This is a genomic window from Actinopolyspora mortivallis DSM 44261 (assembly GCF_000384035.1).
Classification (GTDB): domain Bacteria; phylum Actinomycetota; class Actinomycetes; order Mycobacteriales; family Pseudonocardiaceae; genus Actinopolyspora; species Actinopolyspora mortivallis.
In genome coordinates this window covers 316,431-374,101 of record NZ_KB913024.1, presented here as the reverse complement: position 1 = coordinate 374,101, position 57,671 = coordinate 316,431, and the positions used below count along the sequence as shown (strand labels likewise).

Annotated in this window: 48 protein-coding genes and 1 pseudogene (2 of these 49 cut by a window edge); 20 read left to right on the top strand and 29 right to left on the bottom strand. The window is 70.6% G+C overall.

What is annotated here, in order from left to right:
• Nucleotides 1-131, top strand: partial view of a DUF397 domain-containing protein gene (locus ACTMO_RS20060; RefSeq protein ID WP_019852954.1) — the 3' portion only. Its footprint begins 73 nt before the window's first position; the window shows 131 of its 204 coding nt (coding positions 74-204); the start codon falls outside the window, past its left edge; its stop codon occupies nucleotides 129-131.
• Between the two features lie 156 nt (nucleotides 132-287).
• Here the strand turns inward: ACTMO_RS20060 and ACTMO_RS0101865 are convergent, their stop codons facing one another.
• On the bottom strand, nucleotides 288-1,508 hold the full coding sequence (locus ACTMO_RS0101865; RefSeq protein ID WP_019852953.1) for an NADP-dependent isocitrate dehydrogenase: 1,221 nt from the start codon (nucleotides 1,506-1,508) through the stop codon (nucleotides 288-290).
• 289 nt (nucleotides 1,509-1,797) lie between these two features.
• Between ACTMO_RS0101865 and ACTMO_RS0101860 the strand changes: the two genes are divergently transcribed.
• The 4 genes from ACTMO_RS0101860 (at nucleotide 1,798) to ACTMO_RS0101845 (ending at nucleotide 4,575) form a co-directional block, all read left to right on the top strand.
• A complete protein-coding gene (locus ACTMO_RS0101860) occupies nucleotides 1,798-2,628 on the top strand; it encodes a metal-dependent hydrolase (RefSeq protein ID WP_019852952.1) in 831 nt (276 codons plus the stop codon).
• A 120-nt stretch (nucleotides 2,629-2,748) separates the two neighbouring features.
• A complete protein-coding gene (locus tag ACTMO_RS0101855) occupies nucleotides 2,749-3,171 on the top strand; it encodes a hypothetical protein (protein WP_019852951.1) in 423 nt (140 codons plus the stop codon).
• Nucleotides 3,172-3,315: 144 nt separating this feature from the next.
• Nucleotides 3,316-3,510: a DUF1918 domain-containing protein gene (locus ACTMO_RS0101850; protein WP_019852950.1), complete on the top strand. Its 195-nt coding sequence runs from the start codon at nucleotides 3,316-3,318 to the stop codon at nucleotides 3,508-3,510.
• 219 nt (nucleotides 3,511-3,729) lie between these two features.
• Nucleotides 3,730-4,575 carry a DUF4253 domain-containing protein gene (locus tag ACTMO_RS0101845; protein ID WP_019852949.1) on the top strand — a complete coding sequence of 282 codons (846 nt, stop codon included), beginning with the start codon at nucleotides 3,730-3,732 and terminating at the stop codon, nucleotides 4,573-4,575.
• Nucleotides 4,576-4,642: 67 nt separating this feature from the next.
• Here ACTMO_RS0101845 and ACTMO_RS20055 read toward each other — a convergent pair whose 3' ends face one another.
• From ACTMO_RS20055 to ACTMO_RS0101805, 8 genes are all read right to left on the bottom strand, one after another.
• Nucleotides 4,643-5,956 (bottom strand): pyridoxal phosphate-dependent aminotransferase, encoded by a 1,314-nt coding sequence (locus ACTMO_RS20055; RefSeq protein ID WP_019852948.1) that lies wholly within the window; start codon nucleotides 5,954-5,956, stop codon nucleotides 4,643-4,645.
• Between the two features lie 9 nt (nucleotides 5,957-5,965).
• Nucleotides 5,966-7,381: an amidase family protein gene (locus tag ACTMO_RS20050; RefSeq protein ID WP_019852947.1), complete on the bottom strand. Its 1,416-nt coding sequence runs from the start codon at nucleotides 7,379-7,381 to the stop codon at nucleotides 5,966-5,968.
• Complete coding sequence (locus tag ACTMO_RS0101830) at nucleotides 7,378-8,784, bottom strand: aspartate aminotransferase family protein (RefSeq protein ID WP_019852946.1); 1,407 nt, start codon at nucleotides 8,782-8,784, stop codon at nucleotides 7,378-7,380. The genes ACTMO_RS20050 and ACTMO_RS0101830 overlap by 4 nt, the downstream gene beginning before the upstream one ends.
• Nucleotides 8,785-8,851: 67 nt before the next feature.
• On the bottom strand, nucleotides 8,852-10,243 hold the full coding sequence (locus ACTMO_RS0101825; protein WP_019852945.1) for a tryptophan 2,3-dioxygenase: 1,392 nt from the start codon (nucleotides 10,241-10,243) through the stop codon (nucleotides 8,852-8,854).
• Between the two features lie 39 nt (nucleotides 10,244-10,282).
• Nucleotides 10,283-11,173: an arylamine N-acetyltransferase family protein gene (locus tag ACTMO_RS0101820; protein ID WP_019852944.1), complete on the bottom strand. Its 891-nt coding sequence runs from the start codon at nucleotides 11,171-11,173 to the stop codon at nucleotides 10,283-10,285.
• Nucleotides 11,174-11,287: 114 nt separating this feature from the next.
• Nucleotides 11,288-11,578: a DUF3017 domain-containing protein gene (locus ACTMO_RS0101815; RefSeq protein ID WP_019852943.1), complete on the bottom strand. Its 291-nt coding sequence runs from the start codon at nucleotides 11,576-11,578 to the stop codon at nucleotides 11,288-11,290.
• Between the two features lie 103 nt (nucleotides 11,579-11,681).
• Nucleotides 11,682-12,533, bottom strand: a complete 852-nt coding sequence (locus tag ACTMO_RS0101810; protein ID WP_019852942.1) for a bifunctional methylenetetrahydrofolate dehydrogenase/methenyltetrahydrofolate cyclohydrolase — start codon at nucleotides 12,531-12,533, stop codon at nucleotides 11,682-11,684.
• Entirely contained in the window at nucleotides 12,514-13,542 is a 1,029-nt protein-coding gene (locus ACTMO_RS0101805) for a DMT family transporter (protein ID WP_019852941.1), read from the bottom strand. The genes ACTMO_RS0101810 and ACTMO_RS0101805 overlap by 20 nt, the downstream gene beginning before the upstream one ends.
• Before the next feature lie 288 nt (nucleotides 13,543-13,830).
• On the opposite strand from ACTMO_RS0101805, the gene ACTMO_RS0101800 reads away from it, so the two are divergent.
• Complete coding sequence (locus ACTMO_RS0101800) at nucleotides 13,831-16,422, top strand: glycohydrolase toxin TNT-related protein (RefSeq protein ID WP_019852940.1); 2,592 nt, start codon at nucleotides 13,831-13,833, stop codon at nucleotides 16,420-16,422.
• 94 nt (nucleotides 16,423-16,516) lie between these two features.
• Here ACTMO_RS0101800 and ACTMO_RS0101795 read toward each other — a convergent pair whose 3' ends face one another.
• Complete coding sequence (locus ACTMO_RS0101795) at nucleotides 16,517-16,987, bottom strand: universal stress protein (protein WP_245555996.1); 471 nt, start codon at nucleotides 16,985-16,987, stop codon at nucleotides 16,517-16,519.
• A gap of 544 nt (nucleotides 16,988-17,531) precedes the next feature.
• Here ACTMO_RS0101795 and ACTMO_RS0101790 point away from each other — a divergent pair.
• On the top strand, nucleotides 17,532-18,479 hold the full coding sequence (locus ACTMO_RS0101790; RefSeq protein ID WP_019852938.1) for an SDR family oxidoreductase: 948 nt from the start codon (nucleotides 17,532-17,534) through the stop codon (nucleotides 18,477-18,479).
• A gap of 18 nt (nucleotides 18,480-18,497) precedes the next feature.
• Here ACTMO_RS0101790 and purH read toward each other — a convergent pair whose 3' ends face one another.
• The 7 genes and pseudogenes from purH to ACTMO_RS0101760 all read right to left on the bottom strand — a co-directional run bounded on the left by purH (nucleotide 18,498) and on the right by ACTMO_RS0101760 (nucleotide 27,648).
• Nucleotides 18,498-20,066, bottom strand: a complete 1,569-nt coding sequence (gene purH, locus ACTMO_RS0101785) for a bifunctional phosphoribosylaminoimidazolecarboxamide formyltransferase/IMP cyclohydrolase (RefSeq protein WP_026448768.1) — start codon at nucleotides 20,064-20,066, stop codon at nucleotides 18,498-18,500.
• Nucleotides 20,067-20,108: 42 nt separating this feature from the next.
• Nucleotides 20,109-20,663: pseudogene (gene purN / locus ACTMO_RS23995) on the bottom strand (phosphoribosylglycinamide formyltransferase); the annotation flags it as partial.
• 318 nt (nucleotides 20,664-20,981) lie between these two features.
• Nucleotides 20,982-22,469, bottom strand: a complete 1,488-nt coding sequence (locus ACTMO_RS0101780; protein WP_157062766.1) for a cell division protein PerM — start codon at nucleotides 22,467-22,469, stop codon at nucleotides 20,982-20,984.
• Between the two features lie 141 nt (nucleotides 22,470-22,610).
• A complete protein-coding gene (locus ACTMO_RS21805; RefSeq protein ID WP_019852936.1) occupies nucleotides 22,611-23,447 on the bottom strand; it encodes a DUF5336 domain-containing protein in 837 nt (278 codons plus the stop codon).
• 282 nt (nucleotides 23,448-23,729) lie between these two features.
• Nucleotides 23,730-24,614, bottom strand: a complete 885-nt coding sequence (gene sucD / locus ACTMO_RS0101770) for a succinate--CoA ligase subunit alpha (RefSeq protein WP_019852935.1) — start codon at nucleotides 24,612-24,614, stop codon at nucleotides 23,730-23,732.
• Nucleotides 24,615-24,626: 12 nt separating this feature from the next.
• The gene (gene sucC, locus ACTMO_RS0101765; protein ID WP_019852934.1) at nucleotides 24,627-25,793 is read right to left on the bottom strand and encodes an ADP-forming succinate--CoA ligase subunit beta; all 1,167 of its coding nucleotides are present in this window, start codon (nucleotides 25,791-25,793) and stop codon (nucleotides 24,627-24,629) included.
• Between the two features lie 163 nt (nucleotides 25,794-25,956).
• A complete protein-coding gene (locus ACTMO_RS0101760) occupies nucleotides 25,957-27,648 on the bottom strand; it encodes a hypothetical protein (RefSeq protein WP_157062765.1) in 1,692 nt (563 codons plus the stop codon).
• 755 nt (nucleotides 27,649-28,403) lie between these two features.
• On the opposite strand from ACTMO_RS0101760, the gene ACTMO_RS0101755 reads away from it, so the two are divergent.
• Nucleotides 28,404-29,138 carry a peptidoglycan DD-metalloendopeptidase family protein gene (locus ACTMO_RS0101755; RefSeq protein ID WP_019852932.1) on the top strand — a complete coding sequence of 245 codons (735 nt, stop codon included), beginning with the start codon at nucleotides 28,404-28,406 and terminating at the stop codon, nucleotides 29,136-29,138.
• A 48-nt stretch (nucleotides 29,139-29,186) separates the two neighbouring features.
• Here the strand turns inward: ACTMO_RS0101755 and ACTMO_RS0101750 are convergent, their stop codons facing one another.
• A complete protein-coding gene (locus ACTMO_RS0101750) occupies nucleotides 29,187-29,717 on the bottom strand; it encodes a GbsR/MarR family transcriptional regulator (protein WP_019852931.1) in 531 nt (176 codons plus the stop codon).
• A 254-nt stretch (nucleotides 29,718-29,971) separates the two neighbouring features.
• Here ACTMO_RS0101750 and ACTMO_RS0101745 point away from each other — a divergent pair, with 254 nt between their 5' ends.
• Together ACTMO_RS0101745 and ACTMO_RS0101740 are read left to right on the top strand one after the other, a co-directional pair.
• A complete protein-coding gene (locus tag ACTMO_RS0101745; RefSeq protein ID WP_019852930.1) occupies nucleotides 29,972-30,895 on the top strand; it encodes an ABC transporter ATP-binding protein in 924 nt (307 codons plus the stop codon).
• Nucleotides 30,892-32,487 carry an ABC transporter permease gene (locus tag ACTMO_RS0101740; RefSeq protein ID WP_019852929.1) on the top strand — a complete coding sequence of 532 codons (1,596 nt, stop codon included), beginning with the start codon at nucleotides 30,892-30,894 and terminating at the stop codon, nucleotides 32,485-32,487. The genes ACTMO_RS0101745 and ACTMO_RS0101740 overlap by 4 nt, the downstream gene beginning before the upstream one ends.
• Nucleotides 32,488-32,634: 147 nt before the next feature.
• Here the strand turns inward: ACTMO_RS0101740 and pcrA are convergent, their stop codons facing one another.
• Entirely contained in the window at nucleotides 32,635-35,040 is a 2,406-nt protein-coding gene (pcrA, locus tag ACTMO_RS0101735) for a DNA helicase PcrA (RefSeq protein ID WP_019852928.1), read from the bottom strand.
• A 310-nt stretch (nucleotides 35,041-35,350) separates the two neighbouring features.
• On the opposite strand from pcrA, the gene ACTMO_RS0101730 reads away from it, so the two are divergent.
• On the top strand, nucleotides 35,351-35,659 hold the full coding sequence (locus ACTMO_RS0101730) for a chorismate mutase (RefSeq protein ID WP_019852927.1): 309 nt from the start codon (nucleotides 35,351-35,353) through the stop codon (nucleotides 35,657-35,659).
• 101 nt (nucleotides 35,660-35,760) lie between these two features.
• On the opposite strand, the gene ACTMO_RS0101725 is transcribed toward ACTMO_RS0101730, so the two are convergent.
• The gene (locus tag ACTMO_RS0101725; protein ID WP_019852926.1) at nucleotides 35,761-36,552 is read right to left on the bottom strand and encodes a 3-hydroxybutyrate dehydrogenase; all 792 of its coding nucleotides are present in this window, start codon (nucleotides 36,550-36,552) and stop codon (nucleotides 35,761-35,763) included.
• A 157-nt stretch (nucleotides 36,553-36,709) separates the two neighbouring features.
• On the opposite strand from ACTMO_RS0101725, the gene ACTMO_RS0101720 reads away from it, so the two are divergent.
• From ACTMO_RS0101720 to ACTMO_RS0101700, 5 genes are all read left to right on the top strand, one after another.
• The gene (locus ACTMO_RS0101720) at nucleotides 36,710-37,027 is read left to right on the top strand and encodes a hypothetical protein (RefSeq protein ID WP_019852925.1); all 318 of its coding nucleotides are present in this window, start codon (nucleotides 36,710-36,712) and stop codon (nucleotides 37,025-37,027) included.
• Between the two features lie 444 nt (nucleotides 37,028-37,471).
• On the top strand, nucleotides 37,472-38,440 hold the full coding sequence (locus tag ACTMO_RS21800; RefSeq protein ID WP_019852924.1) for a hypothetical protein: 969 nt from the start codon (nucleotides 37,472-37,474) through the stop codon (nucleotides 38,438-38,440).
• Between the two features lie 18 nt (nucleotides 38,441-38,458).
• A complete protein-coding gene (locus ACTMO_RS0101710; protein ID WP_019852923.1) occupies nucleotides 38,459-39,226 on the top strand; it encodes a hypothetical protein in 768 nt (255 codons plus the stop codon).
• A 452-nt stretch (nucleotides 39,227-39,678) separates the two neighbouring features.
• Complete coding sequence (locus ACTMO_RS0101705; RefSeq protein WP_019852922.1) at nucleotides 39,679-41,184, top strand: serine/threonine-protein kinase; 1,506 nt, start codon at nucleotides 39,679-39,681, stop codon at nucleotides 41,182-41,184.
• Nucleotides 41,185-41,314: 130 nt separating this feature from the next.
• Complete coding sequence (locus tag ACTMO_RS0101700) at nucleotides 41,315-42,931, top strand: serine/threonine-protein kinase (protein WP_019852921.1); 1,617 nt, start codon at nucleotides 41,315-41,317, stop codon at nucleotides 42,929-42,931.
• Between the two features lie 43 nt (nucleotides 42,932-42,974).
• On the opposite strand, the gene ACTMO_RS0101695 is transcribed toward ACTMO_RS0101700, so the two are convergent.
• Entirely contained in the window at nucleotides 42,975-43,850 is an 876-nt protein-coding gene (locus ACTMO_RS0101695; protein WP_019852920.1) for a LysR family transcriptional regulator, read from the bottom strand.
• A 79-nt stretch (nucleotides 43,851-43,929) separates the two neighbouring features.
• On the opposite strand from ACTMO_RS0101695, the gene ACTMO_RS0101690 reads away from it, so the two are divergent.
• Nucleotides 43,930-44,955 (top strand): DMT family transporter, encoded by a 1,026-nt coding sequence (locus ACTMO_RS0101690; protein WP_019852919.1) that lies wholly within the window; start codon nucleotides 43,930-43,932, stop codon nucleotides 44,953-44,955.
• Nucleotides 44,956-45,009: 54 nt separating this feature from the next.
• Here ACTMO_RS0101690 and ACTMO_RS0101685 read toward each other — a convergent pair whose 3' ends face one another.
• Nucleotides 45,010-45,699 carry a response regulator gene (locus ACTMO_RS0101685; protein WP_019852918.1) on the bottom strand — a complete coding sequence of 230 codons (690 nt, stop codon included), beginning with the start codon at nucleotides 45,697-45,699 and terminating at the stop codon, nucleotides 45,010-45,012.
• Between the two features lie 13 nt (nucleotides 45,700-45,712).
• Nucleotides 45,713-47,080, bottom strand: a complete 1,368-nt coding sequence (locus ACTMO_RS0101680) for an ATP-binding protein (RefSeq protein WP_019852917.1) — start codon at nucleotides 47,078-47,080, stop codon at nucleotides 45,713-45,715.
• Nucleotides 47,081-47,198: 118 nt separating this feature from the next.
• On the opposite strand from ACTMO_RS0101680, the gene ACTMO_RS0101675 reads away from it, so the two are divergent.
• Both ACTMO_RS0101675 and ACTMO_RS0101670 read left to right on the top strand, forming a co-directional pair.
• Nucleotides 47,199-48,473, top strand: a complete 1,275-nt coding sequence (locus tag ACTMO_RS0101675; protein WP_084792002.1) for a PspC domain-containing protein — start codon at nucleotides 47,199-47,201, stop codon at nucleotides 48,471-48,473.
• Nucleotides 48,466-48,690 carry a hypothetical protein gene (locus ACTMO_RS0101670; RefSeq protein WP_019852915.1) on the top strand — a complete coding sequence of 75 codons (225 nt, stop codon included), beginning with the start codon at nucleotides 48,466-48,468 and terminating at the stop codon, nucleotides 48,688-48,690. Before ACTMO_RS0101675 ends, ACTMO_RS0101670 begins: the two co-directional genes overlap by 8 nt.
• Nucleotides 48,691-48,745: 55 nt before the next feature.
• Here ACTMO_RS0101670 and guaA read toward each other — a convergent pair whose 3' ends face one another.
• The 4 genes from guaA to guaB all read right to left on the bottom strand — a co-directional run bounded on the left by guaA (nucleotide 48,746) and on the right by guaB (nucleotide 55,170).
• The gene (guaA, locus tag ACTMO_RS0101665; RefSeq protein ID WP_051099141.1) at nucleotides 48,746-50,347 is read right to left on the bottom strand and encodes a glutamine-hydrolyzing GMP synthase; all 1,602 of its coding nucleotides are present in this window, start codon (nucleotides 50,345-50,347) and stop codon (nucleotides 48,746-48,748) included.
• A gap of 158 nt (nucleotides 50,348-50,505) precedes the next feature.
• A complete protein-coding gene (locus tag ACTMO_RS0101660) occupies nucleotides 50,506-52,218 on the bottom strand; it encodes a GMC family oxidoreductase N-terminal domain-containing protein (RefSeq protein WP_157062763.1) in 1,713 nt (570 codons plus the stop codon).
• Between the two features lie 120 nt (nucleotides 52,219-52,338).
• Complete coding sequence (locus tag ACTMO_RS0101655; RefSeq protein ID WP_026448765.1) at nucleotides 52,339-53,469, bottom strand: GuaB3 family IMP dehydrogenase-related protein; 1,131 nt, start codon at nucleotides 53,467-53,469, stop codon at nucleotides 52,339-52,341.
• Nucleotides 53,470-53,658: 189 nt separating this feature from the next.
• Complete coding sequence (guaB, locus tag ACTMO_RS0101650) at nucleotides 53,659-55,170, bottom strand: IMP dehydrogenase (RefSeq protein WP_019852911.1); 1,512 nt, start codon at nucleotides 55,168-55,170, stop codon at nucleotides 53,659-53,661.
• Between the two features lie 313 nt (nucleotides 55,171-55,483).
• Here guaB and ACTMO_RS0101645 point away from each other — a divergent pair, with 313 nt between their 5' ends.
• The gene (locus tag ACTMO_RS0101645) at nucleotides 55,484-55,876 is read left to right on the top strand and encodes a DUF5319 domain-containing protein (protein WP_211212883.1); all 393 of its coding nucleotides are present in this window, start codon (nucleotides 55,484-55,486) and stop codon (nucleotides 55,874-55,876) included.
• Between the two features lie 176 nt (nucleotides 55,877-56,052).
• Here ACTMO_RS0101645 and ACTMO_RS0101640 read toward each other — a convergent pair whose 3' ends face one another.
• Nucleotides 56,053-57,234, bottom strand: a complete 1,182-nt coding sequence (locus ACTMO_RS0101640; RefSeq protein WP_019852909.1) for an anti-sigma-D factor RsdA — start codon at nucleotides 57,232-57,234, stop codon at nucleotides 56,053-56,055.
• Nucleotide 57,235: 1 nt separating this feature from the next.
• Nucleotides 57,236-57,671, bottom strand: partial view of a sigma-70 family RNA polymerase sigma factor gene (locus ACTMO_RS0101635; RefSeq protein WP_019852908.1) — the 3' portion only. Its footprint extends 137 nt past the window's final position; the window shows 436 of its 573 coding nt (coding positions 138-573); its start codon lies off the right edge, out of view; the stop codon is at nucleotides 57,236-57,238.

Sequence of the window (57,671 nt, the reverse complement as noted above, 5' to 3'; positions counted from 1 at the left end):
TCGAGGTGGCACGGGACGGCGCGGGCTGGTGGCTGCGGGACTCCAAGGACCGCACCGGGCCCGCACACCACTTCACCCCCGCGCAGTGGAAGGACTTCCTGCTCGGCGTCAAAAACGGCGAACTCGGCTGACCGGCCTCGGCGTGCCCGTCTCACCGAGATCCGTGTCCACGACACACAGCGGGCGCCGCCCCACGTCGGGACGGCGCCCGCTGTCCTCCGGCATCCCGGCCCCGGGACACTCCAGGCCGAGCGGAGTGCCCCGGCGAAGCCGGCGGGAAGTCCCCGTCAGCGCTGGGCCATCTTCTTCTGCAGGTTCTCGTCCAGCGTGTTCAGGAACTCCTGGGTGTTCAGGTGACCCTGGTCACCGCCGACCAGCAGTGCCAGGTCCTTGGTCATCCTGCCGCTCTCGACGGTCTCGATGACGACCTGCTCCAGCGCCTTGGCGAACTCCACGACCTCGGGGGTGGAGTCCAGCCTGCCGCGCTGCTGCAACCCGCGGGTCCACGCGAAGATCGAGGCGATCGGGTTGGTGGAGGTCTCCTGACCCTGCTGGTGCCTGCGGTAGTGCCTGGTGACCGTGCCGTGGGCGGCCTCGGCCTCGACGGTGCCGTTCTCGGTCATCAGCACCGAGGTCATCAGTCCGAGGGAGCCGAAGCCCTGGGCGACGGTGTCGGACTGGACGTCGCCGTCGTAGTTCTTGCAGGCCCAGACGTAGCCGCCCTCCCACTTCAGGGCGGTGGCGACCATGTCGTCGATCAGCCGGTGTTCGTACTCCAGGCCGTTGGCCTCGAACTCGGCCTTGAACTCGTTGTCGTAGATCTCCTGGAACACGTCCTTGAACAGGCCGTCGTAGGCCTTGAGGATCGTGTTCTTGGTGGACATGTACACCGGGTAGCCCCGCTCGAGTCCGTAGCGGAAGGAGGCCCGCGCGAACTCCTCGATGGAGCGCCGGTAGTTGTACATGCCCATGGCCACGCCGCCGCCCTCGGGGAAGTTCGCGACCTCCAGCTCCATCGGCTCGGAGCCGTCCTCGGGGGTGTAGGTGATGGTGACGGTGCCCGGGCCGGGGACCTTGAAGTCGGTGGCCTTGTACTGGTCGGCGTGGGCGTGCCTGCCGATGACGATCGGTTTGGTCCAGGTGGGCACGTACCGCGGGATGTTGGAGATGACGATCGGCTCGCGGAAGATCACGCCGCCGAGGATGTTGCGGATCGTGCCGTTGGGGCTGCGCCACATCTTCTTCAGCCCGAACTCGTCCACGCGGGCCTCGTCGGGGGTGATGGTGGCGCACTTGACCCCGACACCGTGCTTGGAGATCGCGTGGGCCGCGTCGACGGTCACCTGGTCGTCGGTGGCGTCCCTGTTCTCGATTCCCAGGTCGTAGTAGTCGAGGTTGATGTCCAGGTAGGGGTGGATCAGCTTGTCCTTGATGAAGGACCAGATGATGCGGGTCATCTCGTCGCCGTCGAGTTCGGCGACGGTTCCCTGTACCTTGATCTTGCTCATGGTGGCGGGGTGCTCCTCTCACACGAGAAACGCAAACGGTACAAGCGTACTGCTAAACCGGTCGGCTGTGAGCCCCACCCGTCGACACGGGTCGGGGTCCTCGCTTCCCGCCCCGAGAGGCGACCCAGCACAACAGCCGACATCCCCCACGAAAACCACACCCGGGGTGAGCAACACCACACCTCCGTGCTCGGGATCGCCCGGTCGGACCTCTCCCCCGGCGCGGGGTCCCCACTTCCGGAGGCCGGACGGCTAGGCTCGACACGGACCGTGATCTTGGAGGACTCCCGTGGCGACCGGACCCACCCACGCGATGAGCGGACTCGCGGCCTGGGCCGCGGTAACCGCCCTGGCGGGCACGCACACCCTCAGCCAACTCTCCCCCAAGACCTGGGTGGTGGGCGCCACCCTGGCCACGGGGGCCGCCCTGCTGCCGGACATCGACCACCCGAAGTCCACGGTGGCGCGCACCTTCGGCGGGATGTCGCGCGGCGTGTCGGAGGCCATGAGCGGACTGAGCGGATTCCTCTACCGGCTCACCAGGACCTCGCACGACAGCGACCGCTCGGGCACCCACCGGGGCTTCACCCACACCCTGGTGTTCGCCGTGCTGGCCGGGTTGATCACCACGGCCATCGTGCAGAGCAGCAACGGGACCGCCCTGGGCGTGCTGATGTTCGTGTTCGCCGGACTCACGGTGCGCGGACTGATGAACAACTGGTCGCCCCGCAGCGACGCGCTGCTGATCGCGGTCGTCTCACTGGTGTTGACCATCGTGTGCTGGGCCTGGACCGGCGACCAGCCACACGAGGCGGCCGCCTTCGGCGTGGCGGTGATGATCGGGTGCCTGGCCCACTTCGTCGGCGACGCCGTCACCGAGCAGGGTTGTCCCATGCTGTGGCCGCTGCCGCTGGGCAGTCGGACCTGGTACCCGGTGGCCCCGCCGAAGGCCCTGCGGATGAAGACCGGCGGCAAGGTGGAGATGGCGATCGTCGGCCCCGGTCTGACCGTGGTGGCGCTCGGCCTGTCCACGGTGGTGCTCTACCGGGTGGGGGCCGTCCCCTGGCTGGCGGAACTCGGCCTGCCTCCGAGCGTGATGGCCTGGATAACGCCGGGCTGAGCCGGCTTCCGGAACCCCCGTCCGAGCGGGACCCCACGAGAACACCTCCCCGGAGCCCGCACGGTCGGTAGGCTGCGTCGTGCGGGACGAGCGAGCGCCCGCCCCGACGACGGAGGAATCATGCGGATCCGTGGCACATTCGTGATGCTGGCCCTGACTCTGCCCCTGCTCGCGGCCACGACGGCGTGCGGCGAGCTTCAGGAGGCCCAGCAGGGCGTGCAGGACGCCAAGGAGGGCATAGACCGGGCCCAACAGGGTCTGGACACCGCGCAGAGCTGCGCCAAGGCGACCGGGCTGGTCAGCTTCACCCTGAACTTCTCCGACCCGCAGCGGGCGGCCGAGACCGCGCGGAACAAGGCCGAAGAGCTGGGCAACCTCGCCGAGCAGACCAGCGACCAGGCACTCAGCGAGGCCCTGCTGGACATGCAGCGTTCCGCCGAACGAGTGGCCTCGGGTGAGGTGACCATCGACAACAGCGCCGAGTGGAGCCAGCGCAAGCTCGACCAGGCGCAACGGGTGCTCGACATCTGCTCGGGCGGCTGACCCCGCACACCGCCGGAGGACGGTTCGCCACGCGGGCGGAGCTCGGCGGACCGGAGGGAGAGGTCCTCGCCCGGTCCGACGACTGCGCGATGTGGCCGCGGTCACTTACCCTGGGGACTACGGCCCGTTTGGAGGTGACGACTCATGAAGGCCACGACGGGAGAACGCCTGCACGTACACAGCCGCACGGTCGAGCAGCCGGACCGCACCGGGGTGATCCTGGAGGTTCGCGGGGAGAACGGGCAGCCGCCCTACCTGGTGCGTTTCGACGACGGGCACGAACGGCTCGTCTTCCCGGGAGGCGACTGCGAGGTCGAAGGACACCCGGCGGGGACATGACCCCTCGAACGCACCGGAGTCGAGGCCGGTTCGACCACGATCGGCCTCGGCCATCCGAGTGACATTCACGCTCACGGGCGTGTGGCGAGGCACGACAGCGCCGGTACGCCCCGTCCTACGTGCGGACTTCCCCACCCCGGAATGGCACACTGATCGCCAAAGCGATGACCCGACCCGCCGCTCGCGGCGTGTGTGGCCGCTTGGTGAGGAGGCGGTGCAGTGGCGTGGGAAGACCGGAAGGGCGCGGCGGCGACGGACCCGTTCGCCATGCTGCGGATCGGCTTCGCGGGCCGTGTCGAACTGCCCGCCGGTGAACTGCTCACCGAACAGTCCACCAGGATCGACGGCCACCACGAGCCCGGTCCGCTGTGCTGGATCAGCAAGGAACCCCCTTCGGCCCAGCTGCTGGCGACGCTGCGCGCCGACAGCGAGTCTACCGGGCTGTGGCCGCTGCTGCTGGTCGACGACACCGAGACGTACGGCGAACGCTGCACCGTCGGGGTGGTCACCCCGGAACCGCTCGAACACGTCGACAGGTGGCGGGCCGAACAGGTCATGGACCGGATCTGGACCGGTCTGTGCCAGGTGGACTCCGAACTCGGACCGGCCTACGACCCCGACAGCCTCGCCCCCTTCGGCTACTCCTGTCCCGGTCCGGCCCCGCCGGGGGACCTGCTGGCCGACGCGACCGTGCTCGCCAACCAGCTGACCCAACGGCTGCTCGACGAGCAGACCCGCCTGGGACTGGTGCCGGTACGGCGCGGAGCCGACGTGCTCACCGTGCTCGGCTGGTCCGGGGCGACGAACCACGTCTCCCGCTGCGCGGGACTGTCGGCGATGCTGCGCAGCTGGGAGGACCGCTTCGGAGTGCGGGTGCTGCGGCTGGGCCCCGACAGACTGGACCTCAGCGTGGCGGCACCGCCCATCCGCGGCGAGCACGCCGCCGCCGTCGCCGCCGAACACTGGACCTTCGCCCCCGACCGGGTCATGCAGGACACCGGAAGCATCTCGGCCTACGCCGAGGAGATCCGGGGGCGCAGACAGTGGACCTTCTGGTGGGACTGAGCACGGTCCCCCGGACCCCGGATGCGTCGAGCGCGCGGTGGAGGTCGAACCCGGCTGGTCGTGGACCTCAGCGGGGGTTCCATCCCAGCCCCACCCGGCCGATGCGGTCGAGCGCCAGATCCAGCTCCCGAGCCGGGGCGCCGAGGTAGAGCCGGACGTGCCCGAGCACCCCCTCCGAGCCGGAAGAACCGGAGGTCATGCTCCCCTCCCCCAGCAGCACGCCGGCCTCGTCCAGACAGCGACGCCGGTAGGTGCGCGCCGGTTCCGGGTCTCCGGCCAGCCAGGCGGGCACCCGCAGCCGCACGTAGGAGGTGCACGAGCCGGGGAAACCGGGGTGCCCGACGTAGCCGAGTTCCCCGACGAGGCGCTCGGCCACGCGGGAACGCCTGGTCGCGTACTCCTCCCGAATCCGGTCGAGATACCCGTCCGAGGCGGGATCGTCCAGCCAGGCCGCCATGGCCGCCTGGAGTGGCACGGACGAGACGAAGGCGTGCTGGTGGCGATACCCCGCCAGGGCCGCCAACGTCTCCGGGTGGGCGGTCATCGCCCCGACACCCCACCCGTTGCAGTGGAACTGCTTGCCCAGGGTGCGCACGGCCAGCCACGGGAACCGGCTCCCGCGCTCGGTACGGCCCGCCTCGGTGAGCAGTTCCCCGAGCGCGTTCGTCGGCTCGGTGCCCGGCTCGTGCACGGCGAAGTACGCGTCGTCGAGCAGCACGGCCGAGCCGGTCTCTTCCATGGCCCGCAGCATCGCCCGCACCGTGTCCGCGTCCCAGTTCGCCGCGGTCGGGTTGTGCTGGGGGTTGAGCACGAGCAGGCTCGTGCCGCGCGGATCCGCCCGCCGCCGCTCGTGCAACACACGCCGGATCGTCTCGACGTCCGGGCGGTAACCCTCGCTTTCGGGCACCGGGTACCGCAGCACCGTGAACCCGAGGGGTTCGAACACCCCCGCGTAGTCCCAGCCGGGCTCCGGAACCAGCACGGCCGGTGGGGGCGCACCCGCTGTCGTGGAGTCCCACAGCATCCTGCCGAAGTCGGACATGGCGTCCCGGGTGCCGTTCTGGCTGACCGCCACGTCGTAGTCGGTGTGGGCACCGGGCCTTCGCGGGAGGTCGTGCTCGGCAGCGATGCGGTTGCTCAGCCGCTCCCGCAGGGCGGGCAGACCGTAGGGCGAGAGGATGTAGCCGTGCGCGTAGCGCGGAACTCCCTCGCGGAGCGCCTCGTCGAGTCCCGCCGGGGGCCCGGACCAGTTCTCCCCCAGACTGAGGTAGATCAGCCGGTCGGTGTCCCCGCCGCTGTCGCGGTAGCGGCGCACGAGCTCGGCCTCCTCCAGCAGGCCGGGCAGCCGGTCGTCCCCGAAGACCTCGGACGGATTCCGCACGCTCCCACCTCACAGGGCAGTGTCGGTGCCCGCCAGGACGCGGGCACAGTCCCGGGCCAGCGCCAGCAACGCGCGGTCGGTCCCCGCCGGGGCGTCGAGCTGGAGTCCGACGGGAAGTCCCCGTTCCGTCCTCCCGGCGGGGATGCTGACCGACGGCCACCCCACGATGCTGGCCAGATTCGTGTTGCGCACGTAGGTCGGGAACGTGGACACGGTGCGCCCGTTGAGGCGCACCAGCGTGCGGGTCCCGACCCGGGGCGCGGGCAGCACGGTCGTGGGGACCAGGCAGGCCGAGGCCCCGTGGGCGAGCAGGTGCTCGGCGGCAGCGGCGGCGAGCGCGGGCCGCAGTTCGGTCACGGCTCGTCGACGCTTCTCGTCCCGCTCGGGGTCCTCCCGGCACAGCGGCAGCAGGATGTCGCGAACATCGGGGTCGGCCACCGACGACACCAGACCGTCCAGTGTCGTCGGCTCGCGCACGGTCTCCAGGTACTGTCGGAAACACGCCGGTGTCTCACCCAGCGCGATGGGAAAGCTCACCCGCTCGATCAGCTCCGGAACGGTGGGCGGGAAGTCCGCCTCGACCAGGGTCCAACCGTGCTCACGCAGGGTCCGCACCGCCCGGGTCACAACGGAGGCCACCTCGGCGTCCACATCCCCGAGGCCGGGGCACGAGGGCACGACGAGCCGCGTGGGCAACCGTTCGGGCTCGCCCGTCCCGTCGGCCTCGCCGGACAGCACCCCGTCCAGCACGAGCAGGTCGTCCACGTCGCCGGCGAGGATCCCCACGGTGTCGCGCGTGTGCGAGACACGCAGCACCCCGCCCGTCGGGTAGCGCCCCGTGGTGGGACGGAATCCCGTCACTCCGCAGCACGAGGCCGGGATGCGGACGGAGCCTCCGGTGTCGGTTCCCAGCCCGGCGGGCACGAGCGAGGCCGCCACGGCCGCCGCCGTGCCACTGCTGCTGCCACCGGGGAGACGCCCGCCCGCCACCGGGTTGCCCACCGCCCCGTACACCCGGTTCTCGCCGGTGACGCCGTAGGCGAGCTCGTGCATGTTCGTCTTCCCGAACAGCACGGCCCCCGCCTGCCGTAACCGCGAGCACACTCCGGCGTCGGCACGGGCGAGGTTCCCGCGCAGCGCGGGTGTGCCCGCCGTGGTGACCTCACCGGCCACGTCGATGTTGTCCTTGACCGCGATCGGAACCCCGTGCAGGGCTCCCGTGGAGGCCGGATCGTCCGGGCGTGTCCCGTCGGCCGCGCGGGCCCTCCGCAGCACGCGGTCGGCGTCGAGGGAGACGAAGGCGTTCAGTGACCGGTGCGCGCGGCACCGGTCGAGGGCGTCACCGGCGTACTCCGCCGCGGACCGGCCGTGGGCGAACTCCCTCGCCAGTTCCCGCACCGAGTGCGGTTCGGGAAGGCGGCTCATGACGTCCCTCCGGGAGCGCGGTCGAGCAGTTCGGGGTGGTGCCGCGCGATGTGGGGACGCAGCGTACGCAGCGCCCCGCCGAACGCGTCGGTGAACTCGTCCACATCGGATGGTTCGGTGGGGACGCTCAGGCACATGATCCCGTGCCGCCCCGTGACGAAGCCCCTGTTGAGCAGCTCCAGATGCAACAGGCGGCGCAGGTCCGCCCGGTGCGCCCGCCTGGCGGCCACGTCGGCGGCGTCGTGGATCTCGCCGAAACCGAAGTGGAAGTAGCTGATCGAACCACAACCGACGGCGTCCCCGGCGACTCCCGCGTCCGCCGCCACACGGTCGAGTCCACTGCGGAAGCGTTCTCCCATCCTGTTGAGACGCTCGATGTCCGCCGGTCCGAGGTTGTCCAACGCGGCGATCCCCGCCGCCAGCGAGAGACTGTTGGCACCGAACGCGCTCGCGTGGAACACGGGGTCGGGCCCGTTGGGATCGAAGATCTCCATGACGTCCGCGCGCCCCCCGAACACCCCGATCGGCAGGCCACCGCCGATGATCTTGCTGAAGGTCGTCAGGTCCGGGCGGACGTCGTGCCGCACCTGCCACGGGCCGACCCGGAAGGTGGCGCACTCGTCGAAGATCAGCAGGGCCCCCGTCCGCTCGGTGACCTCCCGCAGTCCGTGGAGGAACCCGGGATCAGCCGGGATCCCACCCCCGACGCCGAGCATCGGCTCCACGATCACGGCGGCCGTCCGCTCGGCCCACTCGGACAGCACCCGACGTGCGGTGCCGACGTCGTTGTAGGGCACGGACAACACCGAGTCCAGCACCTGCCCCGGCACCCCGTGGCTCACGGTCGCGGGCGCGAGCTCGGGGTCGTGCTGCGGGAACTGCCTGCCGTTGGCGACGAAGGCGTCCACCTGACTCCAGTCGTGCGTACCGTGGTAGCCACCACTGATCTTCACGACGAGGTCCCTGCCGGTGAAGGCCCGGGCCGCCCGCAGCGCCCACATCGTCGCCTCGGTACCGGAGTTGCAGTAACGTACCGTGTCCAGGGAGGGGACCCGCTCGCACAGTCTCCGGGCGTGTTCGATCTGCGAGAGCGTCGGCCCACCCGGCGCGGTGCCGAGTTCGACCCGCTCGTGCACGGCTTCGAGCAGAGCGGGGTGGTTGTGTCCGTGCACCAGCGCGCCGTAGTTGGCCAAAAAGTCCGTGTACCAGTTTCCGTCCACATCGCGCAGTCGAACTCCCTGTCCCTCGTCGAAGTACAGCGGATGCGGGTCGTAGCTGGTCATCGTGCGAGTGTCCCCGCCGGGCAGATACTCGTGTGCTTTCCGGAACGCGGCGAGCGAACCCGGTGTTCTGCTCTCGTACTCGTCGAGGACACGTGTCCCGATGTCGTTGGCCGTTGTCATGACACCCCTCGAAAATCCGTGTTTCCACGACATTCGTCCGAGCCCGTCGACCGGGAGGGGCTCCTCGCTAGAGGACCGTGCGCGCCCGCCACAGTTCGGGGAACAGGCGGTAGTCCGCCGAGGCACGCAGCCAGGAGACTCCTTCCGTGCCGCCGGTACCCGGTTTGGTGCCGATGAGCCGTTCCACGGTCAACAGGTGTGAGCAGCACCAGCGGGCGTACTCCTCGGCCACCCCCACCAGAGCTTCGGCCAGTCGGAACGACTCGTCCGCGCGAGCCGTCGAGCGATAGACCTCCGCCCAGAGGTCAACCAGGTTCCGCTCTCCGGCACTCTCCTCCGGCTCGGTCCGACCCCCCTCTGCCGAGGGGGCGAACCGTTCGGAAACCACGCGCACCGCCTCGTCGTACAGGCTGCTCTCGCGCAGGGCGCGGTAGACCTGTTCCTCCGCCCCGGGAACCCCACGGTGACGCTCGGCCATGGCCTCGGACTTCTTGCCCAGGGCGAACTCCATCATCCGGAACATGTAGGAATCCATGCCGGAGGCGATCCCGAGTTGGTCGCGGAACTCCGCGAAGTCCCCGGGTGAGAGGGTGTCCAGCACGTCCCAGGCGCCGCGCAGCACCCCGAACTCCTCGACGATCCGGCGGAGGTGGACGATCGCGTCGTCCAGACGACGTTCCACCAGACGTAGCCGGGCCGAACGGGTCTCCTCGTAGATCAGCTTGAACAGCAGCTCCTTGACCTGGCCGAGCACGTAGAACGTCGTCTCGGCGGGCTTGCCCGTTCGCGGCGTCTGCAACGACAACAGCGTGTCGATGTGCTCGTAGTCGATGTAGGGGCTCTTGGTCCCCTCGCCACGGGCGAGTCGGTACAGCTCGGCGAAACGCGGGTCGACTTTGCCCGCCGCCCGCTCGTGATAGTAGTGCCCGAACCGCCGGTCGTACTCGGCGAACAGCTCGGGAACGTCGTGCAGGAACAGGATGTCGTGGAAGGCCATCCGGCGGATCACGAACAACGGCTCCGGCGCGCGGGAGACCGCGAACTCCGGGTTCCGGGCCGAGGGATCGGGACAGCGCGGATGGAACTGGCCGATCATCAGCCCGTTGCGCACGGCCGTGCCCTTCACCGCGCGCTGGGCGTCGTCCAGCAGCACAGCCCGCTCCTCGGAAACGCCGCGCAGCACCGTCACCAGGGCGCTGATGTCGACCTTGCCCTCGGGCCAGTCCACCTTCTCGAACCGCTCGATCTGACCTTCCATCACCGAGGTCAGCTCGGCCAGCTCCACGGGGTCGTCCGCCTCGGCGAGCTCGAAGCGGACGCAGTCGTTGCGCAGGGCGGGCTGCACGAACGGACACACGGCCCCGGAACGGCCGAGACGTTCGTCGTGCTCCTCCAGGTACTCCTCGAACCAACGCCGGACTTCGGTGAACTCCTCCTGTGGATTCCGCTCCAGAAACATGGTCCTCCCATCGCGAGGCGGGACCTCGGGAACGAGTGATCAGTCGAGTCCCGGCACACCGTCCTCGGGATCCACGTCGATCCCGAACTCCGCACGCAACACCCCGGGCACCTCGTCCCGACGCAGCGTCGTCTCGTGCGAAGTACCGTCGGCGTGTGCGGTGAACCGGCTCGTGCCGTGCAGCACCTCGTGGCGGTCCGGACGGAAACGCTGCGCGAACAGTCTCCGCCGGAACACCGACGAGGAATGGGTGCTCAGAAAGTGGTGTCCGACCCCGTAGTCGACGGGGTACTGCGGATTCAGGGTGAAGGCGTAGCGGTCCAGCCAGCCTTCGGGAGTGTGCTGCCGCAGCCACCAGATCCCGATCCCGGTCTCGCCGACCTCGCGTTCGAGCGCGAACTGCCAGCCTTGCTGGTCACACTTTTTGCCGGAAACCAGCTCGATCGGATACAACGGCCCACCGCCGAACCCGACATCGCACAGGTAGGGGTTCTCGTCGTCGGCCGTGGTCACACACAGCAGCGCGTGTGTGGCCGGGCGGTCGATGACCCGGACGGCGTCGCGCCTCCGCGACGTCGACGAACGCAGCCCGAGCAGCCGCAGCGCGTCCGAGGTGACCCTTCCGTGCAACCCCGTGACGCCGAATCCCAGCCGTTCGAGCACCGCCGCGAACAACACGACGTGCTCGTAGCAGTAACCACCCCTGCGACGCCGGACCAGCTTGTCCTGCACACTCGCGAGATCGAGCCCGACCGGGCGGCCCGCGACGATGTCGAGGGTCTCGAACGGGATCGAGGTGACGTGAGCACGGTGCAGTGCCCGCAGCGTCGCGGTCGAGGGGTCACGTCGCTGGTGGTGTCCGATCCGGGTGAGATACCCGTCGAGGTCGAGTTCCGATCCGCTCCAGAGGGATTCCGTTGCCGCACTCATAGGCCGTCCCGTGCCGTTTCCCGACAGCTTCGGGAACACTCCAGCAGAACGTACTGACACGGGACTGACACCGCGCTGACAGCGAAAAGAGCGGCCCCTCCGGTCACGGGCCACTCAGGTGCTCAACGGTCCGCCCTTGATGGTCACGGCCACCGCCACGATCACCAGCCCCAGGGCGCCGTAGAGCACCACGTCCACCCAACGGCTCCGGATGGCCAACAGCCCCACCCGCTCCGGGGGAACCATCACGCGCAGCACGGCGGCCAACAGGAAGGCGCCCCCCAGCAGCGCGGCCCCCTCCCGCCAGTGCGACATGGCCACCCACACCATCCCGGACAGCGCCACCAGCACCACCAGCGCGAACCACAGGTGCACCGGGGCGCGCCCGCCGCCGAACCCGAACATCGCCCTCTCTTCCGAGACCGTGGAACGTGCCTGCCGTCTTCGCGCGACCCGTCAGGTGCGGACCCCGACGGATCCACACCTCACGGGGAAGAGATGCCGGTGTTCACCGCGCGGAACGCTCGGCGGCCTCCACCACGTTGGTGAGCAGCATCGCGCGGGTCATCGGGCCGACCCCACCCGGGTTCGGCGAGAGGAAACCGGCCACCTCGGCCACGTCCGGGTGCACGTCCCCGAGCGGCCCGGACTCGCCGCGGGTGACCCCCACGTCCAGCACGGCAGCCCCCGGTTTGATCATGTCGGGGGTGACCAGGTTCGGTTTGCCCGCCGCGGCCACCACGACGTCGGCCCGGGACAGCTCCGCCGCGATGTCCTTGGTGCCGGTGTGGCACAACGTGACCGTCGCGTTCTCGCTGCGCCTGGTGAGCAGCAGTCCCAACGGCCTGCCCACGGTGATACCCCGTCCGAGAACCGCGACGTGCGCGCCGTTCAGTTCGACCCCGTAGCGGCGCAGCAGCTCGACGATCCCGCGCGGCGTGCACGGCAGCGGGGCGGGTTCCCCCAGCACCAGCCTGCCGAGACTGACCGGGTTGAGCCCGTCGGCGTCCTTGCGCACGTCGACCCGCTGCAACAGGGAGCCGGTGTCGAGATGGTCGGGAACCGGCAGCTGGACGATGTAGCCGGTACAGGCCGGATCGGCGTTGAGCTCGTCGATCACTCCTTCGAGCTCGGCCTGGCCGATGTCGGCGGGCAGTTCCCTGCGGATCGACTCGATCCCGACGCGCGCGCAGTCGTTGTGCTTGCCGCGCACGTAGGAGTGCGAGGCGGGGTCGTCGCCCACCAGCACCGTCGCCAACCCCGGGGTACGCCCCTGCTCGGCGAGCGCGGCCACCCGAGGCCGCAGCTCGTCGTAGATGGCGTTCTTGGTGGCCTTACCGTCAAGAATCGTGGCGCTCACGGTTGGTCATCCTCGCAGATCGCGCGCGGACGGGAACTTTCGCCCCTGTGTCCGAGGAGGCGACGCCGACCGCCAGCAGCGCCAGGCAGATCCCCGCCACGGTGCCCGTGTTCACGTGGGAGCCCGCCACCGGAAGCACCAGGTCCAGCAGCAGCGCCCCGATCAGCTGTCCGGAGACGATACCCATGCTCAGCAGCAACACACCCGTGTAGTGCACCAGGATCGCCGATCCGCCCACCACGAAGATGCCGAGCAGTCCTCCGACGTACAACCACGGGATCGTCGGCCACTCGGTGGGGAAACCACGCAGCAGGATCTCGCCGCCGAAGGCCAGCACCAGCGCCACCGTCCCGGTGGCGAAGTTCAGCGTGGCGGCCGAAACCGCCGAGTCCGCCGTCTGCTTGACCAGCCCGTTCATGGCCTGCTGCCAGGCCACCCCCGTCCCGGCGAGCAGCGGCAGCACCACCAGCAGGCTCGCCCGGGAGTCACCCAGTCGGGCCGAGACGGCGACCACGATCGCCACCAGGGCCAGCACCGCCCCGGTGACCCGCAGCACGGTCAGGGGGCGGGTCACCCCCGAACCGAGCCCCAACCGGTCCACGACCAGTCCGCTGGCCACCTGCCCGCTCACGGCACCGACGGTGAACAGCGCGACCCCCAGCAGACTCGCGGCGACACTCTGACTGAACACGAGGAAGGCCCCACAGACCCCGCCCACGCACTGCCAGGCCCGGATGTCTGTTCCGGAGCGCACGGCCCGTCCGAGCCGGACGAAACCCCGACGTGCCCGCGGACTGGCCGCCACCACCACGAGCAACGCGAGCAACCCGCCGCCGAAGGAGATCACCGACGCGGCCAGCGGATCCCCCAGCCGCGTTCCCAACGCCCCGTTCACCCGGGACTGCAGGGCCAGCAGGAATCCCACCGCGGCGGAACCCACGACCCCGAACGACCGGGGCACCAACTCGTAGGCACGGCCGAGGGTGCGGGTGGCTGCTCCGGTACTCACGGAACGACCGTAACGACTCCTCCGTCCCGGTCACCCCCTCGATGTGAGCAATCCACCAGTTCCCTCACGGCTCTGCCGCACGGTGCGGTGTCGCCCGGAGGGGTTCTTCCCGACCAGGCCGGACGACGATGCCGCGCCCACCCGCCGCCGGTCACCCACGAGGGGGATGCCGCGCTCGTTTCGACCAGCGGAAACCCGAAAGCCGGGCGAGGTGCTCGACTGTCGATCGAGTAACGTCGACGTGGGGTGGAGTCGGAGGGCCCGGTTGAGAGGGGGAGGATGACACCCATGTCGCGCCCGACAGCGATAAGCCCGGAAGAGCAGGAACAGATAGCACGCAGGATCGGGGTCCTGCTGCTACAGGAGGCGCCCGAGGACTGGCAGCAGGTCGCCGTGGAGTACCGCGCCACCGGCGACTACCGCGATCTGCTCGCGGAAGTGACCCTGCAGGACGGCGACAGTCGGCCCTGGGAACCACCGGAGGAACTGAACGAGATCTTCGAGCACCTCCGGGAGGGCATGTACCGGCCCGACGTGGGCACCTGGCTCAGCGCGCTGTACACCGTGGAGCGTCCGTCGAGCTACCGCATCGACATCAACTTCGACGAGGAGCCCCGGTGGCAGCAGCCGCCGCCAGCCGAGGCCTACGCCGAGGAACTGCGCCGTTACCCGCGTTCCACGGACAACATTCCGGAATGGATGAACGCACGTCTGGGGGAGATGCGTCCCGACTCCGGACCGGAGAACGAGCACCAGCAGCCCGCCAGCGACGGCGAGGCCGCCCACTCCACCCCGTCGGAGCCCGTCTTCGCCGAGGAACCCCCGGTCCACCCCAGGCTGACCACGGCGCGGGTGTTCGACGACGTCGACGAGGGGGGACGTCCGCTGGTGCGGGGACGTCCTCCCCTGTCCCCCCAGGAGAGCGAACCCCTGCGGCGCTACCTGGAGAGCGCGCCGATGGTGCTGAGCACCGAGAACGGGCTCGCGGACAAACTGGACCCGAGCCGTCCGGACGCCGTTCCGAACACCTGGCACAGCGACGGGAGCTGGGTCTGGCCCGCCGCGGTGCCCTACTACCTGGCCCAGTACGGGATGCCGCCGCAGCCCGAACTCGTCCAGCACGTGCGTGCGGCGGGGTTCGCCGTCGCGGACCTGGACCCCGAGGTGTTCGAGGCGGCCACGGAGACGGCCCGCGCGGCCGAGGCGGCCGAACGTGCCGAGGGGGTCCCCGAGTCCTTCCGCGAGACCGCCGGTGGGCACGAGGACGAGCACGCCGAAGCGGTCACGACGACCATGGCCGCCGCGGCGGAACCACCCGCCTCCCGGTTCGACGAAGCCCCGCTCGAGTCCCAGCCTCCCGAACAGGTCGGCGAACCGGCGCCCCCGGAGGAGTCCACCGTGGACGACACCGTGGTGGATCCCGCCCTCCCCGAGGAGAGTGATACCTCCTCGTCCGAACCGCCCGTCACCGAGCGGTCCTCTCCGCAGGCCGAACCACGGTCCTCCGGTGAGGCGGGAGCCGCCTCCCGCCACGGACGCAGGGACGAACCGGAGGAGGACTCCGAACTGATCTTCGCCCAGCTGCGCGACAGGCTCGGGGAGCTCGGGGTACCCGCCTCCGAGTACGGCCTCGGCGTCCGCTCCGAGGAGGTCTGGTCGCTGTTCCAGGAGGGAACCGAGTGGATCGTCACCGCCCCCGGTGACGACGAGACCCTGAGCTTCACCCGCCCCGACCAGGCCTGCGCCTACCTGCTGGGGAGTCTGCTCCTGACGGAGGCGGAGGAAACCACCGCCCCGGGGGGCTCCCCGGGTGCCGAACTCCCCTCCACGCGGACGGATCCGGAGGCCGCCGCGGACACCGAGCCGTCCGAGGAGCCGACACGGGACACCGCACCGTCCACCGGGGACGGAGCGCCCGAGCCGAGCCCGCTTCCCGCCGAGGAGGACCTCCGCCCCGGAACGAGGGAGGACACGGTCACCGGCCCGGACAGCGGAGGGAACTTCCTGTTCACCGCGACCGAGGCCCGCCCGGAGGAACCGGACTCCTCCGGCCGCGAGGACGCGGCCCGCTCCGCCGCTCCTTCCGAGGACGACGCACCGACGGCGTCTCCCACCACGTCCGGACCCGAGGAGTCAGCGGACGCCGCCGTCACCACTCCCCCGCCGGGGCAGATGCCTCCTCCGCTTCCGAAACGCCAACCCCGCCCCGAACAGGGCGGCCCCGCCGAGCAACCGGAACGTCCGGCCCCCTCCGAGGGCCCGGTCGGGCCCCAACCTCCCGCCGCTGCCCAGCCACCGGCCGGTGGCGAGGGACAGCCTCCCGGAGGAGTTCCCCCCACCCCACCGCCCGGAGCCGTACCGCCTCCGCAGGCACGGCCGATGCCTCCGAACGCGCCGGGTGCTCCCCAGCCGGGACAGCCCACCCCGGCACCGGTTCCGCCGTCGGCCCCGAACGGCCAGAGCCCCGGGGGACAGTCGCCCGGAGCACCGGCCGCACCTCCCCCACGCACGGCTGGTGACCAGCCGATCCAGCCGCTGCGGGGGGAACCGCCGCTGACGCTGTACCGCAACAGGCAGACCATGGTGTTGCAGCCGGGTGCGGAGCTGGACCGGTTCGGCGAACCGGACGGCAACGTCATGTACGCGATCCGCACGCCCTACAACCAGCGTTCGCTGCCTCCCCAGTGGGCGAGCCGCAACTACTTCGCCTACCGCGTGCAGCGCCCCGTGCAGGTGCTGGGCGGCACGGCGGTTCCGTGGTTCGAACAGCCCGGCGGGGGCACGGCCTACGTACTGCCCGCCTCGGTCAACGAGCTGCTCGCCGACGGCACCCTGGTCGCGTTGTCGGGCAACGAAGCGGCACGTCCCCCGATGGAGTAGCGGGGATCCCGTTTCCCGGTGCGCGGGGTGGCTACCGGGGGCTACCGGCTGAGCCGCCGGGCCACCCCGCCCGCACCACGGCGGAGGGCGAGGGTCACGGCACGACCACGACCGGCCTGACCGCCTCGACCACGAGCGTGGCCGGTACGGTGCCGAGCAGGCCGCCACGGCGGCGGGAACGGCCGACCACGATGAGGTCGGCCCGGTAGTCCTCGGCCACACGCTCCAGTCCGACAGCCGGATCCCCCCGGTGGTGGACGAAGTCCCAGTCGATGTCGACCCACTGCAGGTGGGTGACGAGTTCCCGCTTCAGGTCGGCCACGAGGCTTTCGGCGGCCTCGCTGGCCACGGCCACTCCCATCGGCGACCAGTAGGCCACCCCGCCCACCGCTTCGACGTAGACGAGCACCAGGCGGGAGCGTTCCCGGCGAGCCAGTCCGGCCGCCCACGCCGCGGCGTGGAAACTCGCCGGGCTGCCGTCCATTCCCACGACGATGCCGCCCAGCCCGTCCTTGCCGATCTCGAAACTCGGCTCCGTGTTCTCCGTGGAGTCGTTTTCGGCCACGCCCGGATGGTAGTCGGCGCGCACGGTTCGATCGTGGCGGTAGGACATGTTCGACATTCGGAACGAACGGGAGGTTCCCCCGAACGTTCGAAGCCGTTCGTCCTGGGCGCCCGCCCCCGGCCGCACGCGGGACCCGGCGACGGGCGACCGCGAAACACCCCGTACAAAACACGGTCGCCCGCCTCCGGCGGCACCCGCACGTCGCTTCGGACGTCCACCCCGCATCGGACAGGACGCCGGGTGACCGTCCGGAAGGTACCGCTCGTGTCGTATGAGAACACGACACGTCCCCCGACACGGTGGCCGACCCCCGACGTCGGCCACCGTGCTGTTCGAACTCGTGTTCGAACAGCCTCAGTAAACCGCATTCGGCACCGCCGGTCAAGTTGATCATCCGAAAAGGGGAACGGACCGGTCGACAGCGGACAGTCCCCGGCACACGGACAACTCCCCGTCCGAGGACACCGGTTTCCGTGTTCCCCGGCGGGGTCCGGACGTGCTTTCCTCGACACGGACACGACACCGAACACGACGATGGGCAACAATGACCGACCAGCACCGCTACCTGGTCATCGGCTCCGGAGGACTCCAGGGAGCCGCCGTGGCCGAGAAACTCGGAGCCGCCGGGCACGAGGTACGCGGCTTCACCAGGGGCGGCGCCCCCTCCGCGACGACGACCACGGTGTACGGGGACCTGGCCGACCCGGACGGGTTACGACGGGCCTTCGAGGGGATCACCCACGCCTCGGTGGTGCTCCCACTGGTGTTCGACCGGGAACTCGTCGAAACCTACGCCACCAACATCGCCACCGCCGCCCGCCGGGCGGGGCTACGGCGGATCGTGCACAACACGAACCTCCCGCTGCCCGCGGAGGTCACCCGCTACGACGTCTACGAGACCAGGCGGATCGCCGAGCGGATCCTGCGCGACAGCGGGGTGCCCGTCGTGGTGCTGCGCCCGACGGTCTACCTGGACAACATCTTCAGTCCCTGGAACGGGCCCGAGCTGGTGAACCACGGGGTGCTGTCCTACCCCTTCGCCCCGGACCGGAAGGTCGCCTGGCTCTCGCACGAGGACCTCGCCACGGCCACCGTCGCAGCGCTGACGCGGGAGGGCCTCGAACACACGGTGCTGCCGCTGACCGGCGGGCAGGAGGTGACCGGCCCCGAACTCGCCGGCCTGCTGGGCGCGGAGCTGAACGACGAGGTCACCTTCCGGCCACTGACGGCCACCGGATTCGAGGCCATGTTGCGCGGCCCGCTCGGTGCCCGCACGGCGGCCGGGGTGGCGGGCATCTACCACTGGCTGGACGAACACCCCGACTCCGAGCTGTTCCGCGCCGACCCGACCGCCGAGCGGGTCCTCGGATTCCGCCCCACCCCGATCGGGGAGTGGATACGCACCCGGCCCTGGCGGGTCTGGAGGGAACCGCAGGAGGACGGTCCGGCTCCCGGCGGTGACCCCGGGCTCACCCGCCCGGGGACCGCGTAAAACACCTCGGCACGGTCCTCAGTGGGCGAAGTGCCTGGTGCCGGTGAGGTAGAGCGGAACACCGGCGGCGGCCGCCGCCGCGGTCACCTCCTCGTCCCGCACCGAACCACCGGGCTGCACCACGGCACGCACCCCCGCGTCGATGAGCACCTGCAAGCCGTCCGGGAACGGGAAGAAGGCGTCCGAAGCCGCCACCGCGCCACCGGCGCGGTCCCGGGAGCGGGACACCGCCAGCCGGGCCGCGTCGACCCGGTTCACCTGCCCCATCCCGACGCCGACGGTGGCTCCCCGGTCGGCCAGCAGGATCGCGTTCGACTTCACCGCACGGCAGGTTCGCCAGGCGAACTCCAGGTCCCGCAGGGTTTCCGCGTCCACGGGCTCCCCTGCGGCCAGAGTCCAGTTCGCCGGGTCGTCACCGGAGACGTCGATCTCGTCCGCGCCCTGAACCAGCAGACCCCCCGAGATCGCACGCATCTCGACCCGCCCCGGCTGCGGCGGCTGGGCCGTGAGGATGCGGACGTTCTTCTTCTTCTGGAGCACCTCCAGAGCGCCCTCGGCGTAGCTCGGGGCCACCACCACCTCGGTGAAGACCTCGGAGATCTGCTCGGCCATCGGCACCGAGACCTCGCTGTTGGTGGCGATCACACCTCCGAAGGCACTGACCGGATCGCACTCGTGGGCCTTGCGGTGGGCCTCGGCGACGTCGGTGTCCGAGACGGCGATGCCGCAGGGGTTGGCGTGTTTGATCACGGCGACACAGGTGCGCGCGTGGTCGTGCGCGGCCCGCCAGGCGGCGTCGGCGTCCACATAGTTGTTGTAGGACATCTCCTTGCCGTGCAACTGGGCCGCGGCGGCCAGTCCGGTCGCCTCGCCGCCGGAGACGTACAGGGCGGCGGGCTGATGCGGGTTCTCCCCGTAGCGCAGTGCGCTGCGCCGCTGCCAGGTCTCACCCATCCAGCCGGGGAAGGTCTCCTCGCTGTCGCCGGTGCGCCGGGTCATCCATCCGGCCACGGCCACGTCGTAGGAGGCGGTGTGGCGGAACGCCGCCGCGGCCAGCCGCGCCCGCTCGGTGTCGTCGAAACCTCCCGCGCGGACCCGCTCCACGACCCACTCGTAGTCGTTCGGGTCCACCACCACCGCCGTGCTGCCGTGGTTCTTGGCGGCGGCACGCACCATCGCCGGACCACCGATGTCGATGTTCTCCACGATCTCGTCCGGTTCCGCGCCGGACTCCACCGTGCGGACGAACGGGTACAGGTTGACCACGAGCAGGTCGAACGGGGGGATGTCCAGTTCGGCCAGCTGCTCGACGTGCTCCCGCCTGCGCTGGTCCGCCAGCAGACCGGCGTGCACGCGCGGGTGCAGGGTCTTGACCCTGCCGTCCAGGGTCTCGGGGAAACCGGTGAGCTCCTCGACCGGTGTGACGGGAACTCCGGCGTCCGAGATCGTCCGGGCGGTCCCTCCGGTGGAAACGATCTCCACTCCGGCCGCGTGCAACCCGGTGGCCAGTTCGAGCAGGCCCGACTTGTCCGAAACACCGAGCAAAGCACGCCGCACCGGTCGCTGTTGCTGCGAACTCGTGGTCACGCCGATACTCACCTTTCGTCCCCGCACGGTCCACCCGTGCTCTGCCAACCGTTGCAGCGTTCGCACCAGCGTCCGTCGTTCCTCGACCTTGATCCGCTCGTGCAGACTCCGCTCGTCGTCGTCGGGCAGCACCTCGACCGCCTGCTGTTCCAGGATCGGTCCGGTGTCGACTCCCTCGTCGACGACGAACAGGGTGCAGCCGGTCACCCGGACACCGTAGTCGAGCGCATCCCGCACCCCGTGCATTCCGGGGAAGGAGGGCAGCAGGGCGGGATGGCTGTTGAGGTAGCGGCCCCCGAACCGGGCCAGGAACCCGGTCCCGACGAGTTTCATGAACCCCGCCGAGACCACCAGGTCCGGCTCGTGGGCGGCGCACTCCTCGGCGAGTGCCCGGTCCCACTCCTGTCGACTCCCGTAGTCCTTCAGTCGACAGGTGAACGTGGGAACACCGGCCCGCTCGGCACGTTCCACGCCGGTCGTCCCGGCGCGGTCCGCGCCCACGGCGACCACCCGCACCGGATAGTTCGGGTCCTCGGCGGCGTCCAGCAGCGCCTGCAACAGGCTGCCGGACCCGGACACCAGGACGACCACCCGCATCGGGCCGGTCGGCCGAAAACTTCTGCCGCCGGACTCGTCCGGCAGTACGCTGTCCCGCTCCGTGGCGGTGGGGAGTGGGGCGCTCAGTGTGCACTCCTGACGACGGCCTTGAGATTTTCCGCTTGATGCCACACGCAGACTAAGCGCCCGGTTCGCGATCACCACCGGCAGGGTCCTTCGGCGGTGGTGTGCCACGCGACGACTCCGTCCGGACGTTTTCCCTGATCCCACCGCCTGGGACAACGGCACCGAGAAAGCCCGGTCCGCCGCGACGGGAACCTCACACACCGCTCCGGCGCGGGAGGGAACCCGCCGGGTTCACTCGGGCAGCGGCAGCCGCTGCCGGTCGGCTTCCTCCTCCGACGGGAAACCCTCCTCCACGGCGGGAACGCCCTCCGCCTCCGTGGGGAACGGCGAGACGCACTCCGGGGCGGGGTCCTCCGCAATGGACTCCCCCGCCGCGGCGTCGTCCCCCTCGACGTCGGAGGAGCACTCCTCCTCTTCGCGGACGGTTCGACCGTCCGGCTCCTCCCCGTCCTCGGCGGACTCCCCGGACGGGTCGGGCCGCTCCGTCGGCTCCTCGCCGGTGTCCCCGTCCGAGGGGGCGGGAGGCGACTCGGCGAGCTCGTCGCCGTCGCCGGTGTCCCCGCCGGTCCCGAACAACCGGGCCACCGGGACGGCCACGGCCGTCAGCCAGCCGGTCGTGGCCAGCGCCGCCACCACGGGCCGCAACGACAACGGGCCGTACACCCCGCCGAGACCTCCACCGGAGACCAACGTCGCCACCAGCACGAACAACCCGGCGCACAGTCCCGCGTACAGCAGCACCCGACTGCCGTCCCGCGCGACCTCCCGACGGCAGCACACCCCCACCACGACTCCGGCGAGCAGCGGTGCGGACAACACGCCGAGCGCGGGCGTGGTGGGAGGTTCCTCCGGCAGGAGGCCGAACAGCGGCAGCACCGGAAGCGGCCTGTCCAGTGCCCCCGCGAACGGGGTGAGCACGGTGTCCCCGAACGCGAGTCCCGTCCCGGTGGCGAACGTCCAGGCCCCGAACACCGCGTTCGGCACGTACAGCACCGCGAGCACGGTCGCTCCCCATCCCGCGCCGACGCTGCCCAGGGCGACCGAACGGGCCTGCACCTCCGGCAGGTTCAGCGTCAGCGCGGTGAGCAACACCGCCGCTCCGGCGGCGACCACGCAGGCACAGCACGACGCGCCCACCCGCACGGCGGGCCACATGCCGCGTGGAAGACGCTGCCACAGCAGGTAGAGCACTCCGCACCGGTCCACCGTGCCCGCCAGCGCGGCGGCGCAGGAGAGCAGGGCGCAGTGCAGCCAGGCCTGCGTGAATCCGGCCCTCACCGGGGCTTGCAGCAGCTCCAGCGTCGAGACGCACGACAGGCCGGTCAGCGTGTGGAACCCGCCGGTGGCCAGCACCAGCGGAAGGAGCTGTCTCGGCTGGCGCAGGCGACAGCGCCGGGCCACCCGGGCCGCGCTCCAGGCGATCGCCGCCACGAGCAGCAGGGTCGGCAGCAGCGGCAACGCGCTCAACGGTGCCCCGTCGATCCGCAGCGGAACCCGGAACGCGGCCAGCCAGCCCGGAACGGCGGAGAGGACGACGGACCACGAGAGCTCGGCCCGCGGGGCCGCTCCGACGATCACGGCGACCAGCGCGACCGTGGCCAGGCATCCCGCCACCGTGACCAGAACGGCCGCGACCAGGGCTTCCCGCACCGTGCGAACCCACCACCGGCCCGGTCGGGGCTCGGCAGTGTCCTGCTGAGCGGAATCGAGTGCCCTCACACGATCGAAGGTGTCACCCGACCCGCGAACAGCGCGGACGACGCGCCGAAAAGCTCACCCGGACGAGCGATCAAGTTCTTCCGGACCCCGGCTCCCTCTCCGGGAGGGCGGCTGACCGGTCCCGCTCACACCGGAGGGTTCTCACGCACCCGGCCCGCCGGGAGGTCGCTGCCCGGGGTGGGGAATCTGCTGGGTGCCCTGCGGACCTTCCTGGGTTCCGCCCTGCTCCTCCGCCGGAGGCTGCTGCTCGTAGGGGTGGGACCACCCCTGCGGGGGCCCGGCGTAGGGGTTCCCGGGCTGGGCCTGCTGCGGAGGGGACGGCTGGGAGTGCGTCGGCGGTTGTGCCTGGGGGGGTTGGGGTTGTGCGTAGGGCGGCTGGGGTTGGCCGAACTGACCGGCGGGGGCAACGCCCTGCTGCATGCCGCCGGAGGCCCAACCACCCTGGTTCGCTCCCGGCTGTTGGACCGGCTGCGAACCGGTCTGCGGATTCCAACCACCCGGTTGTTGGCCGGGACCCTGCTGACCACCGGCTCCGGGGTGGGTCACCTGTTGCGTGGCCGCGGCCGCTCCCGCCTTCGGCGGGGTCAGCAGCTCGTACTCGAACAGCAACAGCCCCACCACGGCCACCGCCTGGAGCAGGGCGCACAACACCAGCACGACCCCCACGGCCCCGGGATCGCTGCCCACGATCACGCTCTGCAACACCGACAGCGCGGCGTAGACCGCGGCGGGGACCATGGCCACGAGGCAGGACGGCACCCGGGGCAGCAACCACATCCCGGCCAGCACGGCCACGGTGACCATCCCGAGCCCGGGAAGTCCCGCCGTCAGCGCCCCGGCCGGACCGAAGAACCCGAGAAACCAGCCGACCAGCCCCAGACCGGCGGCGGCGAGCGCGAGCACCGACTTCGCGTTCGGTTCGAACCACCCCACTCCGGTGGATCCGGACGGCTGGGGAGGGGGGTAGGGGGCGGGCATGGGAAACTCCATCCTTGGCCGGGCGGTCGTGTCGGGAAGGCTCCGCCGTCCCGAGGTCCGGGGACGGCCGTGCGGCGGGGTCTCCCGCCTCCCGTCGGGTCCCGCTCGGAGCGGACTCACGGCCGGTCGGGCGGGAGCACGCCGACGTCTCGATCACGACGGTACCGAAACCCGAAAAACAGTCACAACGACGGCGCGCGGAAGAGGCGCGGACACACACGGGCGCCGCCCGGCACGGTTGTTCCCCTGCTGGACGGCGCCCGGAACGAGAACCCGCGGCACTCAGCCGCCGAGAATCGAACGCATCAGCCTGGCGGTCTCGCTCGGGGTCTTGCCGACCCGGACCCCGGCGGCCTCCAGGGCCTCCTTCTTCGCCTCGGCGGTCCCCGCCGAACCGGAGACGATGGCCCCCGCGTGGCCCATCGTCTTGCCCTCGGGGGCCGTGAAGCCCGCGACGTAGCCGACGACCGGCTTGCTGACGTTGTCCTTGACGTACTCGGCGGCCCGTTCCTCGGCGTCCCCGCCGATCTCGCCGATCATGACGATCGCCTCGGTCTCCGGGTCCTGCTCGAAGGCCCGCAGCGCGTCGATGTGGGTGGTTCCGATGACCGGGTCACCGCCGATGCCGACACAGGTCGAGAAACCGATGTCCCGCAGCTCGTACATCATCTGGTAGGTCAGGGTGCCGGACTTGGAGACCAGCCCGATCCTGCCTGTCGAGGTGATGTCGGCCGGGATGATGCCGGCGTTGGACTTGCCCGGCGAGATCACACCCGGGCAGTTCGGCCCGACGATGCGGGTGCGGTTGCCGGTGGCGGTGGCGTGCGACCAGAAGTAGGCCGCGTCGTGCACCGGGATGCCCTCGGTGATCACCACGGCGAGCCCGATCTCGGCGTCGATCGCCTCGATCACGGCGTCCTTGGCGAACTTCGGCGGGACGAACACCACGGAGACGTCCGCCCCCGTCTCGGTCATCGCCTCCTTGACGCTGCCGAAGACGGGCAGCCGACTGCCCTCGATCTCGACGGTCTGCCCCGCCTTGCGGGCGTTCACACCGCCGACGATGTTCGTTCCGGAGCGCAGCATCCGAGCCGTGTGCTTGGTGCCCTCGGAACCGGTGATCCCCTGGACGATGACCTTGCTGTTTTCGTTGAGAAAGATTGACACGGCGCTCGCCCCTTATTTGCCCGCAGCCAACTCGGCGGCCTTGTCGGCCGCGCCATCCATGGTGTCCACCAGTGTGACCAGCGGGTGGTCGGCCTCGGCCAGGATTCGCCTGCCCTCCTCGACGTTGTTGCCGTCGAGCCGTACCACCAGCGGCTTGGCCGCCTCGTCCCCGAGCATCTTCAGCGCCTGGACGATTCCGTTCGCCACCGCGTCACAAGCCGTGATGCCGCCGAAAACGTTGACGAAGACGGACTTCACGTCCGGATCACCGAGGATGACGTCCAGCCCCGCGGCCATGACCTCGGCGGAGGCACCGCCCCCGATGTCGAGGAAGTTGGCCGGCTTGACGTTGCCGTGGTCGGCTCCCGCGTAGGCGACCACGTCCAGTGTGGACATGACCAGACCGGCACCGTTTCCGATGATGCCGACCTCGCCGTCCAGCTTGACGTAGTTGAGGTCCTTGGCCTTGGCCTTGGCCTCCAGCGGGTCCTCGGCCCCCTCGTCCACGTATTCGGACTGCTTGGAGTGGCGGAACGCGGCGTTGTCGTCGAGACTCACCTTGCCGTCGAGGGCGATGACCTTGCCCTGCGGGTCCTTGACCAGCGGGTTGATCTCGAACAGGGTCGCGTCCTCGGCCACGAACGCCTCCCAGAGCCGGGCGACGATCTCGGTGACCTGGTCGGCGATCTCCGTCGGGAACTTGGCGGCCTCGACGATCTCGCGGGCCTTGGCCTCGTCCACGCCCCGGATGGGGTCGATGGGGATCCTGGCCAGCGCCTCCGGCTTGGTGGCCGCGACCTCCTCGATCTCCATACCGCCCTCGACCGAGGCCATCGCCAGGAAACTGCGGTTGGCACGGTCGAGCAGGAACGAGAGGTAGTACTCGTCGGCGATGTCGGAGGCCTCGGTGACCAGCACCTGGCGTGTGGTGTGGCCCTTGATGTCCAGGCCGAGGATCGCCTCGGCCTTGCTGCGGGCCTCGTCCGGGGTCTCGGCCAGCTTGACACCGCCGGCCTTTCCGCGCCCTCCGGCCTTGACCTGGGCCTTGACGACCACCGGCCCGCCGATCTCTTCCGCGACTGCCTGGGCCCCGTTGGGATCCGTGGCCACGGAACCGGGCAGTGTCGGTATTCCGTGGGAGGCGAAGATCTCCTTCGCCTGGTATTCGTACAGGTCCACGCGACTCTCCTGCGACGTCGGTGTCGGACTCCGGTAACCATATCGACCTGCGAGAACGACAGAAGCAGCGCACCCGGTGAACTCGCTCACCCACACCCGCCCACGACCGGGCAATTCGCCCGGAACGACGCGGTGCCGGGAACGCGGAGCGGTCAAGCTCACATCAACGGCGCGGCCGCCCGGCCACGACCGCCCCGAGCACGGCCAGCACCAACCCGGCCGCCGCGCACCACAGACCGGGTCCCGGGACCGCACCGGGGATGCCCGGCGCGGTCAGCGGAGCCTGCGCGAGCCGGACACCGAGCACGAGCGCACTTCCGACCAGCAGTGCCGCCGCCCGTGGCCGGCGGGAGAACGGCACCGGGACCAGTCCCGCGAGCACCACGAGCAGTGCCGCGAGCAGCCCCCAGGAGGCGATGCCGAACTCACCGAACACGCCCAGCGGCACGTAGTCGGGTGCCCGCAGCACCGGCAGGACGAACGCGGCCGTCGCCAGCCCGGCCAGCGGCAGCACCACCGCGAGGAGGGGACGGTTCGGGCGGAGCTCACTGAGGTCCACCTCGTCCCGTTCGGCCCCTCCGGCCATCCCGGCGCACACCGCCGCGGCCCCGGACAGCGGGAGCGCGGCCACCGTCAGCCACACCCCGAGCGGCATCAGATCGGCGGGGGTGGCCCCGGCCACGTGCAGCACGATGTCCAGACTCGCCGCCCCACCCAGCGGGATCACGGCCCACGCGACGGTCACGGCGGGGCGCAGTACCGTTCCCCGGGCAGACAGCACGCTCAGCCCGAGCAGGGCGAACACGCATCCGGCCACCAGCAGCACCCGCGGATCCGTGTACTCGCCCAGTCCTGCGGAGCCGTCCGGGGTGCGTAGCTGGGGCAGCAGCGCCGCGAGCAGGGCCAGCACCCCCGCCGACGAGGCCACCACCCCAGTGAGGCGGGTCAGCCGCCTCGGCGCGGGAAGGCTGAGCTCGCCCGAACCGGTGGGCGAAGTTCCCGTTCTCCCCGCGAGCAGGGCCATGGCCAGGAAGGCGAACACGGCGAGCAGTTGGGCGAGTGTTCCCCATCCCACCGCCAACTCCGGGTGGACCAGTGCCGCTGCCAGCACCGGAACGCTCCTCGCGGTCAACGCGCCGGCCAGCCCCAGCAGGCCGGCGCGTGCCGTGTGGGGATCGGCCGAGCTCACCACCGAACCGGCCACCAGGGGCACGGACAGGGCCAGCAGCACCTCGCCCGTGAACACGGCGGGAGCGGCTCCGGGCCCCACCTCGGTGAACACGAAGGGATCCTCGGAGGTGAAGCGGGCGAGCAGGGAGCCGACCGCGGCGAGTGCCGAGGCACACAGCACTCCGGTGAACAGCCGCTGTCCGGCGACGGGAGCACCGCTCTCGGAGTTCGTCCCGCTCACGGGGCCGGACGGGGCTGCCAGGGCGCCCGCCACGAGGAAGCCAACCCATCCGAGCAGGTACGCCCAGGTGCCGAGGCCGGGGTCCAGGGGGCGCAGGCTCCGGGGCAGGAACAGTTCCGGAGTGGGGGCCAGGGCGGGGTCGAGCAGTAGTTGCACACCGTCGAACAGTCCGCCCACCGCCACGGCGCCCGTGGCGAGCAGCACCGCGCGGGCGGCGGCGGGACGCCGTCCACGCAGGTGGAACACGGCCAGGGCGGGGCAGAGCGCCCCGCACAGCACCAGCACCGGCCACGAGGGGTAGGCGGGGGGCACCTCGGGTGAGACCACGCCGACCAGAGGGGCGGCTCCGAGGCACAGCGCGGCGACGAGGGCGACACCACCCGCCACGCGCAGTCGTCGGGTTCCCTCCTCGGCACCGACAAGACGGTCCACTGTAGTATTCATGTCCGATTTTCCGGGTTGACCGGACCCGACCACGGTTCCGGGCTCGGTTCCTGGCTCGTGACCGGAACGGGCGTCCACCGTGGTGACGCTAACAACCCCACCGGCCCTCGCCCGGCCCGCCCCGGAACGCGCCGGGAAGCACAGGGATAACGAATTCATCTTTTCGAGCTAAGCGGCAACCCCCGCCGATCACGACGAAACGTGCCGAACGTTCGACCCATAGTGACCAGGTCACCGATCGGTCACTCGGAACAACCACCGCCCCTCACCGGGGAACGGCCACACCGCGTTGTGACATGAAACACTTTTTTATTTTTTCGGACCTCCTCCCCGTCCCCGTGACAACCACCAGAAAGTCCTCAATGGACAGAAAAGGAGGTCACGAAACGCCAGGAGAACAACCGTCCTCATGGGACGAAATCAGGTGGTGCACCGCCAAACCCCGCAACGGCCCGCCCGTTCCGGAACCACCACGCGGAAGACGGGGCCATGATCGGGATTTGCTCCCGGTGGGCTTCCTTGGTTAATGTCCCGACGTCCGTTGTCACAGTCAGATCACGAACAGGGACAAAAGCCGGTTACCCCGACCGGCCCGGACTCCCCCATCCGGCCCTGTGGTCCGACTCCCCGAGACGGAAGGTCAAGCCTTGACTCGACACCGCTCCCCCGGCGGTCAACAGAACACCCCGGTTCAACAGCATCGCTCGGAAGGAGAGTCCACACCGGACCGATCGCGGAACTCGACTCCGCCCTCGGTGTGGCGCGGCAGGATCGTGGTGGCCGCCGTGGCGGCCGGTGCCTTCGCCGCCGCGGGCCAGGCGATGGCCGCCGAACAGGGCCAGTCCGAACCACAACAGGACGACTACGCCCCCCTGGCCTCCGGCGAGAAGGCGGCCGCCTCCCTCGGAAGTGTCGTCGGAGCCGAGGAGAAGTCCTCCTCGGACGGTTCCGACGAGCCGAGCGGCGTCGGTGGCGCCGCCCCCTCCCCCGAGATACTCCCCGTGGCGCGGACCGCCGACACCGAGAACGAGGTCCGCCAGCTCGCCAAGAGCCAGCAGGTCGAGCGCGCCCGCGAAGCCGCCATCCGCGAGGCCCGCCAGCCCGACTACGTCGCCCCCGCCCAGGGGGTGTTCACCTCCGGCTTCGGCGGGCGCTGGGGCACCACCCACTACGGCATCGACATCGCCAACAGCAAGGGAACCAAGATCGCCTCGGTGGCCGAGGGAACCGTGATCGAGGCGGGACCGGCCAGCGGCTTCGGGCTGTGGGTACGTGTCCAGCACCCGGACGGAACGATCACCGTCTACGGCCACGTGCACAGCATCACCGTCACGGAGGGGCAGAAGGTGGAGGCCGGCGACCAGATCGCCACCATGGGCAACCGTGGCTTCTCCACCGGAACCCACCTGCACTTCGAGGTGTGGAACCCGAGCGGCAAGAAGATCAACCCGCTGCCGTGGCTCAACGCGCGAGGGGTCAGCGTCACCTGATCCTCCCCGGGGGCTCGTCGTCCGGGGGTTCCCACGGGCGACGAGCCGTCACGGGCTGTCGGCGGAGTCCTCCTCCGGGGCCGCCCCGTGCCCGTCCCGCTGGGCGCGCCACCTGTCCATCAGCTTCGGCAGCTCAACCCGCAGGAACTCGAAGAACCGCCGGGTCTCGTCCAGCCGACTTCCGGCCCTGGTACCGGCCCCGAGTGCGGCCACTCCCTGCCGCAGGGTCTCCTCCCAGCCCCCCAGCTGCTCGTCCCGGCGGGCGAAGGCCTCGTACCACATGTCGTCGCGCACCCGGTAGTGGTCGCGCCGGCTCCCCGGTTCCCGTTCCCGCACCAGCAGCCCCACGCGGATCAGGTAGCGCACGGCACCGGACACGGCGGCCGCGCTGACCCCCAGGGACTCCGCCAGTTCCGCGGCCGTGCACGCCCCGTCCTCGGAAACCAGCACCCGGACGAACACCCGGGCGGCCATGCGGGGGAAACCGCCCTGGGCGAGGTCCAGCGCGAAGCGCTCCACGAACCTGGCGACGGCCTGCTCGTCAGGACACGGCGCGGAGCTCGATGTTGTCTCGGACATCGCTGCCTCCCACACCACTCGACCGCGTCCTCAACGAGATTTACACATTTTCTAAATTTCACAACCATGTGAACGCAGTCCAGCTTAACAGCACCGCCGCCACGGGGTCAGCACCCCGCTTCCGGGCGCACCCTCGCGATTCATCTTATTCACAAATTTGTGAAAAAACTGTACGCTGTGGAGGACGGCAACCGACACCAGCGGCGCCCGGCGGCCGAACGGCCCCGGACGATCGACGAACCGAAAGGACCGCCGTGACCCGACCCACCGCCATAGCCGTCTCCGGACTCACCAAGAACTTCGGCACCACCAGAGCGCTCGACGGACTCGACCTGACCGTGCGCTCCGGGGAGGTGCACGGCTTCCTCGGTCCCAACGGAGCGGGCAAGACCACCACCATCCGCATCCTGCTCGGACTGCTGCGGGCCGACGGAGGGAGGACCCGGCTGCTCGACGGCCACCCCTGGCACGACGCCACCGAACTGCACCGCCGGGTCGCCTACGTCCCCGGCGACGTGACCCTCTGGCCCGGCCTCTCCGGCGGGGAGGTGATCGACCTGCTCGGAAGACTGCGCGGCGGGATCGACCCCGCGCGCAAGGAGGAACTGCTGGAGAAATTCGCCCTCGACCCGCGCAAGAAGGCCCGCAGCTACTCGAAGGGCAACCGACAGAAGGTGGGGCTGATCGCCGCCCTGGCCTCCGAGGCCGAGTTGTTGGTCCTGGACGAGCCGACCTCGGGACTGGACCCGCTCATGGAGGAGACCTTCCGCGAGTGCGTCCGGCGGCAACAGCGCGAGGGACGCACCGTGCTGCTGTCCAGCCACGTGCTCTCCGAGGTCGAGGCCCTCTGCGACCGCGTGACGATCGTCCGGGAGGGCAGCACGATCGAATCCGGCAGCCTCTCCGAGCTGCGCCACCTCACCCGTGTCTCGGTCAGCGCCGAGCTCGCCCGCGTGCCCACGGGCCTCGACGAGCTGCCCGGCGTCCACGACCTCGAACTCGACGGCACCGAACTGCGGTGCGAGGTGGACACACCGGCGCTGGACGGGCTGCTGCGCCGCCTCACCGAGGCGGGGGTGCGCGGGCTCACCAGCCAGCCTCCCTCGCTGGAGGAGCTCTTCCTGCGGCACTACGACCACGGACCCCTGGACACCTCCCACCGGGGAGCCGCCCGATGAACGCACTCCACGGAACACGGGACCTCGTGCGGCTGATCCTGCGCGTGGACCGCGTACGCCTTCCCGCGTGGATGGCCGGGGTGACGCTGTTCCTGCTGGGCAGCGTGGCCTCCTTTCCGGCGGCCTACGACACGGCCGCCGAACGGCAGGCACGCGCGGCCCTGATGGACAACCCGGCCACCGTGATCCTGACCGGTCCCGGATACGGACGGGAGGACTACACCTACGGCGCGATGGTGGCCAACGAGATGGGCGGCATGACCGCCGCGCTCGTCGCACTGATGAGCGTTCTTCTCGTGGTGCGGCACACCCGCCACGAGGAGGAGCGGGGACGGGCCGAACTGGTGCGGGCCGCCGTGGTCGGACGGCACGCTCCCCTGGCCGCCGCGTTGCTCACGGTCTTCGCGGCCGACGTCGTGCTGGGGCTCGTGCTCGGTCTCGGGCTGCCCGTGGTGCTGCCGGAACTGAGTGTGGGCGGTTCCCTGCTGTTCGCGGCCGGGCTGAGCGCGGTGGGGGTCGTGTTCGCCGCGCTGGCCGGGGTGACCGCCCAACTCATGGAGCACGGACGGGCGGCGAGCGGTCTCGCCGCTGCCCTGTTGGCCGCCGCCTACGCGCTGCGCGGAGCGGGTGACCTCGGGGACGGGACGCTGTCCTGGCTGTCGCCCATCGGCTGGGCCCAACGCACTCGTTCCTATGTGGATGGAAGGTGGTGGCCGCTGTCCCTGGCGCTCGTGCTGACGGCGCTGCTGGTGGTCACCGCCTTCCTGCTGCGCTCCCGGCGGGACGAGGGGGCTGGGCTCGTGCGGGGACGCCCGGGCAGGGCCACGGCCGCACCGTGGCTGTCCGGACCGTTCGCCCTGGCACTGCGTCTGCGACGTGGCCCGCTCACGGGCTGGACGGTGGGCTTCGTGCTCTTCGGGGCCTTCGTCGGAGCGATCGCCGAGCAGGCGGCCGAGTTCGCGGCGGACAACGAGCTGGCCCAGCGAATGCTGGCGCAGAACGGGCAGGCCGGATCCGCCGAGACCGTACTGGCCACCTACCTGGGGCTGATGGCGCTGGTCTCCACGGGATTCGCGTTGCAGTCGGTCGCCGCGCTGCGCGCCGAGGAGACCACGGGCCGCCTCGACCCCCTGCTCGGCGGATCCCCCCTGTCCCGGGGCGGATGGATGCTGTCCAACCTGGCGGTCACCCTGGTCGGCAGCGGAACCGTCCTCGGTTCGGGAGGTCTCAGCGCGGGACTGGTCCACGCGACGAACAGCGGCGAACCCTGGGAGGCGGCACGACTTACGCTGGCCGCGCTGGCCCACCTGCCCGCCGTGTGGGTACTGGCGGGGCTGGCCGCCGCCCTGTTCGGCGTGCTGCCCGCGGCGGGCGGGCTCGGATGGCTGGTCCTGGCGGGCAGCGTGTTCGTGGGGATGTTCGGACCGCTGCTGCGGCTTCCCGACTGGGTCGCGGACCTCTCCCCGTTCACCCACACCCCCATGCTCCCCACCGGGGACCCGCATCCGGTCTCGCTGCTCGCGCTGACCGCGGTGGCGGCGTTGCTGACCACGGTCGGTGTCCTCGCCTTCCGGCGGCGCGACACGGCCTGATCCCTCCCGGCACGGCCGGAGTCGTGACCGTGCCGGACGGCGGCGAATTCGGCGACGGGCTCAGCAGCCACCGGGAGGTGTGGCCCCGGCAACGACGGAACTCACCCGTTTTCCGGAGTCGGCGCGGCGTGGCCGAAAGGCCCGGCCTCAGAGTTTGACCAGCGGCACGTTACCGATCAGCATCAGGCGCACCTTGCCCGCGTCCCCGAAGTCGATGGTGGCAGTGGCACGGGCCCCCTCCCCCTCGGTGGAGACCACGGTGCCCAGTCCGTACTTGTCGTGGTTGACCCTGTCCCCGGCGGAGAGCTGGATCGGAACGGCGTTCTTCCAGCCGGAGGACGAGGCCGCCCGCTCGCCGCGCGAGGCCCCCGCACCCGCCGGGCCCCTCCGGGAGGACCAGTCACTCCGCTCGCGCGGAGCGGAACGCTCCCGCTCCGTCCTGCGCCACTCCACCAGGTGCTCCGGGATCTCGGTGAGGAACCGGGAGGCGGGGTTGGTGACCGGCTGGCCCCAGGCCGAGCGCATCAGCGCGCGGGAGAGGTACAGCCTCCGGCGGGCGCGGGTGATCCCCACGTAGGCGAGCCTGCGCTCCTCGGCGAGCTCCTCGGGATCGCCCAGCGCCCTGGTGTGCGGGAACACCCCGTCCTCCCAGCCGGTGGCGAAGACGACGGGGAACTCCAGCCCCTTGGCCGTGTGCAGCGTCATCAAGGTCACCAGGCCGTCGCCGTTCTCCGGCAGGGCGTCCGCGTCGGCGACCAGTGAGACCCGCTCCAGGAAGGTCCCGAGCGATCCGGGGGCGAGCGCGGCGTCGTCGGCCTCGTCCTGCCCGGGCTCGTCCGCTCCGGCCTCCTCCCCGGGAGAGACCGCGTTCACCCCGGTGAACTCCCGCGCCACGGAGATCAGCTCGTCCAGGTTCTCCACCCGGCTCGCGTCCTGCGGATCCTCGCTGCTCTCCAACTCGGCCCGGTATCCCGTGCGGGCCAGCAGCGTCTGGAGCAGTTCCGCCACCTCGGTGGAGGGCACGAGCTCGCGCAGCTCGTCCAGCAGGTCCACGAAACCGGAGACCGCCCGCGCCGAACGGGCGTTCAACCGCTCGATCCTGCCCTGGGCCCCGTGTCGCAGCGCGGCGGCGAAGGAGATCCGCTCCCGGTCGGCGTACTCGGACAGTACCGTCTCGGCCCGCTGGCCGATCCCCCGCTTGGGCACGTTGAGGATCCGCCGCAGGCTCACCGAGTCGTCCGGGTTGTCCAGCACCCGCAGGTAGGCCAACGCGTCCCTGATCTCGCGGCGCTCGTAGAAGCGCACCCCACCGATCACCCGGTAGGGCAGCCCCAGCCGGATGAAGACCTCCTCGAACACGCGCGACTGGTTGTTGGTGCGGTAGAACACCGCGATGTCGTTGAACGTGGCCGCGCCCGAGTCGACCAGCCGGTCGATCTCGGCGGCCACGAAGGCCGCCTCGTCGTGCTCGTTGTCAGCCACGTAACCGACCAGCGGATCGCCCTCGCCGGACTCGCTCCACAGCCGCTTCTCCCTGCGTCCCGTGTTCGACCTGATCACGGAGTTGGCCGCGGACAGGATCGTCTGGGTGGAGCGGTAGTTCTGTTCGAGCACGATGGTGTGCGCCTGCGGGTAGTCCCGCTCGAACTCCTCGATGTTGCGGATCGTCGCCCCGCGGAAGGCGTAGATCGACTGGTCCGCGTCCCCCACCACGCACAACTCCGCCGGGGGGACCCCACCGGCGTCCTCCCCGGTGCCGACGAGCTCGCGCACCAGCACGTACTGGGCGTGGTTGGTGTCCTGGTACTCGTCGACGAGGATGTGGCGGAACCTCCGCCGGTAGTGCTCGGCCACCGCCGGGTGCTCGCGCAGCAGCTCGACGGTGCGCATGATCAGGTCGTCGAAGTCCAGCGCGTTGGACTGCTGGAGACGGCGTTGGTAGGCGGCGTAGAGTTCGGCGACCCTGCGTTCCTGGTCGTTGTCCGCCTGTTCGGCGGCGGTGGTCGGGTCGACGAGCTCGTTCTTCAGCTGGGAGATCCGCGCGGCCATGCCGCGCACCGGATAGCGTTTGGAGTCCAGCTCCAGGTCCCGGGCCACCATCGTGATCAACCGACGCGAGTCGTCCGCGTCGTAGACGGAGAAGTTGCCGGACAGCCCGAGCGTTCCGGCCTCGCGCCGCAGCACCCGCACACACATCGAGTGGAAAGTGGACACCCACATGGCGTTGGCACGCCGGCCCACCAGGTCGGCCACCCGCTCCTTCATCTCCGTGGCCGCCTTGTTGGTGAACGTGATCGCCATGATCTGGCCGGGATGCACTCCGCGTTCGTCCAGCAGGTGGGCGATCCGGTGGGTGAGCACCTTGGTCTTGCCCGAACCGGCCCCGGCCACCACCAGCAGCGGTGAGCCGCCGTGCAGCACCGCCTCCCGTTGCCGCGGGTTCAGACCGGTCAGCAGGTCCCCGGCGGAGCTCTGGTGCGCACCACCGTGCGCGGCGGGGGTGTCTCCGGAGCCGGTGGGGTCCTCTGCGGGAACGTCGAACAGGGTGCTCATCGGTAGTTCAGCGTACCGCCCGCGTTCTCCCGCACGGGCACAACCGCAGTGACACCCCGGGGCCCGACGGAATCGTTCACCCCGACGCCTTTCCCTCGAAAGTGTGATCCGACCGGGAGTCGAGTTGGTTTCGTTCCCACCGGTGTGGCAGACTGGCGACGTGCTTACGCGGATCGGTCAGTTTTTCTACGGGCCCGGGACTCCGGCGCCCGTAGCTGCGTGAGCTCCAGACTACGAAGCCCCGGAGTCCTCGGACCCGGGGCTTTCGCTCATCCGGGTCGGGACCGGGGTCGACGAGCCGGAGGACGACATGAACACCTCTGTGAACAGCGACCAGGGCAACCGCGACACGTCCGAACCCGAGTGGCCCGCCACGGAGAACTCGGTCGACGAACTGCGCGACGAGATCGACCGGATCGACGACGAGCTCCTGCGCCTGATCAAACGACGTGCCGAGATCTCCCACCGCATCGGGGCCGCGCGGATGGCCGAAGGCGGCCCGCGCATCGTCTACAACCGCGAGATGGACGTCCTCGCCCGCTACCGTGAGCTCGGGGCCGAGGGCCGCGAACTGGCCATGATCCTGCTGCGGCTCGGCCGCGGCAGACTGGGGCACTGACCACCTCCCCGAACCGGTCCCGATCCCCGGAACACCCCGTGCGGAGAGCCCGTGGACGGACGGCGACGGCGGGGCCGCTGCCGGGGACCGGAACGGGAGGGCTACTGGGCCATCCACCCTCCGTCCATCGGCAGCGAGGAACCGGTGATCGACGTGGCCGAAGGGCCGCACAGCCAGGCCACCAGTTCGGCCACCTCCTCCGGTTCCACCAGCCGTTTGACCGGGGTGCGGGAGAGCAGCACGTCCTCGACCACCTGCTCGCGGGGAACCCGGTGACGCACCGCGTGATCGGTCACCTGCTGCTCCACGAACGGAGTACGCACGTATCCCGGGCAGACGCAGTTCGAGGTGACCCCGTGGCCGGCCGCCTCCACGGCGACGGTCTTCGACAGCCCCTCCAGGCCGTGCTTGGCGGTGACATAGGCACTCTTCAACGGGGAGGCCCGCAGGCCGTGCACCGAGGATATGTTGACGATCCGTCCCCACCCCCTGTGGTACATGCCGGGCAGAGCCGCACGGATGATCCGGAACGGCGCCTGGACCATCACCGCCAGCAGCAGGGAGAACATCTCCGGCGGGTACTGGTGTACCGGCGCCACGTACTGTAGTCCCGCGTTGTTGACCACGATGTCGACGTTCTCGCCCAGTTCCGCCACCGATTCGGGGACGGACAGGTCGACGACGGTGTACCGAGCGCCGATGGCGGTCGCCACGGCCTCCACGGATTCGGCGGCGCGGTCGACGAGCAGCACGTCGGAGCCCTCGGCCGCCAGTCTTCTCGCCACGGCCGCTCCGATCCCGCTTCCCGCTCCGGTAACGAGCGCCCGTTTGCCCGCCAGTTCTCCCGCGGATCCGGAGTTCTCCCGGAACGCGGCAGCCGAGCTGTCACCCATATCAGCAACGTAATGGGCGTGCCGGTCGGTATCCAACAGCCGCACAGGGGGTTTTCACTGCGGCATCCGAGGGTCGGCCCACTGTGTCAGCCCGGGCGGGGCGGAAAAACCCACGGTCGTGCTACCGGCACGGGACGGACGCAGGCAGACTGGACACATGGGAACGCTCATCAACGTGGTCGCCTTACTGGTCACCCTGGTCGCCGTGCTGGTCTCGGCCGGGCACGCGGGGTATCTGGCCCTGGTGTACGGTGCGGCGCGGAAACGGCCCGGTGGGGAACCCACCGCGCGTTTCGCCGGAAAACGCGCCCCTCTCGCGGGAGCCGCCCTGGCAGGGGCGCTGCTGGCGCTGCTGATATCCAGCGGAGGTGTCGCCGCCGACGTGATCGCGATCCTGCTCGGCGGGGCGAGCGGACTCGGCTCGTTGAAGGCCCTGTCGAGCACCCGAGCGGACTTCCACCACGGTCGGTACTAGGGAACATCCGCACGATCGCTCTCGACCTCATGTAGTCGCGATACTCCGCGCGCTGCCCAGTCGGAGGACTCTCCTGCCCCACAACGGCGGCACAACCCAACCACGACCACGTTACGTACCCAGAACGACCCGTTGCGTACACGTTTGTGGCCCCGCATAGCCTGTGTGCCGTGATCGTCGTACAGCGGTGTCCCGGAACGAGAGGCGGGACCGTCCGGTCTCCTGCCACGGCCGACGAGAGTGGAGCACGCCGACGGCCGCCCGCCCGGCTCGACGGGAGGCGATCCCCACCGCCACGGCGGTGGGGAAGGGGCGCTGCCCGGTCCCCTCCGACGCCCTCGGGGACGAGAACGCGGGGCATCACCCCGACACGAATCCAGCTTCGCAAAACGTCCGTGTGAGGCGAACGGTTCGACACGACACGGGACGGAAAGTCGGGTCGCGATGGACAGCGCCAAGCCGAACGGCTGGTCGGGGGAACTCGACGAACCCTCGACACGCCCCCCGGAAGAACGATGCGCCCCCGAACGACGGTGTGTGCGGCTGGGAACCCACACGACGGCACCCCGGCACGGTACCGGAGATCCCGTCCGGGGGAACGCCGCGGAACCGTGGGACATGCTGCACGAGCTGGACCTGGGCATGGTCCCCGCCTCGGTGACACCGCCCCGGACCTGGCGGCGGGCCGCGTGGTTCGCGGTGACGGCCTCGGCCGCCACCCTGTGCGGGATCGTGTTCGCCACGGCCGCCCTCGCCCCGCATCCGGAGACCCGGACCACGGCCGAACCGGTACGAGTGCCACGCGGGCACGAGTACCCCTTCCCATCCCACGGGGAGGCGAGCTCCCCGGAGAAGCACGCTCCCTCCACCACCCGACCCGACCGACGGATGCTCGTGCCGTCCACACCGGCAACGGACACGTCACGCCGGGAACACCCCGCACAGCACACCGGCACCCCGGACGACACGGCCACGTGGCAACGCGCACCGCTGCCTCCACCGGCGGAAGCCTCCCCGACGCGGCCTCCGGACACCACGGAGGAGAGGACTCCGCTCCCCCCCTCCACGGAGACCACTCCCGCCCGGGGTGAGCAGTACGCCGTGACGACCCGCTGGTCCCGGATGCGGGAACTCACCGAGCGGTACTTCTCCGCCGTGGCGGCGGGAGAACTACGCGCGGCCTACCGCATGACCGGGGGCCGTCTCCACGAGGCGGGATTCACGGAGTTCTCCTCCCGCTACGAGGACGCCGGGCACATCGGGGTCTCCACGACCACCGTGGAACCCGAGGGCACCGTGACGGAACTGCGGATCACTCGCGGAGAGGAGACGGAAACGGTCCGGCGCAGACTGAGATTCGACGCGAACCAGCGGCACGTGGTGGCCGACCTGCCCGCCACCGGGAGTCGGTGACGAACGAGAGGACAGGACATGCCGGGATCAACACGACGGGAATCCCCGCACGATCTCGGGGACACGGTTCACCCCTCCGAGGTGGGGACCTCCGGCTCCGCCCGCACACCGACGACGGCCCACTCCCTCTCCCCGGTCGGAGGAACCGACACCCGTCTTCCGCACCCGACGCGGGTCACCGTGCGGACCCTGTGGACACTGCTCGCGCTCGGAGCGGTGGGAGTCACCACGAGCCTGCTGGAGGCCTCGATCGCACCACACTCGCGCGGCCCCGATCGGGCGGAGGAACAAACCCGCGTGACCCCTGTCCGGGACTCGGAGGCCCTGCGGCTCGGCACCCTGTTCGACGAGGCCGGGTGGCCCGGGATGCGTCCGGGCGACTCGCTGCCGGAGGAGGCCGCGCGCTTCGGGAACTCACGCGGAATCGTCGCCGAGAACCACGTGGCCAATCCCTCGGCGGGCAGTGCCCGCTCGGCGACCAGGCTGGTCCGGAAGTTCTACCGCCTGCTGGAGGACGACCCCGCCCGGGCGTTGACGCTGGTCTCGATACGGCTGACCGACCGGCAACGGACGGAGATAGTCCACGGCTGGAGCACGCTGGGCTCCGTGGAAGCCCACGAGATCACCGTGACCGCCGAGGGCAGGGTGCTGGCCACCGTCGCCGTCGACGGCCCCGCCGACACCAGGATCGCGCTGCGGCACTCGTTCTCGGTCACCCCGGGCAGCGATCCCACGATCTCGCGGGTGTGGCTCCGCGCCGCCCGGTTGCGCCACGTGGCGGGCTGAGCAGGCAACGCGGGGAGACCGGAAGTGTGCGGGGTCTCGGCACCACCGCACCACCGAACGAACACGGGCGGACACCTCCCGTCAGAAGTCCACACGTTCGAAGACGGGACGGCTACCGGGAGAACACACGCCGGTCGGTATTCTCGCGACGATGCGGCAACGACCACCCTGTTTCCGGTCTCGCCGGTTCGGGGACGAACGGACGGGACCGTGCCTGTCGGAACACGACGCGGTGGTCGGCGCGCGGGAACACCGGACCGAGCCCGGTCTCCCGCGGTCCACGCCGCCGCGCCACGGCCGGCTTCGGACAACCGGCCGTGTCGCACAGTGAAGGTGTACGTGTCGGAGGGCCACGCACGGCCCGCGGAAATCCACCGATCCCGGCCCTTTCGTCGGCCCGGCCCCGCCGGACCGGTGAGGCCCGGGACCGAGAGCAGTACGGGGAGACGTCGGTGAGCGACGAAGGTCGCCTGGTCGCCGGACGCTACCGGGTGCGACGGCGCATCGGCAGTGGCGCGATGGGTGTGGTGTGGGAGTGTCTCGACGAGCGCCTGCAACGCACGGTCGCGGTCAAACAGCTGGTGATGCAGCCCGGCCTGAATGCGGCCGAGGCGGAAGAGGCACGGCAGCGTGCGATGCGCGAGGGACGGATCGCGGCGAGGTTGCAACACCCCCACGCGGTGTCCGTCTACGACGTGGCCGAGGAGGACGGCCAGCCCGTGCTGGTGATGGAGTACCTGCCCTCCACCAGTCTGGCCGCCATGATGTCCGAGCACGGACCGCTGCCGCCGCGCGAGGTCGCCCGCATCGGCGCCCAGGTGGCGGACGCGTTGGGGGCCGCGCACGCCGTGGGAGTGGTGCACCGCGACATCAAGCCGGGCAACATCCTGCTGGGGCAGGACGGCACGGTCAAGATCACCGACTTCGGCATCTCCCGGGCCCAGGGTGACGTCTCGGTGACCCAGACCGGGATGCTCGCGGGCACCCCCGCCTACCTCTCCCCCGACGTCGCCTGCGGACGGGAACCCACCGGGGCCTCCGACGTGTTCTCCCTCGGCGCCACGCTCTACGCCGCCGTCGAGGGTGCCCCGCCCTTCGGACAGAGCGAGAACACGCTGGCCCTGTTGCACGCGGTGGCCGCGGGCAAGATGGAGCCGCCGCGCCAGTCGGGGCCGATGACCGAACCGTTGCTGGCCATGCTGCGGACCAACAGCGAGGAACGTCCGGACATGGCCCAGGTGCGGCAGATGCTGCGGACCGTGGCCGAGGGGCACGAGGTCACCTCGGTACCGAGCAGGCCGACTCCGATCCCACCCGCCATGGCCCCGGGCACGGCCGCCACCGAAGCGGTGCGCGGCTCCCACGACGGCGGAACCATGGTCGCCGAGTCCGCTCCGGACGACGGGTTGTACAGCGACGGGGGGACCCGTGAGGCCGCCGCCTACCTGGGCTCGGACACCCGCGCGGAGATGCCGGCGGGCGGGCCGAAACGCAGCAAGGCCCCCTGGGTGATCGGCGCGGTGGTGCTCGTGGCGGTGCTGGCGGCCGGGGCCCTGGTGGTGACCTCCCTGCTCAGCGGGGAGGACCGGGAGAACAGCACCCCCGCCGGAGGCACGAGCACCACCCGACCCGCTCCCACCTCCACCGTCGAACCGGACACGCACGAACCGGAGTGGGGCGGCTATCCGGACGAGGACCACGACGAGCAGCCCACCCCGGAGTGGGAGTCACGGCCCCGGGAGACGACCGGTGTGCCCTCCTCGACGCCGGAGCCCTCGACACCGAACTCCGAAGCGCCCGAGGACGGTACCGAAACCTCCACGTCGACCTCGAAGACGGACAACCAGGGCGAGGAGGGTTCCGGAAGCGACGGCTCCGAGGAGAACGACTCCGAGGAGGGGAACCCCGAGGGTGGGGGAACCGATTCCACCGGGGAAGCCTCTCCCGTGTCCGGATGAACGGTGTGCCGACCGCCCTGTGGGCCCCCGTTGTGCACGCAGTACGGTTGGGAACGTCGTGTGACGCCGACCCGGGGGCGGGCCCAGGCAGTGCACCGAGTCACCGACACCACCAGTACCGGGGAGAACAGTGAGCGCCGAAGGTCGTCTGATCGCGGGACGCTACCGGCTGCACGAGAGCATCGGCAGCGGTGCGATGGGGGTGGTGTGGCGCGCGGTCGACGAGCGTCTGCAGCGCACCGTCGCGGTCAAGCAGTTGCTGCTGCAACAGGGGCACACCGAGGCCGAGACCAGGGAGGCCCGTGAACGCTCCATGCGGGAGGGGCGGATCGCGGCGAGGTTGCAGCACCAGAACGCGATCGCCGTCTTCGACGTGGTCGAGGAGGACGGCCAGCCCGTGCTGGTGATGGAGTACCTGCCCTCCACCAGCCTGGCTTCGCGCATCTCCGACGGCGGCCTGCTACCCCCGGTCGAGGCGGCCGGGGTGGGGGCGCAGGTGGCCGGGGCGTTGGCGGCGGCGCACCTGGCCGGGATCGTGCACCGGGACCTGAAGCCGGGCAACATCCTGATCGGCCCGGACGGAACGGCCAAGATCACCGACTTCGGCATCTCCCGCGCGGTCGGGGACGTGGCCGTGACCAAGAGCGGGATCCTGGCCGGTACGCCCGCCTACCTCTCCCCCGAGGTGGCGCTGGGGCGGGATCCCGCTCCCGCCTCCGACGTCTTCTCCCTCGGCTCCACGCTCTACGCCGCCATCGAGGGACATCCTCCCTTCGGTGTGGACGACAACGCGATCAGCCTGCTGCACCGGGTCTCCCGGGGGCAGGTGGAGTACCCCCGACACGCGGGGTCGATGGCTCCGGTGCTGATGGAGCTGCTGCGCGCCGACCCGGTGGAACGCCCCACCATGGCCCAGGCCCGGGACATGCTGCACGCCGTGCACGAGGGCAGGCCCGTTCCGTTCGGGCAGACTCCGCAGCGCTCGGCTCCGCCCCTTCCTCCGGGCGGGCAGGGGGTTGCCGGCACCTTCGGCTCCGGCCCTCCGGCCGGCCCTCCCCCGCCCGCAGCGCGGCCGGCGGGCCCGCAGCGACAACGGAGCGCCACGATGGTGGGCAGTCCGGTCGGTCCCGCCACCCGCGTGGGTGAGTCCTCCTCCGGCAGGGACGCGAAGCGGGTCAACCGGGGGCTCATCGCCTGGGCGGTGGCCATCGTGTTGGCGGCCCTGGTCGGGGTGCTCGTCGCGAACGCCGCCGCCTCGAACGAGCGGGAGCGGACGGCCCCTCAGGAGACCCGAGGGGAGAACACCGTGGCGAGCGGGACGGGCACCACCAGCGATCCGAGCACTCCGACCGAGACGAGTGGCGCGGAGAGCCGGACGAGCACCACCACCTCCACGACGACCTCGTCCGGCCCGGTCTCGACCACCCCGGCCGACTCCGTGTCGGACCAGGTGCTGGTCGACACGGTACGGAGCTATTTCGCCACGGTGACCGACGACTCCGACGAGGCCTGGGACATGCTCGGTCCCGAGCTGAAGTCAGTGGGCAGGGACACCTACGAGGACTTCTGGGACTCCATCGAGCAGGTGGACGTGGTCAGCGGCCCCCGGGTCGTCGGTGACAACCGGGTGGAGGCGGTGCTGCGCTACGAACGCGAGGACGGGGCCAGCAGCACCGAGCGGCACGTCTTCGGCCTGATCACGCGGGGAGGCAGCACGTTGATCAACACGGACAGCGGAGTGAGCTGACCTTCGGGCGCACCGCTCCTCACGACGAAACCACCGTCCCGGTTCAGCCCGCCGCGGCGTGGGAGAGCGCCCGCAGCAGGATCTCGGTGCTGGGCAGCTGGGCCACCGACTCGCGCACGGCGACGTGGATCCTGCGCACCGGTTCGGGGTTGCGGGCCGGGCGGATCACGACGTTCGGGTGCACCGGGTCCAGCCCCAGTCGGGGTATCAGCGACACCCCCACTCCGGCGGCCACGAATCCCTGGGAGGAGTGGGAGTTGTCGGCCTCCAACGCGAGGTTCGGGGTGAACCCGGCCGCGGCGAAGGCGTCGCGCAGCGGCTCGGCGCAGGGACCGTGGGTCAACGACTCCTGGATCCAGGACTCCCCGGAAAGCCACCCGAGGTCGACGGCCTGCTCGGTACCCAGCGGGTGCCCCATCGGAAGCACGATCCGGTATGGGTCGTCGACCAGGTGCACCATCCGGATTCCCCGTGTCGCGGGAACGTCCCGTCCTGTCACGAGCACGGCGACGTCGGCGGAGCCCTCGACGAGCTGGTCCAGCAGTCCCTGCTCGCACATGCTCAGGTCGAGCTGCACGTCGGGGCACTGCTCGCGGAACTCGGCCACGGCGGGCGGGATCAGCGCCACTCCGGCACTGTGGAAGAAACGCACGCGCAGCACACCGATGCGGCCGGCACGCAGCTCGGACAGTTCCGCCTCGGTCTCGGAGATCAGTTCGGAGAGCCTGCCCGCCCGTTCGGCGAGCATGGTTCCGGCGGCGGTGGGGCGCAGCCCCCGGCCGGCCTTCTCCAGCAGCGGCAGCCCCGCCTCGCGTTCCAGGGTGGTCAGCTGCTGGCTGATCGCCGAGGGCGTGTATCCGAGATTGTTCGCGGCGGCGCTCACCGAACCGCTGTTGATCACCGCACGCAGTACCTGCATCCGCCGGACGTCCAACACACCAGCATCTTACAGCAGAACTGAAAAGCGAGTGAAGAAAAATCCACTTGTCCTAATTGATATGGAGGAGCAGGGTGGAGCGCGGGTCGAAGCCGGCCCGAATCCCGCGATCGTGGAGGAGACGTTGAACAACCGCGCCAACTACGTGCGGCTGGGCACCCTCGCCCTGCTGTGGGGAGCGAGCTTCCTGTTCATCAAGGTGGGGTTACAGGCTCTGACCCCCACTCAGGTGGCCTTCGCGCGCATTGTGCTCGGCGCGGTGGTGGTGGTCACCCTCTGCCTGCTCAGCGGCGGCGGCCTGGTGGGGTTCGGCTCCGCAGGCAAACGCGCCCTGTGGGGCACCATCGCGGTGGCCGCCGTGTTCGGCAACGTGCTGCCCTGGATCCTGTTCGGGATCGGCGAACGCACGGTCGACTCGGGGCTCACCGGAGTCCTCAACGCCACCACTCCGTTGTGGACCGTCCTCTTCGGCCTGCTGTACGGCACCGAGAGGTCGCTACCGCCGCTGCGGCTGTTCGGCCTGCTGGTGGGTTTCTCCGGCGTGGTGGTGATCCTGGCTCCGTGGCAGGGCTCCGCGGGGCTGTTCGGGTGGGGAGTGCTCGCCTGCCTGGCGGCCGCGGCCAGCTACGGGATCAGCTTCGTCTACATAGGACGCGGCCTGAGCGGCTCCGGCGGCGGGGAACAACCGCTGCCCCCACTGACGGTGGCCGCCACCCAACTGACCGCGGCGAGCGGGATCGCCCTGCTCACCCTGCCCGTCGGGGGCCTGGAACCGATCCACCCGGCACCGCTGCCCCTGCTCGCCGTGGCGGTGCTCGGGATCTTCGGCACCGGATTCGCCTTCGCGCTGCACATCCGGATCATCTCCGACGAGGGAGCCACCACGGCCTCCACCGTGACCTACCTGATGCCCGTGGTCTCGGTGGTGCTGGGCTGGCTGGTGCTCGACGAACGTTTCGGGCCGCGCATGGCGCTGGGGATGGCGATCGTGCTGCTGGGAGTCGCGCTGAGCAGAACCACCGTGCGGGGACCGCGCGGCGGAAAACGCGCGGAACGGACCGAGCGGGCGGAGTCCGCCCGGAACTGACCATCCCCGGAGGAAGGCACCGGGGCGGTCGCCGTACGAGCACACCGGCCGAGTTCAGACGAGCCGCCGGTCCGAGGCCCACTTGGACAGCTCGTAGCGGTTGGACAGCTGCGTCTTGCGCAACACGCTGGACACGTGGGTTTCCACGGTCTTGACCGAGATGAACAGCTCGGAGCCGATCTCGCGGTAGGAGTAGCCGCGCGCCAGCAGGCGCAGCACGTCGCGTTCCCTCCTGGTGAGCTGGTCCAGTTCCGGGTCCCCCACCGGCGTCGAGTTCGGCCCCTCCGAGAAGGCGTCGAGCACGAAACCGGCCAGCCGGGGAGAGAAGACCGCGTCCCCACCGGCGACCCGGCAGATCGCGTCGGCCAGCTCCCGCCCCGAGATCGTCTTCGTGACGTAGCCACGCGCCCCGGCACGGATCACCGTGATCACGTCCTCGGCCGCGTCCGAGACGGACAGGGCCAAAAAGACCACCTCGGGATGCTGCTGCCGGACCCGGCGCAGCACCTCCACACCGCCTCCGTCCGGCATGTGCACGTCCAGCAGCACCACGTCGGGACGCAGATGGGCGATCCCGGCCACGGCCTCGGCCACCGAACCCGCCTCACCGACCACCCGTACCCGGTCCTCGGCGACGCCGAGCTCGGCACGCACCCCGGTGCGGAACAGCGCGTGGTCGTCGACGACGTAGACCCCCACCCTGGTGGCCTCGTCCCGACCGGTGTCGACGGTTTCCGCGACCATGCCTGCCACTCCTTCACTGTCGCTGCTCGTCGGAGGTGCGGGGCAGTTCCAGCTGCACCTCGGTTCCCGATCCGGGGGCGGTGCGCAGCCGCACCCGACCGCCGTTGCGCTCCATCCTGCCGCGGATCGAGTCGGACAGGCCGTGACGATCCGCCCGCACCGCCTCCGGGTCGAAACCCGCCCCCCGGTCACGGACGAACAGCTCGGCCCGGTCCGGCTGCAACTCGGCGTAGACGCTGACCTCCTCCACCCCGGCGTGTTTGGCCGCGTTGACGACGGCCTCCTTCGCCGCGGCCAGCATGGCCCGCAACCGCTCGTCCACGGGGCCGTCGCCGACCACCACCGGCTGTACCGTGACGTCGAAGCCGTCCTCGACCTCGCCGCAGATGCGCCCCAACTCCTCCGAGAGGGTTCCGCTCGTGCTCGCGGACTCGCCGGTGTCCGGTTCCCCGGGCTCCCGCATCGCCACGGGCGACTCGGTCATGGGGTGGGAACCCCGACTGTACCCCGCCGGCCCGTACAGCCACTGGCGCAGTTCCCGCTCCTGGCTGCGCGCCAGCCTGCGCACCTCCCGCTCGGAACCGGCCTGCTTCTGGATCAGCGCCAAGGTCTGCAGCACCGAGTCGTGCAGGTGCGCGGCTATCTCGGCACGTTCCTGGGACCTGATCCTGGTGGCGCGTTCCACGTCGAGATCGCCGACCAGACGCATCCACCAGGGCACGGTGAGCACGGCCACCCCGACCAACGTGGCGACCACGGCGGCGAACACCACGGGAACCTCGCTGCCGATGGCTCCACCCACGAACACGACCATCCCGGCCAGCACCAGCAGCGCCCCGGCCAGCACCCGCAGCGTCCCGGCACGACCCCCTCCGGCCAGCAGGCCACGCACGCTCGACCGGGCCTCCCGGCGCCACTGCTGCCGCTGGGACTCGTCCGCCTCGCGCCAGAGCACGGCCCCGCCCACCAGCGTGGCTCCCAGGGTGACCACCAGCCAGGAGGGCACGGCGCTGAGCGAGGCCACCGACACCGCCATGCCGATACCGAGCAGCAGCAACACCAGACCCTGCCTGCGCTCCCGTTCCGTGGACTCCCCGCCCCCGTCCGGCCGCTGCCGCACGAACACCCACAGCAGGCCGTAGGCCAGCACACCGGCCCCGCCCAGGGCGGCCAGCGCGGCGAAAACGGCCCGCACCCACAGCACCGGGATGTCCAGGTGCCGGGCGATCCCGATGGCCACACCGGCCACCACCCGCCCGGAACGCTGGCGGTAGACCCGCCGGAGCCCCGGGGAGCGCAGCGGAACGGTCTGGGCGTGCGGGTCGACGGTGTCCTCCTCCCCCGGGACACCTCGCGCGAATCGCCTGGAACGGGCCTGCACGGGGTCGATGGTTGCACGCTCCCGGAGCGCGGGGAATCGGGGAAACCCCGGCGGTGCCGGGGACGAACTGGGGGAGGTCCCTGAGGACGACGGCACCCCGTCCGCGCAGAGTGGAGACATGAGCGGAGCAGGAGGCAGCGACCCGGCGGGGGGAGCCACAGGCTCGGCAGGCGGTTCCGCACGGCCGGACGAGGACGTGCTCGACTCGGTCCGCACCATGTGGCACACCCGCCCGGCACGCACGGACACCAACCGCAAGATCGCCGGGGTGGCCGCCGCGCTCGGCGAGCGTTACGGCATCGACCCGGTGCTGTTCCGGGTCGTCTTCGTGGTGGGGACGTTCTACGGCGGGGCCGGGCTGTTGTTCTACCTGCTGCTGTGGCTGGCCCTGCCGAAGGTCGACCCGCGCACGGGAACGCTCAGGGACCGTTCCCCCGTGCTGCTGGTACTGCTGGTGCTGCTGCTGGTTCCGGTGGCGTTCTCCGTGTTCGACCTGCCCGGTGTCCTCGGACTGCTGGTCGGGCTGCTGGCGCTGTACCTGCTGCACCGCCACTACAGCGACCGGGCCGTTCCCGCACCACCGGAACGCACGAACGCGGCGCACGAGTCCGGTCTCCCGACGGGCTCCTCCTCCGCCCAGGCTCCGGCCGGTGAACGGTGGGGGGAACGGACGTGGGTGTATCCGGCCGCGGAACCGCCGCCCCCGGCGGGAACCGCTCCCCCCTCCCCTCCCGGGGACGAAGGACCGGCCGAACCCGCGCCGCCCCCTCCACCGAGTCCCCGCCCGCCCCGGGAACGCGGAGCCCCGCGGCATTCGGTGACCCTGACGACCCTGGGACTCGCCCTGCTGGCGAGCGGGTTCTCCATCGCGGTGGGCGCCTCCCCGGTCACCATCGGCGCGGTCACCCTCGGGGTGCTCGGCTGCGGGATGCTCGCGGGGGCCTTCCTGCGCGGCGGGCGGGGACTCATCGCGTTCGCGATACCGGTGGCACTGGTGAGCATGCTGGCCACCCAGATCCCGGAGCGTCCGTGGAACGGCTTCACCCACGTGGACGTGGTTCCTAGCCGGGCGACGGAACTGGGGTCCGAGTACTCGGGCTCGGTGGGCAGCATCACCCTGCGACTGCAGGACATGCGGCTACCGTCCGAGGGACGGACGCACACCTCAGTGCGGCTGGGGGCGGGAGCGACCACGGTGTACCTGCCACGGGAGGCGGACGTACACCTCACGTGCTCCACCGACTTCGGTTCGGTGGACTGCCTGGGAACCGAACGCGCCGGCAGGAACCTGCGGGTGGAGCGCACCGATCTGGGGCCGGACGGCTCCGGAGGTGGGGAGCTCAGGCTCACACTGCGGACCAACACCGGAACCGTGGAGGTTTTCCGTGTCTGAGTACCGAACGGAGTCCCGGGACGAACCCGCCCCGGAGGAGAAGAAGCCCTCCCGCCTGGCCACCGTGGACCCGATCGCTCTGACGGCGGGGCTGCTGACGGTGGCCACCTCGGTCTACCTGCTGGTCGGCGGCACCTGGACCGCCCAGCGGGCGCTGGCCTTCGGCGCGGTGGCGGTGGGACTGCTGATGCTGGTCAGCGCGTTGCGGCGTCGTTGAGCGGAGGGAGTTCGCCCGTCGGCGGGGGCCGCCTTCGCGCGGCCCCCGTGCGGACTCACTCCCACTCGATGGTCCCCGGCGGTTTGGAGGTGACGTCGAGGGTCACCCGGTTCACCTCGGGGACCTCGTTGGTCACCCTGGTGGAGATGCGTTCGAGCACCTCGTAGGGCAGGCGGGTCCAGTCGGCGGTCATGGCGTCCTCGCTGGAGACCGGCCGCAGCACCACCGGGTAGCCGTAGGTGCGTCCGTCGCCCTGGACCCCGACGGACTGCACGTCGGCCAGCAGCACCACCGGGCACTGCCAGATCTCGCGGTCCAGCCCCGAGGCGGTCAGTTCCTCGCGGACGATGGCGTCGGCGGCGCGCAGCACGGCGAGGCGCTGCTGGGTCACCTCGCCGATCACCCTGATGGCCAGGCCGGGACCGGGGAAGGGCTGGCGCTGCACGATGGTCTCGGGCAGCCCGAGTTCGGAACCGACCTTGCGCACCTCGTCCTTGAACAGGGCCCGCAGCGGTTCGACCAGGTCGAACCGCAGGTCCTCGGGCAGTCCCCCGACGTTGTGGTGGCTTTTGATGTTGGCCGTCCCGGTGCCCCCACCGGACTCCACCACGTCGGGGTACAGCGTCCCCTGCACCAGGTACTCGACGCGCTCACCGGCTTGGCCGGCCTCGGTCTGCAAATCCCGCGCGGCGCGTTCGAAGGTCCGGATGAACTCGCGTCCGATGATCTTGCGTTTCTCCTCGGGGTCGGTCACCCCGGCGAGCGCGTCACCGAACTGTCGGACGGCGTCGACCACCACCAGACGGGCGCCGGTGGCGGCCACGAAGTCCCGCTCCACCTGGGCACGTTCCCCGGAGCGCAGCAGACCGTGGTCCACGAACACACAGGTCAGCCGGTCGCCGATGGCCCTGTTGACCAACGCGCCGGCCACGGCGGAGTCCACTCCCCCGGACAGCGCGCAGATCGCGCGGGCGTTTCCGACCTGTTCCCGGATCGCGGCCACCGTCTCGTCCACGATCGAGGTGGTCGTCCACGTGGGACGGATACCCGCTATGTCGTGCAGGAACCTGCGCAGCACCTCCTGACCGTGCGGTGAGTGCGCCACCTCGGGGTGGTACTGCACCCCGGCGAGGCCGAGCTCGGGGTTCTCGAAGGCCGCCACCGGGGTGTCGGCCGTCTCCGCGATCACCCGGAAGCCCTCGGGAGCCTTGCTCACCGAGTCCCCGTGGCTCATCCACACCGGGTGGTGCTGGGGCAGTTCCTGGTGCAGCGTTCCCCCGGCCGCGCAGACCGAGAGGTCGGTTCTGCCGAACTCCCTGGTTCCGGTCCGTTCGACGGTGCCTCCGAGCGCCCTCGTCATGGCCTGGAAGCCGTAGCAGATCCCGAACACCGGCACACCCGAGCGGAACAGCGTCTCGTCCACCTGGGGAGCGTCCTGTTCGTAGACGCTGGAGGGGCCGCCGGAGAGCACGATGGCGGCCGGATCCCGCCGCAGCATCTCCTCCACCGGCGTGCTGTGAGGCACAACCTCGGAATAGATCTGCGCCTCCCGTATCCGGCGGGCGATGAGCTGTGCGTACTGCGCACCGAAATCGACCACCAGCACGGGGCCGCTGCCGGGACGCCCCCGAGCGGAACCCTGACCGGCGGGGTCGATACCGCCTGCGGTGTCGGACACGACGTCGAACCTCCGGGTGAGAACACTACGCTGGTCAGCGTATTCTCCCAGGTCCGTCGGGTTCCGACGGCATCACCCCCTGGAGAACCCGGCGGGCAGCGGCCCGCCTGCCGCGCCGGGCACCCCGGGAGGTGGGTTCACCGCAGGGCGGCGGGCGCGTCGTCCGGCACCGCCGGGTGACGCGGCCGCACCGGCTCCACCGGTCGGTACTCGGCGGACTGCGGTGCCCTCGGGTCGCTCTCGCCCTTGTTCGGCCACATGGAGAAGGCGCGCTCGGCCTGGGCCGTGATGGTCAGCGAGGGGTTGACCCCGAGGTTCGCCGTGATCGCCGATCCATCCACTATGGATAGATCTGGGTATCCCCAGGCCCGGTGGTAGGGGTCGATCACCCCGCTGTCCGGATCCGAGCTGATCGGGCAACCTCCGATGAAGTGCGCCGTCAGCGGGATGTCGAACAGCTCACCCCAGGTACCCCCCGAGATGCCGTCGATCTTCTCGGCGGCCAGCTCGTTGGCCCGCTCCCCGGCGGGGATCCAGGTCGGGTTCGGCTCGCCGTGTCCCTGCTCCGAGATGAGCCTGCGCCTGCCGAAACGTCCCCTGCGCAGCCTCGTCCGCAGGGAGTTGTCCAGGCTCTGCATCACCAGCAGGATCACCGTGCGTTCGCTCCAGCGGCGCACCGACAGCAGCCGCAGCGTGGTCAACGGCCGAGTGGCGGCGGTGCGCAGCCACTGCTTCCAACGCGGGGTGTCCGTGCCCCCGGTGGTCGGCAGGGTCTGCAACAGCCCCATGGCGTTGCTGCCCTTGCCGTAGCGCACCGGCTCGATGTGGGTGTGCTCGTCCGGATGGAACGAGGAGGTGATCGCCGTCCCCCGGGAGAAGTCCTGCTCCGGGTCGACCGTGCGCCGCTGCGCCCCGATGATCGCCTCCGAGTTGGTCCGGGTGAGCTCGCCCAGCCTGCGGGAGATCCCGGGCAGATCCCCGTTGTCCCGGCACCGGTGCAGCAGGTTCTGGGTGCCCCACGTCCCCGCCGCCAGCACGACCTGGTCGGCGGTGAAGGTGCGGCGGTTCTTCGCGAGCACCGCGCCGGTGCGGTGGGTGCGGACCCGCCAGCGTCCGGCGGAGTCCTTGTGCAGCCGGTCGACCGTGGTCATCGGCCACACCTCGGCCCCCAAGGACTCGGCCAGGTAGAGATAGTTCTTCATCAGGGTGTTCTTGGCGCCGACCCGGCATCCCGTCATACACGCGCCGCACTCGGTGCAGCCGGTGCGCTCCGGCCCGGCACCGCCGAAGTACGGATCGGCCGTGCGCTCGCCCGGCGCGCCGAAGTACACCCCCACGGGAGTGGGGTGGTAGCTGTCCGCCACCCCCATGTCGGAGGCGACCTGCTGGATCACCCGGTCCGAGGGGGTCACGGTCGGGTTCGTGACCACACCCAGCATCCGGCTGGCCTGGTCGTAGTGTCGGTCGAGTTCCCGCTCCCAGTCCGTGATGTGCGCCCACTGGGAGTCGGTGAAGAACGGCCGCAACGGACGGTAGAGGGTGTTGGCGTACACCAGCGAGCCACCACCCACGCCCGCCCCGGCGAGGATCATCACGTTCTGCAGCATGTGGATGCGCTGGATGCCGTAACAACCGAGCCGCGGTGCCCACAGGAACCTGCGCAGATCCCAGGAGGTCTTGGGGAACTCCTCGTCCGTGAACCGTCGGCCGGCCTCCAGCACGGCCACCCGGTAGCCCTTCTCGACCAGCCGCAACGCGGCCACGCTGCCGCCGAAGCCGGATCCGACCACGACCACGTCATAGTGGGTGCTTGCGGACGACGTCACACCCCGGTGTTCCCGATCACTCATGCACGAGAGACTAGAACACACTACTCACCGGTAGCCATACTTGCCGGTAAATATGTCACCGATCGGACGCGACCAGGTCCGCGGCCCCCGCGGCTGCGGAAACGCCGCGGGGAACGGAGGTCACCGGCACAGCATCAGACCGACCTTCTGGAACTCCTTGAGCTCCGAGTACCCGGTCTTGGCCATCGCACGACGCAGCGCCCCGAACAGGTTCACCGTGCCGTTGGGATCACTACTGGGACCGAACAGCAACGTCTCCAGGTCCACCCCCGCGCTGTCGAACCCGACGATCTCGCTGCGCGGCAGGTTCGGATGCGCCGCGGCCGCCGTCCAGTAGTAGCCCTGGGCGGGGGCCTCCGAGGTCTCGGTGAGCGCCTCCCCGAGCATCACCGCGTCCGCCCCGCAGGCCACCGCCTTGGCGATGTCCCCCGAGCAGGCGAGCCCGCCGTCGGCGATGACGTGCACGTAACGGCCGCCGGTCTCGTCCAGGTAGTCCCGGCGCGCGGCCGCCGCGTCGGCGATGGCCGTGGCCATCGGAACCCCGATACCCAGCGTCTGGGTGGTGGTCGCCGAACGCGACTGCCCGAAACCGACGATCACCCCGGCCGCCCCGGTGCGCATGAGGTGGATGGCCGTGCGGTAGTCGCCCACACCACCGGCGATCACGGGCACGTCCAGGTCACCGATGAAACGCTTGAGGTTCAACGGCTCCCCGTCCCGGGAGACGTGCTCGGCCGAGACGATGGTGCCCTGCACCATCAGCACCTCCACCCCGGCCGCGAGCAGCGTGGGAGTGAGTTCCTCGGCGTGCTGGGGGCTGACCCGAGCGGCCACCGTCACCCCGGCGTTCTTGATCCGCCCGATCGCCTCGGTGAGCAGATCCTTACGAACCGGGGCCGCGTGCAACCGCTGCAACAGGGAGATCGCCGCCTCCGGGCCGTCGCCCTCCTCGGCCACCCGCACGACCTGGTCGAGTTCCTCCTCGGCGTTCTCGTGCCGGGCCCACAGCCCCTCGGCGTTGAGCACCCCGAGCCCTCCGAGCTCCCCGACACGCACCGCCGTCTCCGGGGAGACCACCGCGTCGGTCGGGTGGGTGACCAACGGGATGTCGAGCCGGTAGGCGTCGATCTGCCAGGACAGCGAAACGTCCTTGGACGAGCGCGTGCGCCGCGAGGGCACGATCTCGACGTCGTCCAGGTCGTAGCCGCGCATGGCCGTCCGGCCCATGCCGATTTCCACAAGATCCCGCACGTGTGTCCTTCCCGCAGTGCCGCTGTGGTTGTCCGAGCGCCCGTCCGGGATACCTCCACACGAACCGAGTCACCGATCCCGGGAAGGAGGGACACGGGGCCCCGCCCCGACTCCCGGCCGGGACGGAGCGCTCCTCTTCCGAACAGGCCGCGGGGCGCGACGGCCGCCCGTCGACCCCGGCGGGGGACGCTACCGCGTCGTGTAGTTGGGAGCCTCGACGGTCATGGTGACGTCGTGCGGGTGACTCTCCTTCAGCCCCGCCGCCGTGACCCGCACCATGTGCGCCCGCTGCAACTCCTCCACGGTGGAGGAGCCGGTGAAGCCCATGCCCGAACGGAGCCCGCCGACGAGCTGGTGCACCACCTGGCCGAGCTGTCCCCGGTAGGGCACACGTCCCTCGATGCCCTCCGGTACCAGTTTGTCCTCGGACAGCACGTCGTCCTGGAAGTACCGGTCCTTGGAGTAGGACTGTCCCTGTCCCCGGGAGGACATGGCCCCCAGCGACCCCATGCCCCGGTAGACCTTGAACTGCTTGCCGTTGACCAGCACCAGGTCGCCGGGGGCCTCGGCCGTGCCGGCGAACAGGCTGCCGAGCATCACCGTGCTGGCCCCGCTGGCGATCGCCTTGGCGATGTCACCGGAGTACTGGATACCGCCGTCGGCGATCAGCGGAACCCCGGCGGGGCGGCAGGCCTGGTCCGCCTCGTAGATGGCGGTGATCTGCGGCACCCCCACCCCCGCGACGACCCGGGTGGTACAGATCGAGCCGGGCCCCACCCCGACCTTGACCGCGTCGGCCCCCGCGTCGATCAGCGCCTGGGCACCGTTCCTGGTGGCCACGTTGCCGCCGACGACGTCCACGGAGTCGCCGAGTTCCTTCTTCAGGGTGGCCACGGTCTCCGCGACCGCCCTGGAGTGCCCGTGGGCGGTGTCCACGACCAGCACGTCCACCCCGGCGTCGACCAGCGCCATGGCGCGCTCGTGCGAGTCGGTCCCGACCCCGACCGCGGCTCCGCAGAGCAGCCTGCCGTCGGCGTCCTTGGTCGCGTCCGGGTACTGCTCGGTCTTGACGAAGTCCTTGACCGTGATCAGCCCGCGCAGCTTGCCGCCGCCGTCCACGATCGGCAACTTCTCGATCTTGTTCGCGCGCAGCAGTTCGAGCGCCTCGTCCCCGCTCACACCGACCCGGGCCGTGACCAGCGGCGCAGGAGTCATCACATCCCGCACCCGCTGGGTGTGGTCGGTCACGAACCGCATGTCCCGATTGGTGATGATCCCGGTCAGCGATCCGTCCGGGTCCGTCACGGGAACCCCGGAGATCCGGTAACGGGCGCAGAGTTCGTCGACCTCGGCCAGGGTGTCCTCCGGGGAACAGGTCACCGGGTCGGTGACCATGCCCGCCTCGGAACGCTTGACGACCTCGACCTGGGCGGCCTGCTCCTCGGTCGCCAGGTTGCGTTGCAGGATGCCGACCCCGCCCAGCCGGGCCATCGCGATGGCCATGCGGGCCTCGGTGACCGTGTCCATGGCCGCGGAGACCAACGGGGCACGCAGCCGGATGTTCCGGGAGAGTCGGGTGCTGGTGTCCACGGAGTTGGGCATGACGTCCGACTCGCCGGGCAGCAGCAGCACGTCGTCGAAGGTCAGCCCGAGCGTCGCGAACTTCGTCGGAAAGCCCGGGGCGGTCAGTTCGCTGGTCATAGCGCGAAGGAGTGCCTTCCTGGATCAGTTTGAAGTGCCTGGTGTCCCGTCCGGGAGTGGTCGTGCCGCTCGGCTGATCGGAACGGGCCGCGCACGGCCCGCGGGATCACCGACCACCTGCGCGAGGGCACTCCCTGAGGCGAGCTGAACCCGCGAGCCCTTCCGAGGAGAGCGAAGGCCACGACAGGGACCACACAACAAACGCCTCGACACGACTCACGGGCGATGTCCTCCCATGGTATCGGCTGTGAAACACCAGGCAGGCCCCGGCCACGGAACCGGAGGGGTGGACCGTACCGGTACCGTTCGGGTCGTGCCGCATGACCCATTGCCACCAGACCCGTTCGCGGGCGATCCGGAAGACCCGAGCATGGCTCTCGGTGATCAGGACTTCGAGCAGGAGCAGCAACTCGGAGACGAGGAGCGGGCCGAACTGCTCTCGGACCTGGCCGACCTGGCCGTGTATCAGGCGCTGCTGGAGCCGCGCGGTATCCGCGGGATCGTCGTGGACTGCGCGGACTGCGGCGAAGCGCACTACCACGACTGGGAGTTGCTGCGCTCCAGCCTGGAGCAGCTGCTCAACGACGGCCGGATGCGTCCGCACGAACCAGCCTACGAACCGAATCCGGGACACTACGTCAGTTGGGAGTACTGCCGTGGATTCGCGGACGGCGTGATCGAGACCGAGGACCAACACAGCCGGTGAACCCGCCCCGGCCCGTGGTCCCCGGAGGATCACGGACCGCCGGGGCGCTCGCCTCCCGGAGGGGGACAACCGCTCCACCGCGAAGCGTGCGCACCGGTCCACGGAGGACACACGTGCCCGGCCCTCCTCGGACGGGGAGGCGGCCCGTGCCCGGGCCGGAGCCGGGCACGACTCCGTCACCCCACCGTCGAACTCAACGACTTCCCGTCACTGGAGGTGTCCCGGCTCTCGCCGACGCTCGTGCTCGGTGACTCCGAGGGCTCGGGCGGGTGTGAGGTGCTGTCCTGGTCCTCCGAACGCGAGGGGGGCGTGGTGTCTCCCGTGCTCGGCGGAGTGGAGCTCTCCGGCGGCGCCTCGGAGCTGCCGGAGGGCGGCGGTCCCTGTTCGCGCGTGCTGCTCGTCTCCTCCGAGGAGGAGCTGTCCGGGAACTCCGGCGGGTCCTGGAACTTCGCGCTCAGCGAGGCGTGGGTTTCCCGCAGGTCGGAGCGCTCCCCCGGTTCGACTGTCCTGAGCTGTTGGGCGGCACGGTGCAGCGCGGTCTCGGCCTCCTCCTGCTCGCCACGTTGCCAGGCCCTGCTGGCCAACTCCAACTGGTTCTCCGCCCGCGAGGCGGCCGCGGCGGAGGCGGCACGATCGCTGTAGAGCACCTGGGTGACTCCCCAGAGCGCGTCGCCGGGACCGGCGTCCCGGGCGGCCACACCCACTCCGGTGAAGGTGATCATGAGCACCGCGGCGGCGGTGGCCACCGGAACCAGGTGTCTGCGTCTGCGGGCACGTCGACGTGGTCTGCCCTCCTCCACGGCGGCCACGGCCCGGTCCGTGTCGACGAGTTCGCCCACGGGGGCGGAGTCGACCTCACGGCGCCAGGCCAGCAGCAGCGCTTCGAGGTCCGCCTCGGAGTCGGCCGTGTCCCCACGTTCCGCCTCGGTGGAGCCGAGCAGATCCAGCAGTTCGTCGTCGGCCCGCACCTCGGCGAGGTCCACCGGGTCCCCGTCGGTGTCGAGGTCCTCCTCGCCGGCCTCCTCGGCCACGGAGAACTCCGGGGAGTGTTCGGGATTCTCGGCGGACGGATCCTGCCGTGGGCGGAACTCGATGACCGCGGCCTGTTCCCCGTCCGATCCCTTCGGTGTCTCGACGAACCGTTCCGTCCCCTCGGCACCGGCCTCCGGGTCCCGGTCGGCGGTGTCCTCCCGCTCGGAGTCGCCGTGTGGCGCTCCGCGTTCGGCACCGGAACCACCGTTCACGGGCGCCGTGGAGTCCACGTCGTCGTACTCGGCGTTCGACCGGTCGTCCTGCTGGCCGGGCTCGACGGGGGCGCGCTCGTTGTCGTCACCTCCGGAGCCACTGCGTTCCGCCACTTCAGACCACCTCCTCCGCGGACAGCGTCTTTCGCAGCCGGGCGAGTGCACGGTGCTGAGCCACCCGCACCGCCCCCGGCGTCGAACCGACCGCTTCGGCGGTTTCCTCCGCGGACAACCCGACAACCACCCGGAGCAGCAGGATCTCCCGCTGCTTGGCGGGCAGGACCCGCAGCAGCTGGGCCATCCTGCCCGAGAGCTCACCCTGTATCGCTCGCTGCTCCGGTCCGGCTTCGTTCTCCGGGGTATCCGGTGGATCCGCCACCGGCTCGGACCGATTGCGAGCCGATGCACGGTGCGCATCGGCCACCTTGTGCGCGGCGATGCCGTAAACGAACGCCAGGAACGGACGTCCCTGGTCCCGGTAGGTCGGTAGCGCCGTCAGCACGGCGAGACACACCTCCTGGGCAACATCGTCCGCCGAAGCGAACGAACGT

Coding starts and splice junctions, on each gene's coding strand:
- ACTMO_RS0101830 (WP_019852946.1), bottom strand. CDS start 8,784: ATGACAACGGCCAACGACATCGGGACACGTGTCCTCGACGAGTACGAG.
- ACTMO_RS0101800 (WP_019852940.1), top strand. CDS start 13,831: ATGTCGCGCCCGACAGCGATAAGCCCGGAAGAGCAGGAACAGATAGCA.
- pcrA (WP_019852928.1), bottom strand. CDS start 35,040: ATGAGCACCCTGTTCGACGTTCCCGCAGAGGACCCCACCGGCTCCGGA.
- ACTMO_RS0101740 (WP_019852929.1), top strand. CDS start 30,892: ATGAACGCACTCCACGGAACACGGGACCTCGTGCGGCTGATCCTGCGC.
- ACTMO_RS21800 (WP_019852924.1), top strand. CDS start 37,472: ATGGACAGCGCCAAGCCGAACGGCTGGTCGGGGGAACTCGACGAACCC.
- ACTMO_RS21805 (WP_019852936.1), bottom strand. CDS start 23,447: ATGCCCGCCCCCTACCCCCCTCCCCAGCCGTCCGGATCCACCGGAGTG.
- ACTMO_RS0101760 (WP_157062765.1), bottom strand. CDS start 27,648: ATGAATACTACAGTGGACCGTCTTGTCGGTGCCGAGGAGGGAACCCGA.
- ACTMO_RS0101685 (WP_019852918.1), bottom strand. CDS start 45,699: ATGGTCGCGGAAACCGTCGACACCGGTCGGGACGAGGCCACCAGGGTG.
- ACTMO_RS0101815 (WP_019852943.1), bottom strand. CDS start 11,578: ATGTTCGGGTTCGGCGGCGGGCGCGCCCCGGTGCACCTGTGGTTCGCG.
- guaB (WP_019852911.1), bottom strand. CDS start 55,170: ATGACCAGCGAACTGACCGCCCCGGGCTTTCCGACGAAGTTCGCGACG.
- ACTMO_RS0101820 (WP_019852944.1), bottom strand. CDS start 11,173: ATGAGTGCGGCAACGGAATCCCTCTGGAGCGGATCGGAACTCGACCTC.
- ACTMO_RS0101690 (WP_019852919.1), top strand. CDS start 43,930: ATGGAGGAGCAGGGTGGAGCGCGGGTCGAAGCCGGCCCGAATCCCGCG.
- ACTMO_RS0101790 (WP_019852938.1), top strand. CDS start 17,532: ATGACCGACCAGCACCGCTACCTGGTCATCGGCTCCGGAGGACTCCAG.
- ACTMO_RS0101695 (WP_019852920.1), bottom strand. CDS start 43,850: ATGCAGGTACTGCGTGCGGTGATCAACAGCGGTTCGGTGAGCGCCGCC.
- ACTMO_RS20050 (WP_019852947.1), bottom strand. CDS start 7,381: ATGAGCCGCCTTCCCGAACCGCACTCGGTGCGGGAACTGGCGAGGGAG.
- ACTMO_RS0101855 (WP_019852951.1), top strand. CDS start 2,749: ATGCGGATCCGTGGCACATTCGTGATGCTGGCCCTGACTCTGCCCCTG.
- ACTMO_RS0101750 (WP_019852931.1), bottom strand. CDS start 29,717: ATGTCCGAGACAACATCGAGCTCCGCGCCGTGTCCTGACGAGCAGGCC.
- ACTMO_RS0101660 (WP_157062763.1), bottom strand. CDS start 52,218: ATGAGTGATCGGGAACACCGGGGTGTGACGTCGTCCGCAAGCACCCAC.
- ACTMO_RS0101825 (WP_019852945.1), bottom strand. CDS start 10,243: ATGTTTCTGGAGCGGAATCCACAGGAGGAGTTCACCGAAGTCCGGCGT.
- ACTMO_RS0101710 (WP_019852923.1), top strand. CDS start 38,459: ATGCCGGGATCAACACGACGGGAATCCCCGCACGATCTCGGGGACACG.
- ACTMO_RS0101865 (WP_019852953.1), bottom strand. CDS start 1,508: ATGAGCAAGATCAAGGTACAGGGAACCGTCGCCGAACTCGACGGCGAC.
- ACTMO_RS0101850 (WP_019852950.1), top strand. CDS start 3,316: ATGAAGGCCACGACGGGAGAACGCCTGCACGTACACAGCCGCACGGTC.
- ACTMO_RS0101720 (WP_019852925.1), top strand. CDS start 36,710: ATGGGAACGCTCATCAACGTGGTCGCCTTACTGGTCACCCTGGTCGCC.
- ACTMO_RS0101730 (WP_019852927.1), top strand. CDS start 35,351: ATGAACACCTCTGTGAACAGCGACCAGGGCAACCGCGACACGTCCGAA.
- ACTMO_RS0101725 (WP_019852926.1), bottom strand. CDS start 36,552: ATGGGTGACAGCTCGGCTGCCGCGTTCCGGGAGAACTCCGGATCCGCG.
- ACTMO_RS0101675 (WP_084792002.1), top strand. CDS start 47,199: ATGAGCGGAGCAGGAGGCAGCGACCCGGCGGGGGGAGCCACAGGCTCG.